Genomic DNA, 57,671 nt, shown 5'->3' with positions numbered 1-57,671 from the left:
TAGTCTTTCATTAAGACCTTTGGTATTCGTGGGGTTAATTTCTTATTCTTTGTATATTTGGCATTGGCCTGTATTTGCGGTAATTCGTTATTTAAATATTGAAGAGTCCAGCCCAATATTATTATTTACCTTTGGGTTGGTGTTTATTATCGCTTACCTTTCCTGGAGATTTATTGAAAAACCGGCAAGGCAATTGGCTCGAATCAGGTTCAGTTACACAGTGGCTTGTTTGTTAGTGATGCCTATTATTGTTACCCACCTGAGTGATTACTTAATTAAAAAGAATATGGGGTATCCTCATCGTTTTAATGAAGCGACTCAAGTTTATGCGGAATTAAATAAATACAACAATGTACTGAGGCCTTTGTGTCTTGAACGAAAGAATACTGAAGTTAATAATCAGTGTGTTCTGGGCGCAAAAAATTTGGATAGTCGAACAGGGTTTATGATTGGTGATTCTTACTCCAATCAGCATTGGGGATTTATGGATACGCTCGCAAAGGAAGCGAACATTTCTGTTTTAGCACATGCCACTGTTGCGTGTCTTGCTTTGCCCGGAATATATCAATTTGATTGGAATATTAAAAATAAGATTTACCAGGAATGTCATGATCAAACCAGTCGTTATTTTAATATGATTAAAACAAACCATTATGATTATGTCATTTTAGGCCAAAATTGGAACGGCTATTTAGGGGATAGAATTATTAATCAATTGGATGATGAGCGATCACAAGAGCTTACTTTAAAGCGTATCGAAAATGCTTTGGATGAAGCCTTACAAATTATTGTTGCTTCAGGAGCCAAACCTGTACTAATCAAATCAATAGCACTATCTAAAGGAAATCCTTACAGTTGTTTTTTTGAGCACATAAAACTACGTAAAAAATATAATCCTGAGCAATGTGATTTTAAATTGGATGTTAGCGAACAAATTTGGAGTGATGATTTATTTGCAAAAATGCAAAGAAAATACTCTCAGCTAATTATTATTGATCCTCGAACGGTCCAATGTACCTCAGGAGTTTGTAAAGTAGATATTCATGGCATTCCTGTGTTTCGCGATTCAGGACATATCACGGATTATGCTTCTTATCAGTTGGCCAAGTTATACTTACAGAAAAATAACAATCCCTTAGTGAGTTGAGATAATTTGATGAATTAATGGATTACGAATAACACAGACAGATTATTCGCAATCCAATAGTCTGAATCTGGATGGCTGTGTTAACGGACATCCGGGATTGTCAATCAGCTTTTAAGAAGTTTCACCGAAAACCTAATTGTCGCTTGCGCCAATCAGGCGTTTACTACAATCAGAGCAGCACGAGAAAGAAATGAATACCTACCCTTGGAATTTGCTAATTATACTTTTCGGACATGGTACATGAAGTGTTTGATGAAGAGACTTCACCACCGCTGGCGTTAGCAAAAAAGCCGCTTGTGCCAACACTTACTTGAGGTTGAACACTGCTTTGTTCTGTCTGATTATGCTGCAAAATCGTTTGCAATTGCTCAACTATGGCTTGATTAGCCATGGCTTTTGCTATCTGTAAGGCTTGTATGATTTTTCCATGCGAAAAATCATTTGCTTCCTCTAATAGTCGTTGTGCGATGTGATTGTGCCCAGCAATGATTGCTATATCAAGTGGAGTAATGCCAGGGATGTGCTCAGGGAGAGGGGCTTGAAATTGGGTTTCCAACCAAACTGTTAGTGCACTTTTGCAATGAAGTTTTTCTGCTAAAGCCAGTAAAAAGTGAACATCGGCCTGCATTCCTGATGCAACAGAAGCTTTATTAGCCAATAAACAATTCACTATTTCATCATAACCATTTTGTGCTGCTATAAATAAAGCAGTAGCGCCATCTGTACGAGCCGCATCCACATCCGTTTTACTGTGAACGAGCAAGCATTTGACCACTTCAGCATGACCGTTTTGTGCTGCAATAAATAAAGCAGTAGCACCATCAGTTGTGCAGACAGCATTCACATTAATTCGATCATAAGCTAACCAACGTTTGATGGCTTCAGCATGTTTATCATAAGTGAGTAAGAGTTTGACCACTTCAGCATGACCGTTTTCTGCAGCCATATATAAAGCAGTGGCGCCATCATTTGCACGGGCAGCATTCACCTTTGCTTCATGACGAGACAGCAAATATTGAACTACTTCAGGATCTCCTGCTCCCGCTGCAAGATGTAAGACAGTGACTTGATAAGGAGAAACAGCATCAAAACTAAACCCCAGATTCTCCAGTTCTTTGATTTGCTTAAGCGATTGACGACAAAGAATCGCCCAATGCAGTAGTGTATAACCTGCTTCATCGGTTTGCTTAGTGTCAATTTTCTCATCCTGGTTTTGATAATAGGGTACGATTAGATGTTTATAAATATAATTCAGGGTACTCTGATTGCCTGTTCTATAGACCCAATCATATAAAGATACTCCATCTTTATCATAAAGGTATAAATCAGCCAATTGAGTTTGGGATGAGGGTAATAGCTTATTCTGCAATTCATCTTTCGCTTTCATAAATACAAGTAGATAATTAATAAGACAATGAGAGTGATTTTAATGTCTGACGACATGCAATAAAAATTGATTGTTTGTATATCACATATATGAATTTTTTATGGGCTTGGTTTCTTCCAAAGTTGGATATGTAAGCTGATTTAACTATATTTATCTGAATTCAAATTCTCTCTTCTGTGCTTATATATAATAAATTTATCAGCACAGGGGATTAACATGGACACCGAAAAGAAATTGGAGGAGATGGAGCAACTTTTACGTGGCATCGAATATAAGATTGATGAATTGTTAAATAGAGATCAACGGAGAAATGTTAGTATTCTATATAATTTGGCTTGTTTTATGATCCACTCACTCTCAATGAGTCGCTGAAATTGTTATTCTCACAAATTGATTATTGTCTTGCCAAGCGATGATTAAATCCTTCACCAAAATTTGTGGTGTATCTCCGAGGGTTAATATCAACACCACCACGGCGAGTATATCTGGTAGTAACTAAAAGTTTATGTGACTTACATTTTCTTAGAACATCAAAAATTCGCTCAACTCAGTGTTTATGAAACTCGTTTTGGTTGATTTGGACTCAAAGATACGAGGCGAATCTGCAGGAACACATAAGTAACAAATTACCTTAGTCTTCTTTGGCCGAGTAATCGCAACCCTCACGAGGACAAAGAATTTGGCGACCAAATTTTTTGCTGTCTTTTATGGTTAAGATTGGCCAAGCGCATTTGGGACAAGGCAAATCAATAGGTTCATTCCAGAGGGCATAATCACATTTAGGGTAATTTCCACAGGAATAGAAGATTTTACCTTTTCTGGATTTTCGCTGCAGAATTTTAGCCTGATGACACTTGGGACATGTTACACCTGTATCGGCGGGCTTTTCCAAGGGCTCTATATGTTTGCATTGAGGATAATTACTGCATCCAATAAATCGTCCATAACGACCTGTTTTAATGTGCAAAGCATTATTACATAATGGGCAATTTCGACCTTCAACCACTTCAGGTTCTGATTTTTCTCCCTCAGGACCGCTTATATCTTGGGTATAATCACAATCAGGATATCCTGTACAGCCAATAAATCGTCCACGTTTACCAAGTCTTATTGACAAAGGTTTTTGGCACTTGGGGCATTTTTCATCTAATAATTCCGTAGTGACATCTTTTCTCTGAACTTGTTCATCAATATTTTGGATTTGGTGAACAAAGGGTTGCCAGAACTCCTCCAGGACAGGAATCCAATCTTTTTCTCCACGTGCAATGGCATCCAGAGTATCTTCCAGACCAGCTGTAAACTGATAATCAACGTATCGAGTAAAATAATTAGTTAAAAATCTATTCACTATTCTGCCAACATCAGTTGGTAAAAATCGTTTTTTCTCAACTATCACGTATTCACGTTGTTGTAATGTATGAATGATAGAGGCGTATGTCGAGGGGCGGCCTATATCATATTCTTCGAGGGCTTTAACCAAAGTTGCCTCGGAATATCTTGGGGGTGGTTCAGTAAAGTGCTGATTAGTTTCAATATCCAGTATTTTTATTTTTTCACCCACACTAAAAGCAGGCAAAATTTTATCTTCATTGTCTTCGTCCTTAGAATCATCCCGTCCTTCTTCATAGACAGAAAGGAATCCGGAAAAAGTTACTGTTGAACCGTTAGCTCTGAATAAATGACCTTTACCACAACTAAAATCTACGCCCACTGTATCCAGGATAGCATCAGCCATCTGGGAGGCTATGGTACGTTTCCAGATTAAGCTATAAAGTTTAAATTGATCACTAGTCAGAGAGTTTTGCACTATTTCGGGTGTTCGTTTAATAGATGTTGGTCTAATTGCTTCATGTGCTTCCTGAGCGTTTTTAGATTTCGTCTTATAAACTCTGGGAGAACTTGGGCAATTGTCGGCCTTATAACGTTGAGTAATATAGTCGCGTATTTCTTCAATCGCTTCATTTGCCAGATTGACTGAATCAGTACGCATATAAGTGATTAAACCAACTGTTCCAGTACCTATATCTATACCTTCGTATAATTGCTGTGCCACCATCATGGTTTTACGTGCAGTAAAACCTAATTTTCTAGCGGCTTCTTGTTGTAAGGTAGAGGTAATAAAGGGAGGTGATGGTTTGCGTTTACGCTGTTTCTTTTCAATTTGGGTAACTGTTAAAAAGCCTTGTGCTTGAGTTATCAGTTGATTTTTTATTTCATAGGCTTGTTCTTGTTGAGTGACTGAAAATTGTTGCAGTTTCTCTTCGTTATAATGCGTCAGTCGTGCCTCAAACTCTGAGTTTGTATGAGTGCATTTTGCGATTATTTTCCAATATTCTTGAGAGATGAAACGTTCAATTTCCTCTTCTCGCTCAACAATCAACCTCAGTGCAGGGCTTTGTACTCGTCCGGCAGATAACCCTCGTCGAATTTTTTTCCATAGTAAAGGGGATAAATTAAAACCGACCAGATAATCAAGCGCACGTCTGGCTTGTTGGGCATTTACCAAATCCATGGATATTGATCTTGGATGATTGATTGCTTCTTGGATTGCTGCTTTGGTAATTTCATTAAAAAAGATTCTATGTACCGATTTGTCTTTTAAGAGGTTTCGTTCTTTCATTAATTCAAAAATGTGCCAGGAGATCGCTTCTCCTTCTCTATCAGGGTCTGTTGCTAGCAATAGAGAGTCTGATTTTTTAAGTGTTTTTGCTATGGTATCAATATGCCTTGAATTTTTTTCAATAGGAACATAAGTCATGGAAAAATGTTGGTCAGGATTTACTGAACCTTTACGGGCAGGCAGATCACGTACATGACCATAGGATGCTAATACGTCGTAATCGCTTCCTAAATATTTTTGTATTGTTTTAGCCTTAGCAGGAGATTCGACGATCACCAAATGTTTACTCATATAAAATAAACCTTATCCTTTATTGGTTGTGTATGCTCACTAACAGTTCATGAATGTGTTGTTATATCAGTACAAACATTATTAGTGAATTGTTAATTCATCTTCTGTTTGGTATAGCACAAGATCAAGAAAAGTTAATTGCTCTTCATTCAAAGTGGATGCAAGGGCATTTCTTATAGTCCATTTGGTTTCTTGCAAGGTTACAATACGAGATTCAGAGAATTGTAATTGATTGATTATTGATTCAAAGAGATCTATATCGATGATATTCCACAATTTCATACGCATTAGAAATTGATAACTGGCTTTGGTCAATTTCATTTGCTCGTCATAAGTAAAAATACGTGTTGATTTTTGATGAGCAGATTTGATAAATAATGATTGTTCATCAGGACTTAAAAGATCTTCTTCAATCAATTGATTTTGGGCATCCTGCTCATTGGATTTATGGCCTTTCTGGAGTTGATTAAGACTTTTTTCAAACAAGTTCAATAACATTTCAAATAAATTATCTTTCATATTCACACCTTATGTAGCCACCAGGAACTGCTATAACAGCTCCTTGCAATTCTAGTTTAGCCAGTTCACTCGTGACTTGTTCCACATTATATCCACTACGCACAATAATTTGATCAATGGTCGTGGTTTCAAAACCAATGAACTTTACTAGGTTTTCCTTGCCACTGGCAAGGGAAAAAATTGGTTTATTAGCAGAGACATGGTGATGCTCTATTCTCAGTTCGTCGAGAACATCAGTCACTGAAGTTACTAATTTTGCACCCTGTTGTAATAAGTGGTGGCAGCCCCTGGCTAATGGGTTATGAATGGATCCTGGTATGGCCAATACATCTCTGTTTTGTTCCAGAGCCATTCTTGCTGTAATTAAAGAACCGCTTTTAATTGCCGCCTCGATAACCAAAATGCATAATGATAAACCGCTTATTATACGATTTCTGAGTGGAAAATGTCCAGCAATCGGTGGACTTTTTAAAGGAAACTCGCTTAATAACAGGCCATTCTCTGTAATTTGATCAGCCAGTTTTAAATGTCGTCGTGGGTAGATGCAATCAATTCCTGTTCCTAAAACTGCAATTGTTTGTCCTCCTGCTTCCAGACAACCTAAATGAGCATGGGCATCAATCCCTAGAGCCAAACCGCTCACTATGGTTATCCCGTGTTCTGACAGCTCTTTGGAAAATTCTCGAGCATTTTCATTTCCTGTAATAGACGAACTACGACTACCTACAATAGCCAAGGTGGGTTGTTTTAAGGCAGATAGTTGACCTTTGGCATACAAAACAAAGGGAGGATCAGCGATTTCTTTGAGCAATACCGGATAATGCGGGGAATCCCAAGTTACAATATGATGATTTTCATTCGAATTTAACCAATTCAAATCAACATTTATAAGATCGAGATCAAAATTTTTTATGTTTTGTGCTAGCACAGGTGGTAAGCCTGCCTGTTCTAATTCAGAACTGGAGAGTCGAAACATCGCGTTTAAATCTGGCCATTTTTTTTGTAATTTTAATACAGTTCGAGGCCCAATTTTATTTATCCTGTTTAAGGCAAGTAGGGGATGTAGATTACTCATGGGTTCGTTACTGTATCCAATAATTGAATGGCACGTGTGGATCTCACAATCAAGGCATAACTGGCCTTGGTGAAAACACGGAATATCATGGCTTCACCGAGGCGTTCCTGTGGCAAGGTAATTGGTCTAAGATGATTTTGGGGATCATTGACAATACGTTCCTTGCCATAGATAGCAAGAACATCTCCAGGTTTCATGCCAGAGGTTTCTCCAAGGTTAATTATTATAACTCCTCCTACAGCGCCTTGTGTATTTCCAACTGGCATGTTGTCTGGCATTTCAATAATGTATCCTTTGACTTGCCTGGAAGGAGTTTCTGGTTCGAAGTATAATTCAAATTCAGGGTGGTTATTAATGAGTACCTTATCATTAATTTTAATGCCCTCGTTGATGCTGGTTAATAAAACTGTCGCGGGCTCACCGCCAGCCATCAGTTCTCCATAACCTACTAAGACGGCTTTATAACCTAATAATTCTTTGGTTATTGGATCTATGTAATTTCTTCCACCTCGGAAAATAGAATACCCTATAGTAGCTCCTTGAGGCATTTCTTTGGATGGATGTAATCCTCTCACATACACTTCATCCCCTTGCCCCCCAAGCATTCTTTCACGCATAAGTGCCACTATATATGGAGCTCGGTTTAGAACATCAACATCCAGAATTAATGACTCATCCAAAAAAGGCTTGATATCACCTAAGGGTATTGGCGGAACTGGATCCTCAGTGGCGGTAACTCTTACTCTGGGAGAAAGCTTGATGGTTCCATTGGATAGAACTCTAAGGTAGGGTACATTTTGATAATATTCCAATGCGAGTATTGCTCCCGGATATAGGCGATCTGGATTAGGAATCTGGGGGTTAGCACGCCATAGAGCTTTCCACTCCCAGGGATTATTCAGATAGCGGCTGGAAATGCTCCATAATGTGTCCCCAGGCTGTACTACATAACGAGTTGGGGAGTCTGTTCTTAAACTTAATGCATGAGTAAGGGAGGATATTATGAAACAGAAAATGAGGAGGTAATATCTCATGTATCAATCCTTTAGTTAAGCCCTGGCATCTTGCAGCATTACCGTATATCGGGGATAATATCACGATTAATATGTGGAGAACTAGATAAACAATGGCGATTCGTAAGATTCTTTACTTACCTGATGAACGGTTAAGAAAAATAGCTAAACCTGTGGAAACTTTCGATGAGAGTTTGCAGACATTAATTAATGATATGTTTGATACCATGTATGATGCTCGTGGAGTTGGGCTTGCAGCACCGCAAATAGGTGTCAGTTTGCGTTTATCAGTAATTGATATTGTCGGGGATAAAAAAGAGCAGTTAGTTATTATTAATCCTGAAATAGTTTCTTCTCATGGTGAAAAAGAATTTGAAGAGGGCTGTTTGTCAGTACCCGGCGCTTACGACACTGTAATCAGGGCTGAAAAAGTAACAGTTAAGGCATTGGACCGGTTCGGTAAGCCTTTTGAAATAACTGGTGAAGGGTTGCTTGCCGAGTGTTTACAACATGAAATTGACCATTTGAATGGTAAATTGTTTGTGGATTTATTGTCCCCGTTGAAAAGAATGGTAGCCCGCCGGAAATTAGATAAGTTCAAGCGCTTGCAAGCTCGTAAATCATGAATGGCTTAACGATTGTTTTTGCAGGAACCCCTGAATTTGGATTACCCTGTCTGGATGCTTTAATTCAATCAAAACATGAGCTTAAAGCTGTTTATACTCAGCCTGACAGACCTGCAGGCCGCGGTCGTAAACTGCAAGAATCGCCTGTAAAAGAATGGGCAATAAGTCATGAGATACCAGTTTATCAACCACTTAATTTTAAAAATCTGGAAACTATAGAAGAGCTTTCAGCATTAAAGCCTGATGTACTGGTGGTGATAGCCTATGGATTGATATTGCCAAAGGCTGTTTTGGAGATTCCCCGTTTGGGTTGTATTAATGTGCATGCTTCTCTTTTGCCTCGTTGGCGCGGAGCTTCCCCAATTCAACATGCTATTTTACATGGTGATGCTCAATCTGGGGTAACTATTATGCAAATGGATGTTGGAATGGACACAGGTCCTATGTTGTGCAAAGCGGTGTGTCCTGTCACTCCGTTGGACACTGCCGGTAACTTGCATGATAAATTAGCAAAAATTTCAGTAAAACCGTTATTAGATACTTTAGATTCTTTCGCTTCCGGGTCAGTACAATTTGAGTTACAAGACAATGAATTAGCTACTTATGCTGGTAAAATTAATAAAGAAGAAGCCCGAATTAATTGGCACGAATCGGTAGCGGAAATCGACAGAAAAATTCGTGCATTCAACCCTTGGCCTATTGCATATACTTTGGCTGGAGAACTGATGCTTAGAGTTTATCAGGCAAAAGTGACCAATATTGAGAGCACTCAAACACCTGGTATGGTATTAAATATTGATAAAAATGGGATGTTGGTTGCCACTGGCAATAACGCATTGCTGGTAGAAAAAATACAATTTCCTGGAGCAAAAGTCATTTCTGTTAGAGATTGGCTAAATTCTGGTAAAACACAGTTGCACCCTGGTTTAATGTTGCAATGAAAATGAATGACAGATTCCAAGCCTTAAAAATATTGATCGCTTTGATAGAAAACAAAAAATCCTTATCTTATTCGATGTCAATCGAAGACCTCTCTCCAATGACCAAAGAAATCTGCTATGGATTTTGCCGGCATTATTTTCGTTTACAAACTATCGCAGAGAATTTATTAAATAAGCGACCTAAGGATAATACCGTATGGATAGTATTATTGATAGGTATTTATCAATTGCAATATATGAATAAGCCGGATTATGCTGTGGTAAAGGAAACGGTCTCATTGCTTGGACAGACAAAAAAGGTTTGGGCAAAAGGGTTGGTTAATGCGGTGCTAAGAAACTTTTGTCGTCAACAAAGTAACATTCTGGAAAAACTGACAGAAAAACCGGCTTTTATATATGGTCAACCGAACTGGTTACTTCAACGCTTGCAGCAGGATTGGCCAAACGATTGGCAACGCATTGCTGAGGCTAATGATAGCCATCCCCCGCTGACATTGAGGGTCAACGTGCTGAAAAATTCAGTTGAAGAATATCTGGATGTGCTAAAGGACTCTGGAATTGATGCTTTTAAGCACGCTGTTGCACCCGATGGCATTACTTTAACAACGCCATGCGACGTGACCGGTCTTCCTGGTTTTACAGAAGGTTGTGTGTCAGTGCAAGATGGCGCGGCTCAATTAGCGGCTCATTTGTTGTCCTTAAAATCCGGGCAGCGAGTATTGGATGCCTGTTGCGCGCCTGGGGGTAAAACATGCCACATTCTGGAGAGAGAGCCTAATCTTGCTTCGTGTGTTGCATTAGATTTGGAACCTAAAAGGTTACATCGAGTTAGAGACAATTTAAATCGATTAGATTTGAAGGCGGCTGTAGTGGAGGGAGATGCGCTGGAACCTGGGCAATGGTGGGATGGTTGTCCGTTTGATCGGATTTTATTAGACGCCCCTTGTTCGGCAACCGGGGTAATCAGGCGTCACTCAGATATCAAGTTATTGCGAACAAATGAAGAAGTTTTGGCGGTTACTCAATTACAACATGCCATGTTGGAATCATTGTGGCCATTGCTTGCACCGGATGGTTTCATGATTTACGCCACATGTTCCGTTTTTAAGGATGAAAATGAATTACAAATCGCTCGATTTGTTGCAGCTCATTCCGATTGCCAAGTGATCGATGGCAAATGGTCTTGGGGGAGATGGACTGGCTATGGCCAACAGATTTTGCCTGGGGAACAGGAAATGGATGGGTTTTTTTATAGTGTATTAAGAAAGGATGAAAAATGATAATTAATTGGCCCATAATTATTGTCTTATTTTGTTTATCCATTCCTGGTGTTTTAATCTCAATGCATCGATTGGTTTATTTCTTATTAGCCAATAATACTGAGGGGTTAAAAAAAAGATTCAGCCGCTTTGTGGTGCTGCAAACATTATTTATGGTGTTTGTCATGAGTTTTTCGGGTTCGGTTTTATCTTTACGTACTGGGTTGGGAGATCCTTTATTGGAGGGGGTGTTGCAAGGTAAGGCGAGCTTTGACTCTTTCCAATCGATTTTATTGCCTACTTTTTTATATGCTGTTTTGGGGTTGGTTGTTTTTTGTGCACTGTATTATGGCTTAGTCGGTGCCATACTTGATGAAAAAAGCTTTAAGACAATGGCAAAATTGCGAACTACTTTAGGTCTTGATGGATGTGTGCTTTATGGCGGCGTTGTTGAAGAAGTGATTGCGCGATGGGGCTTAATGAATGTAGTGGCTTTTTTCGCTTTGCTGTTTAGTAAACAAATTAATGCTGAAATTATTATTATCTCAATAATTTTGAGCGGATTTATTTTTGCTGTGGGTCAAATTCCCGCTTATATTGCTGCAGGATGTTTATCAAGCCGACGTTTTGTTTATTCTTTCGTAATTTTAAGTCTTTGGCAGTCTTTACTCTTTGGTTTTTTATTCTGGCAGTATGGATTGGTTTCTGCGATTTTGGCTCATATGCTCTTTCATCTGGGTTGGGATCGTTATGACAAATTGTAAAGCTATTTAATATGGTAATGTAGAAAGGACTTGGCATCAAAAATCATGCGTAATCCCATTCTGATGAATTCAGAATGGGATTTCTTTATTATGATTTGAACATGGAAGTGTAAAAAAATTGTAAAATGGTTCCGCCTTAATTATGCCTTAATTTTGAACATTTATTCTGATAATAGTCGTTAAAGTAAAAGGTTGGGGTATGGCTGCTCAATTAGACCCAAGTAGTGAATTCGCTGCTTTGGTAAAACAATTACACCGAACACCTAATGATCCGCGAGTAAAGCAAGCGGTTGTCGGGCGTTTACCTGAAATGCGTGCATTGGCTAAAACTAATCCTTTAGCGTTGTTTCGCTTGGCTCAGGTTTATTCACCTTCTTCATCTCAGTATAAACAGATGATTATGGAGTCCGCTGCCAGAGGTTGTACGAATGCTATGTTGTCTGCATGTCAGTTGTTATTGAAATCAGAAACTTCTGAGGACATGATTACAGCAGTGCATTACATGCGCATAATACAGAATTCTAATGATTCTTATATCACTAAACTCAGTAAAGAATTATTGGATAACTACCCCAGGTTTGCTGAAGAGTTTAACTCCCGATCCAAAGAAAGTGCTTATCACTCCAACCTTCGTTTCTTTAGAGTCCAAGATGAAAATAATTCTGTAGGAACAGCTGAAGTAATCAAGGGGCCTTCTGTGTAGAGCCAATTAGCCCTATTTTACCGATAACCTTGGTTAAGATTCTGTTCCATTCCTGCTCTGATTATGAAACAATTCCTGGTCCTGTTATCTATTATTTTGGTTTATGCAATCTCAGTTTTCTTATTTACCTATTGAAAGCCTCCAGGCAGGTCATTATCAACCCAGACAAGATTTTAATCCCACTGTGTTGCAAGAATTGGCGCTATCAATTTCTTCACAAGGATTGATTGAACCTTTAATCGTGAGGCCGATTGCAAAACAACGATATGAGATTATTGCAGGAGAAAGAAGATGGCGTGCAGCCAAATTAGCGGGATTAAATGAGATTCCATGTCTAATAGGCGATTATACTGATAAACAGGCTTGTGCCCTGACTTTAATTGAAAACATTCAACGCCAGGATTTGAATTTAATTGAAGAAGCTACAGGTTATAGACGCTTAATAGATGAGTTTCATTATCATCAGGATGAAATTGCTGTTTTGGTCGGTAAGTCTCGAAGCCATATTGCAAATATTCTCCGTTTGCTTGCTTTAACAGATAAAGTGAAGCATTTGATTCGAGATAAAGTGTTGTCTCTTGGACATGCTCGCGTGCTGGTCGGGTTAAGCCCTGATCAACAAGAGATGTTCGCAAGTCAAGTGATTGAAGAAGAATGGTCAGTAAGACAATTAGAGCAATCAGTTAAATCTTATAAAAATAAATGTGTTGATAAGCCAAAAAATCCCAGAAAGGACAGGGATATTGAGAGGTTACAAACAATCTTGGCAGAACAAGTTGGAGCTCCTGTACAAATTATAAACGATAATGAGGAAGGAGGTTGGTTAAAAGTAAAATTTTTTGATAATGATACCCTTGCAGGGCTTTTGGAGCGTTTAGGCTTGAGATATGATTAGCTCATCGAAATTAAATCTGAAATTACCTAAATGTATCAAACGACTCAATCTATTTTACATATTGAAATTCAATATTAAGGAAAAAGTTTAGATGAAAAGGACGTTAACTGGAGCATGCTTATGGGCAGTATGGTCAATATCAACCCATGGCGCTAGTATGCAACTTGAGGTCGATAAATTAATTAATAGATTAAACCCTCATGTTAACCTTGGGATAGTAGTTAGCGATTTAACTTCAGGCGAGACTTTGTACAAGCGTAATGCGATGCGTTTGTTTATTCCTGCCAGCAATATGAAGCTTTTTTCTGAAGCAGCTGCACTGATGGCACTAGGCCCTGATTATCAATTTAAGAATCAGCTCAGTACAAGTGCCACCCAATTACAGGGTGGAGTTTTGCATGGAAATGTGTATTTGCATCTCAGTGGAGATCCTTCATTCAGTCGAGATGATTTAAAAGCTTTATTGGCATCGCTGAAGGACTGGAATATCAATACTATTCAAGGCAATGTGATCATTGACAGTAGTTTAACCTCCATTCCAGCTTATCCTCCTGGTTGGCTGACTGCTGATTTGTCTTATAGTTATGGTGCACCTATCGCACCTCTGATGGTGGATGCTAACAGATTAACAATCACTGTAAACCCGGGAGCCAAGGTGGGCGATCCGGCTATTGTAGAAGTGGATGATGGTGGTGGCACCATTAATTTAAATAATCAAGCGACTACGAAGGCAAGCGCTAAAGGATGTGGTGTAGGACTTTATCTGGATCCTGAGAATAACTTAACGGTCAGGGGTTGTGTCGGGCTAGGGCAATGGGCAGTACAACAACGTATTGCAATCAAAAATCCATTTATGTATGCCCAAGGAATGATTGCAAGTACACTCGAAAAAGAAAATATCAAATTGAACGGGCAAGTTTTGCTTGGAAGGGCTCCTTCAGGTTCTCTATTAATCGCAACTCGTTATTCAAAGCCAATATCGCAGCTTATGGCGGATACCTTAAAGCCTTCCGATAATTTGTATGCTGATAGTTTATATTTACATGCGGCGGCTAAAATTAAAGGGTCGCCTGTTGATTGGAAACAGGCGCAACCTGTGATTAAAAGCTTTTTACAAAAAGAAACAGGAATAGACTTAAAAGATTCCATCTTTACTGATGGCTCTGGATTGTCACGTTATAATTTGGTAACACCTGAGCAAACCATTTCATTATTAAAATTCTTGTATCAACGTTTTCCATTATCTTATGAATACATAGCAGCTTTACCTATCTCTGGGCGTGATGGAACTTTGCAAAAACGATTTAAAACCCCAAATCAGCAAGGATTTGTCCGAGCCAAAACGGGTACTATGACAGGAATGAATAGTTTGTCAGGTTATTTGTATACTGCTAATGGCCATACTTTAGCTTTTGCCATGTACATTAATCGACTACCTGGTAAACCAGCTGGCCCAGGGCGCCCTTTACTAGATGCATTATGTACTTTTTTCTTACAACAAAGCCCGACGAGCAGTCGATTAGCTCGAGTGTTTTCTCCCCATGCACGAATCAAGTTTCAATTGAATCCTACGCAAATTGAGCTACAAAGAGCACATCAAGCCAAGTGGCGGCATTTGGAAACTGTAGTAAGGCAGGCTCTGAGGGGACAAAATGTGAACGTAGTTTACAGAGGCAATGAATTAATAGTGACCGATAATCAATCCAATGCGAATAGTGTTTGGAAAGCACTCCAATCTGTTGGAAAAAAATATTCTTTCGCAGTGGCCTTGTCTGCCAAAATTTTACCTGTTGTAGCCTCAAGCCGGCCATTACTTCTCTGGATTCAAGCCCCTTGGTCTGAGAACAAGACAGAAAGGACATGGATAATTCGTGAAGCGATTTAGAGTAATAGTCCAAATCTAACCGCTTCTGGATGATCTTGATTTGTGGCAAAAGCCATTAGAATGAGGACTCATTTTTAAAACTCAGGTATAATTCCAGGTAGTTTAAACTACCTGGTTGAAAGTTATTAATTAGCATATACCAGTGTAAAGTATCAATTGATTTAGAGTAGTAGGAGTAGTAATTGAGTTGTATCATTCGAGTAGTCCTGTTGTTGTTATGTTCAGTTTCTTCAGTTTTTTCCACACCACAATTTCTAACGATTTCTGACATTCATTATGGCGCAGAAAATATAGCGAAAGATGGTCAGGATACTGGAGATGAGTTTTTAGCGGTCACTTTAAAACGGTTTGGAGAGTTAACCAAAAAAGCGGATTTTATTTTGCATTTAGGAGATCTTCCTACACATTCATTATTTGTTACTGCTAAAAAAGAAGAGTATGAATCAGTGGTATTTCAAGGGTTGTTGGAAGCAAATCTTAATAAAAAGCCAATGTTCTATATTACAGGGAATAATGATTCATTGCTTGGGAATTATCAGCCATTCTCTTCAAATAATAAATCACCCCTGAATTTTGCTTTGGGTTGGTCTGGTGCTTGTGCTTATTGCGATGGATTAATTATTGATGATACCCATATGCACCAGGATGGGTATTACTCCAGTTACGTCATACCAAATAATAAAGATATTATTTTAATCGCGCTTAATTCTGTTCAATGGACTAAGACCCCTATATATTTACCTAAATATCCTAATCAACATAAAGATGCTTTAGTCCAGTTATTTTGGCTTGAGCAACAATTAAAAAAACATCATGCAAGGCAATTGCTATTGGCTATGCATATTCCCCCTGGTGTAGCCTATAACGGAAGCCAGTTTTGGCATGAAATTTATTTGGATAGGTTTTTGAAGTTATTAGACAAATACCATCATTCTTATGATCAAATTACGCTCCTTTTTTCTCATTCTCATATGGAAGAATTCAGGAAAATAAAATTGTCTGATGCTACCAGTATTTATGCTTTTTCAACGCCCGGAATCAGTCGTGCTCATCATAACAACCCTGGCATGAAAATTTTTAGTTTAGATAACGAAATGAAAATTAGAAATTTTACCACTTATTTTACTCCAGATTTATATGAATGGAGAAATGACCATTATTCTGCGATGGGTACTCCTGAGGCAATTTTTCCAATTTGTCAAAACGAAACACTGTCTCAGTGTTTGGAAACTCTCAGTCCTGAACAAGTTTGTCATGATCTTGAAGAAGGATTATTTTATGGAGTAAAAAGCACTCGTGTTCCCTATCAGGGATGTATTAATACCTATCAAGTCAACTAGAGTGTGGTTTAAGATTAAGGTATCAAGCGAAAAGGAAAAAATGGAATGTCAGTCCTCACACTTTGTTCGGGATCTGATAAATCCCCACGAAGTTTAGAATGAATTTATCCCAAAACCGTTGAAAATGATTGGATTTCTTTCCAAACTCGCTGAGGTGGGGGAAGTGCGAGGTGAAACGGAGTGCAGAGCCGGAGTGTACACGTTCCGTTAGTACATGAGGATTCGAGCCCCCACCGTATCGACGAAGCAATTTCCCATTGCAGTGGGTTTTGGACAGAAGTCTATTGTTCTTACATCAATTCGATGTCATCCTGTCGATTAAGTGAAAATCTAAATTTTCAGTTAGGACTGGCAAGAGATGTATCAGAAATATCCTCTTCGGCAGCTTCTAAATGAGTTTGAACTGCTTTTTTCAAAGCAGCAATATCCTCTTCAGTCTGGGTTGTTTTCTTATTTCTAAAGAAATCAATAATTGGATTCTGATGTGTTTTTAATATCCTTAAATTATTAGGCTCCAGGGTAAATGCCGAGATTAGCCCACGGATATTCTCTAAATTGCCATGTTGGCATTTGACTTCAAAAATAAAATATTTTAATAAGTCACCCTTTTCTCTTCGTTGTGGATCAGTGGATTGACACATTAATTTTGCTCTTGTATGAATGGTATTCAAAATTGATGTGATATCTTCAGGTAATTTCCTATTGGGTTTGGGTGTTCTTTCTATTGAGTCCGTGGTTTTGAACTGAATATCTGAAGTTTCCTTATGCTTTCGTTTAATCAACTCAGGTGGCTCGAATTTAAAAACTTTGCCGTAGTATTCTTCCTTGAAACGTTCTGCTAACCAGGCATGCATGGTGGCCGTTGGGTGAACATCATCCCAGAACATATATCCTGGGGCAGGTGAGATATGTTCTTTCTGGTCAATTGGATTTTTCTGGTTTTGTTTAAAAAGATCCGATTCGACATAAGGTGATTTTAATTTGTCTTTTTCAAAACCATACTTTTCCGGATTGGAGTAAGCTTCCTTAAATTGCTCATTAACGTCAAATACTGAGAGATTGACAGGAATTCCTAACCCTTTGTATTTTTTTATTAATTCAAGAGATTTTTCTTGCAGCTTTTGATTAAAATACTCAGAGCATTCGGATGCATTACGTTGTTCTGCTTTGTTTTTTCTTTGATATCTAGGAGTTAATGAAAGATCAGGTAAATTAAATAAAACAAAATTTCTATACCCGTTACGGATTAGAGATTCAACATTTTTTATTCGGTCATTAACAGCGTTATCTGCCTCAGCATGAGTAGGTTTTCCATTGGCCGTAATTAAGTCATTCGCTCCTGACCATTCGACTACTAATGTTTCTGATTTTTCAAGACTAGAAATATTGTATTTTTTATCATCAGCTAATAATTGAGCTCGTTTGCCGCCCAAGGTTGCAAGAATTAATCTTGTAAAAAAGAGAACTAGATTGAAGGTAAAACTAAAAGAATAGTCATGAGAAGTTAAGCCACCTTCACAATAAAAACGAGCAAATCTTGTTCCTTTAAATAAAATATGATTGTCTTCATTTAGGCTAAAGGATTCTTCATTTTCTCTTTTTATTCTGCTATTAGTCAGTAATTCATCGCCTATGTCCGCATTACTTACCGCGTTATTACCTAATTTCAGTTTTTTTCGAATATGATCAATTTCAAATTGTTCTGCGGTAGTAGCGCCTACATAGTCTCCCCAAAGAAAACCATTTGTAAATCGGCCTCTGGGTGATTTACCTCTTAAACCACTTAAATAACTCATGGGAATAAAACCAAGTAATTCCCGTTTATTGAGAGTTCCTTTATCGGATAAACTATCACCTAAAACAACTAGATGGGTAATTTTGGTGGGTTGATTAGACATATTATTTATTCAAAAGCCAATATGTAAATATTATACACAAATTAGTGGTTAAATGAAATTGTTTGAAATATTTTTAATGGAAATTTTGCATCCCAAAATGAATGAAGCGAAATAATGAAGCCTTGAAAAACTTTGTTTAGGTAAGGTTTTGCAACTCACTCCAGTTTTTGGTTTAGAGAGTCCCCGCTAAGGGACTATTCTATTTCGAACATAAAATGACAGGATATTCTCAACACGGAACTGATACGAGCCAAATTAAGAAAGAATCACAATTTATTAGGCAGTTGCTGAATGTTCTTCAGAATTGTCATTGGTTACAGTTCGGATACGTTGGGCTTCTATAGCTAAAACTTTGAAGTAATCATAGGACATGTAGAAATTACCTTTGTCTCCAAATTGCTCACCCCATGAGTTACGTAAAGTAAATAATCCTTTGTGTTCACGACCTGATTCATCAACTGAAACAGCATTGTCGTCATAACCAGTGATAATCATTTCATGGCCACCAAAAATAGGACGTAAATAAATGTCACGAGCAATTTCAGGGGTTAATACCCAGGTATCGAATTTGGCCTTGTTTGTACCCACTGCACCCATGACTCCCAGATCAAAATCCAGTAACAATACTGCAAAAGTAACTCTGTCCTTTTGATTCAAAGCTGCTTTTACATCACTAATGGTTTTATTGGTGTCCGTTCTGTCCAGTATAGCCTGGTAGACATCAAGAATCGGTGAATAAACAATAGGATTGTCCTCTGAATCTTCGCTCATTTCATGGAATTGCTCAAGGGACATAGCCGTATCAGGAGTAGGTTGTTCCTGGTCAGGATATTCAGTTAAACCACCACATCCCAATGCTTTTTGTTTTTCTTTGCTGATTACACCAAAGTTTTCCATTTGACTCAATACGATTCGTCCTAATGAGCCATCCCAACCACTTGGAGAATGGCCATTTTTTTCAAGGTACATGCCCAGTTGTAATTGACATAATTGGCTGATGTAATCGCCTTTATTCAATGCGGCATCGACAGCTGCGGTGGTTGCAAAGGTGACACATGTTCCGAAACTCCCTTGGTTTAGAACTGGTACATCATTCATGCCTAATTCTACTTTGGATGGTAAATTGGATGATTTAACTATGGTATTTTGGTTTTTGATGGCGATGTTTGTTTTATTAGTGAGTACCTGGATTGCAGAATTAGATAATTGCATTTTAAGCAATTTGATTTGTTGTGTAATTGGTTTTGTATTTAACGTTTTATTTTGAGGCGCTTTTAATGTTTGACTTAATGTTCCTACTACTTTGATATCCTGAGCAAATACATTGAAACTCAATGCCAAGGTTAATAAAAAGAATTTTGAGACACGCATCTATTACTCTCCAGTGCCGTTGTAGTTTAACAAAGATAGCAAGGATATCTTATGATTTAATAATAATCAATTCATGGTCATTATGACCATATATTTTTAAATATGATCACATTGGTTTGTAGTTGACTTTTAAGGTGAATATTTCTGTATTACTCTGGGTAATACAGGATATCGATTTATTGGACTGGAAAATTGAAGTAGGTGTTTGGATACGGTTCATTTTTCAGGGTAAAGTGCCACCATTCATAGTAATAGGGTTTAAAACCAAATCGAGTCATAAGATTTTGTAAGAGTTTGCGATTCATTTTCTGGTCTTTACTTAAATTGGAATAATCGATATTTGCTGACACATCAAGGCAATCAAAACGAGTTCCCATGTCTATTGAATCATCATCCAGATAATTTGGGGTTTTATCGTAGCAGCGAATTAAGTGACTATTAGTAGAGCTTTTTTCGCGGGATGTTCTTAATTTTACCAAAGTTAAGTCCAGAGTACTTCCTCGAGTGTGACCAGATGTCAGATCAATATAGTGACGTTTGAACAAATCTTGTTTCCTTTCGCGAGGGTAGAACTCAGGTTTCATGCGTTGATCTTTAGTGTTCTGGCTCCATTTGTAAAAATAATTCACAGCCTTTTGTGGTCTATAGCAATCATATACTTTAAGTGTGTATCCTTTGGTCTTGATGTATTCTTCCGCTTTTTTTAATCGTTCGGCCGCTTTTCTGGTGATTATGCAAACCCCACGTTGGTATCCAGGTATCGGATTTCCTATGAAATTATTGTTGGTAGCATATCTCATATCTTGAACGATGTCGGGTGCCACATCGTGAAGATAGACAAAGCCTTTGGGGAGAGAAAAACTTGTCGTACTTATTAGATAAAAAAGAATAAAAGAGCTGATTTTTTTCATTCTTGTTCTTATAGAAGTTAATTGGAGTTCTGATTATACCATGTCGATTTAAATCAATAGCTCAGAACTTATGAAAAATTCCAATCTCTTGTTAAAAAAGGTTTTTAATTCGGTTATTTAGTTTTACCCAAACTCCCTCATTAAAAATCTATGTTGCCTCGATCTTGGAGTTTTCCGTAAGTCCTTCAGCTCATTTTCAAAATTTATTGCAGCAAAGTGTCGTAAAGAACACTTAAAGCGCAATTTTACTCTTTATATTTTGAAAGAAGTGTCTTCTACAACAGGGCTAGTTATTTTATCGTCATCAAGCTTTGCAGTGGATTTTACCGGAGTAGCTACTCCTGATACACTATTAGTGTTCACTTTTACTACTTCCTCCTCTTCGTTTTGTGACAAAGAGAAATCTTTAGGTATTCCTGACAAAGATTTTGTTGTTTTGGAGAAGGTTTCCTCGAATTGAGGATCATTGCTTGAAGTGGAGTTAACTCCTTTATCAAATTCCTCTTTGGCCTGACTGATTTTTTCCGTGACTTCAGATTTTCTTCGAGAGTTATCAATGGAATTATATATGGCGACTCCGGCACTTATAAGTAGTCCTATGCCTATGAGGCTCGAAGCAAGGGCCAATATTGCCCCCGCTTTGCCTAATGGACTTGAACCCATGCGTTCCCACCAGGACTTGGGATAACCATCCCACGCTCCTTGCATTTGTTTTGTCAGATCTTTATGAGCTTGCATTTTTCCTGCTTTTGTTTGATGCAAGTTACTCATAACAGAAACGTCCTCTTCCGCATAGTTGCGAGATGTGAAAGGGGTGCGAGCACCATCAATACTTTCAACTTTTGCGGAAGCTCCCTGATCCATCAGACTTACAATAGATGGAGCCGTTTGCAATCCAGATTGGTTGTATTCTGTATCAATGGCTAACTTTAATTCTTTTGCCAGATCGGATACGTTTCCTCCCTTAGCCAGATTGTCCAATACTGTTGAAATTTTTTGCATCCCTTCTGGCAAGGGTTTTTTATTATTCAGACTATCCAGAATAGCTACCCGTCCATTAATTGCCTGGGCACGCTCATTTCCACTTTTGCAACCGCCAATGGAGGCTTCTTCCACAAAAACAGACAAGGCCTGGAAGGTTTTAGAGTATTCATGGGTCATATGGAGATTATTTGCCATTAATTGTTTTAATGCGAGTTTGGCATTATCTACTGTATTCTTTTCTTTACCTTCTTGGGCAGGCTCTGTTTTCCATTCGTTTTTAACTTGCTGTATTATTTCTATTGTTTCTTTGCCTTCGACAGAGTTGGAAAAGAATGATTCACGGTTTGGTGAACGGTTCAAATAATCTTTGTATTTATTAAAAACCTGAGTTATTTTTTCTTGTTGTTCTGGCGTGGCAGTATCATAAAGAGTATGCATTAAAGCCATCTCTGCCATCAAAGTGGTTTCTCTGCGTAATTCATGTTGACTCTCTGTTTCGAATAGTTGGGCGTCGTAACCCAGGGTATTCCCAAAACCATTAACAGACATATTTTGCACAAAACAAAAGACAGGTGTTTCGTCTTCACCTCTTAATTGATTGACATTGTACCGATGTGCCCCTCTTAAAATATGTTGGGCACTTTGAGTTTGATAATTTTTAGTGATGAGGTCGTCCATGTTATCATTGAATGCAGTGTAGCTGTTGTAGATAAACGCTCGAGGTTTTTTATCATCGCCACTCAAACGGCTTTTTAAATCGTATTCTTTGGTAACTGTTGCGAATTTGGTTCTTACATCAGAAATATAGGCTTGATCATCTTCAAGCCCTTCTTTAACAACGGGTGATGGAGTGCGAATCTGAATCCGATTATTATTATTGACCTCTACAGTTCCACCTTCTTTCAATGAATGTGTTATCAGTTGTCTATGGCCAAATTGCTCTCCTTCAGTTCGGTTATGAGCGGTATTTTCTGAGCCTTTGATTAAGGTAACTAAACCAGAGGCAACGTCAGTATGTATGACGTCATTGGGTGTTGAGGTAGTGGCTTCAGCCAAATGTTTTAACGATATTTTTGCTTCTTTCAAAGCTTTTTTATCTAATTTAAATCCGGTATTTGCGACAATGCGTTGCATTAAAAGAGTATGCGCTTCAGGCATTATCTCTTTTCGTGCTTTATCCAGGGATTTGTTTAATTTTGTGATATCCAGAGTACCATCTTTTCTCATTGCGTCTTTCAGAGATTTAGCATAAGCCTCCATGATTCTTTCGTTAAGGACTTTGATCGTTTCCTGATGCGCTTTTTCAATTTGTTTTGGATCCGCTTTGCTAATCTGTTGGTAAACGCGTGAAGCGAGAGCCAAATGAAAATGAAATTCTTGTTGAAGGGCGATGATGCTCCCTTTCGGTTTTCTATCCAGTTGCTCTATTATAGTATTTGGGTCTTTTGCTCCAACTTTAATTAATTTGGCTTCTAATGTTGTCTTAAATTTTTCAATCAATTCTGGTGTATTGTTGATGTCCAGGCTTACTATGGTTTTTGGGGATATTGTTATGCCTATAACCTTGGCTAAATCATCAGGATTTTTCGCAGTAATGGGAGGTTCACTTTTAAGCCCGTTATTTAATTCTTTAACTATTTCATTAATATCTGGGGTCACATCAATCAGAAGACGCCCTTGGGGGTCAAAAGCAGGTTCTTTACTTTGTCGTGCCATCTCTTGCGCTTTTCTAAGCATATAGCTCATATAAATGGCTTGTGCTTTCGCCTGATCCTTTGTAAGTTCTGTTAGCATAAAGACACCCTATATATAAAAACCCCTTTATTTTATTATAGGCATACTTATCTTAAGGTTAGATTAAGGCATCAATGAATTACATTGATTGAGCTTGGCGAAATTTCTCCTGATAAAGAAAATCACAATGTTTATCACAAAAAAATAATAGAAAAATCAATGTCTTTTTAGTAAAAATCTATTGTTGTTGTGGTGACATCCAAGGGCTCAGGATCGTCCACGTCTAAAATAACTGGTTCAACAACGGGGGCTGCGACTGTCACTTGTTGGTACTCTACAACTTCTGCTGTAGTACAACAGCAACCGGCAGCAGTTAAAGTAATTACGATCAGCATTATCCATTTCATAGTGAAACCTCTCGCCATTCACTTAAACAAATTGTAGATTATTTGGTCAATAATTACCAATTTATTCGAGAATATAGATAAAGGTACTATTTGGGAGAGGTCTTTCCATCCAAGTGATAGAGGAACGCCAAAACCTGGGCTACTGCTATATAAAGATCTTTAGGAATTTCTTCATTGAGACGAATATTAGATAGTAAAGTTGTTAATTCAGGATTTTGTTCGAGAGGAATACCATGTTCTTTTGCCGTGCTCATGATTTGCTGAGCAGTTACCCCTTCTCCTTTAGCAGTTACCCTGGGAGCGGATGTGCCGTCATAGCGTAAAGCAACAGCAAGTGGTTTTTTTCTTTTCATATTTTAATATCCAATAAACGTAAGTTTGCGACATCAATGTGGCTATTTTCTAGTCCAACTTGCAGTTTCCACTCTCTTAAATTAAGGCCTGACTCAAAGAGAATTTTGCTTAATTCTTTCTGACGTTCACTAAGCACTTGCAAGGTAGAGGATTGCTGGGCATTAATTTTAACATCGATATTTTTTGCATGAATTGACACAGTGGCTTGCATACCACCCAAATTGGGTAAGTTTGCTGCAAATGACACAGACCATTTAGAAAGTTGCATAGGCTCTGCTTTATGTTGTTTAATCATAATGGGAATGACTTCTATTCCATCGGGAGTTTTTAAAGGAAGATCCAACATGATAAGGTACCCATCTTGATTCTCTTGAGATAAGTAGTTAATTTGATTCGCAGTGATACGAGCTAACACCTGAGTTACTTGCTCATGCAAAATATGTTGTATGGTTTCCGTAGACAACCCGCTAAGATTTAATATTGTGTCTTTAATCAGTGGTTGTGGAATTGCTCCAGGTAAAGGGAGAGGTGCTTGTAGAAAATCCGATTCAAATTCGTTTGGCAGATTCATTTGATGTTTATTGTCAATGGATAAGCTATTTAATAATTTAAAATACAATCCTTTGAAATCTGATCGTAATTCTTGTTGTGACTTGCCTTTTTGCCATGCTAATAAACCAGATTCCAGGAATATTCCACTCCGGTAAATCGCTTGAATTAACTGATTAGGTAATTGGTTCAAAATAGGAATATTGCTTAAAATTGCTTTTATCACTTGATTCGCTGGGCCGGCTAAATTATTTGTTGTTACTAATTGAGTCAGTGTTTGTAAAAGATTGGTTGCTGGAGCCTGTTTGGGTAAATACTGGAGTAAGGCATTTTGCAACACAGAAGTTGAGGATGTTTTTTGTTGAACTGCAAGAATTGTTTCAGGATGATTCGCCATGACTTTTACTTCAAGTAGTTCTCCTGGGAGGAAATGATGAGAGGCTTTGGCATTAAGATTTTGGCCATTGATATTGATAAGGACCTGATCGTTGGAGAGAGCTGTGACAACCACTGTTTTCAGGATTTGTCCTACATAAAGTTCAGTAGCAGGTTTTGCTAATTTAATTTCTTGTCCAGGTGTCATCCTGACACTGGGGGCTCTGCTCATTTCTACAGACATTCATCATCCTTATATTTAGACTGATTTCTTCTTAGCATTGTCCTCCAATGGACAGTTCCGTAAGTTGTTTAATAAGTATATACTCATCGTTTTAGTTATCGGCATAATAATGAATTTCTTTATAATTTATTAGGAAGGGATACCAGGCATTGATATAGGAATAATCATTACCTAAGTGTAATTGAAGACAGCCTTATTCATCTGGTCATTACGCAATTTCAATAGGGTGTGGTGATGTTAGACAGAGCGAGTGTAGTGGATGAGCAATTTCTAAAAAGAGTATTACATGGGGATTTTCCGCAACTCAGAAGCAACATGAGTCCGGATACAGCAGAACTTGACAAGAAAACTGCGATAGAATTTTTTGACTCACAAATTAAGTCCAGACTTCTTGATATCATTGCCAGGCAATTAAAGGAGAAAGGCTTATCTTTTTATACCATTGGCAGTAGCGGGCATGAAGGCAATGCGGTATTCGGTCAAGTTTTTAGAGCCAGTGATATGGCTTTTTTGCATTATCGCAGTGGCGCTTTTTTCTTGCAAAGAGCTAAGCAATTATCCGGCATAGATGGGGTAAAAGACGTATTATTTTCATTAGTAGCAGCAGCATGTGATCCTATCTCGGGTGGACGGCATAAGGTATTTGGTAGTGTGCCTTTAAATATTCCACCGCAAACCTCAACTATTGCCTCGCATTTACCGAAAGCTCTAGGTGCTGCTTTATCAATTACCCGAGCCAAAGAGTTAGGGTTGCAAAATAAATTAGCATCCGACTCCGTGATCCTTTGTTCTTTTGGTGATGCCTCAGCTAATCATGCAACGAGCCAAACCACATTGAACGCTTGTTCCTGGATAACCCAGCAACATTATCCTTTACCTATTGTGTTTATCTGTGAAGACAATGGCATCGGTATATCAGTCCCTACTCCATCCAATTGGATAGAACTGTCCATCTCGTCGCGTCCCGGTATACATTATATTGCCTGTGACGGGTTAAACATTGCCGATGTTTTTGCTAAAGCTCAAGAGGCAGAATATTTGGCAAGAACTAAAAAGCAACCAGTTTTCTTGCATATGCGTTGTGTGCGTCTGTTAGGACATGCCGGTTCGGATATCGAATCGCAATACAGTACCCAGGAAGAAATTGAGCGTCGAGAAGCAAATGATCCTTTATTACATACTGCAGGTATCTTGCACAGAGAAGATTGGATGAGTTTGCAAGCAATGGTTGAGCTTTATCAAGATAATAGAGCTTTAATCGAAGCAAAGGCGCTTGAAGCAATAAGAGAACCCAGAATGAGTTGTGCTGAAGAAATCATGCTTTCTTTAGTACCTCGAATTGAAAAAAAGCAAGAATACCCATTACCAGACGACAATAGACGAGCTCAAGTATTTGCAGGGGTATATCCTCAACTCACCTTAAAGCGTAATTTATGTCAGCAAATCAATTTCGCCCTTACTGATCTGATGATGCAATATCCCAATATGTTGATTTTTGGAGAAGATGTCGGAAAAAAAGGAGGGGTTTACCGAGTTACTGCTGATTTGCAGACACGTTTTGGGCAACGCAGAGTATTTGATACGCTTTTGGATGAAACAACCATTTTAGGTACAGCGATTGGTTTAGCGCATAATGGTTTTATCCCTGTTCCAGAAATTCAATTTCTAGCTTATTTGCATAATGCAGAGGATCAGTTACGTGGCGAGGCATCCACTTTGTCCTTTTTTTCGAGTGGCCAATATCAAAACCCCATGGTGCTTAGAATCGCTTCTCTCGCCTATCAAAAGGGGTTTGGCGGTCATTTTCATAATGATAATTCAATAGCGGTTTTGCGAGATTTGCCAGGAGTTATCGTAGCTTGTCCTTCCAATGGTCCGGATGCAGCAAAAATGTTGCGAACTTGTATGAGACTTGCTTATCAGGAAGGACGGGTTGTCGTGTTTTTGGAGCCAATTGCCTTGTATATGACCAAGGACTTGCATAGCCCGGGAGATAATGGATGGTTATTTGAATACCCATCTCCTGAAGAGATGATTGCTCAAGGCGAAGTGGGAGTTTACGGGGAAGGCGAAACAGTTATTTTAACTTATGCTAATGGGTATTATTTATCTCGTCAGGCTGAAAAGGTTTTACGAGAAACTCATGGTATTTTTGTGAAAATTGTTGACTTACGATGGCTTAGCCCTTTGCCCAAAAAAGCCATTTTGAAAGAAATTTCCAAAGCAAAACGTATTTTAATTGTCGATGAGGGTAGACAAAGCGGCTCAATTAGTGAAGGATTGGTTACATTATTGGTGGAAGAGGCTTCACCTCGTTTAAGAATCAAACGTATTACAGGTAAAGATTGCTTTATTCCATTGGGAACTGCCTGGCAATATTTATTACCAAGCCAGGAAAGTATTATAGAAGCGGTGATCGCATTACAGTCAGATAAAAGGGAGAAGGAAAGTGGACGACTTGTTGTTTCTTGATGAGCAATTACATGATGATGAACGAATGATACGAGACAGTGTCTCGCGTTTTGTCAGCAATGATGTAATACCTTTGATGACTGAATCCTATGAGCATGCCCATTTTCCAAGAGAGTTGATAAAAAAATCCGCTGATTTGGGTTTATTGGGTCTAACTTTACCTGCCCAATATGGAGGCGCTGAAGCTTCTTATGTGGCTTATGGTTTAGTCTGTCAGGAATTAGAACGGGGCGATAGTGGTTTGCGCAGCTTTGTTTCTGTGCAAAGTTCTCTCTGCATGTATCCTATTTTTAAATTTGGGAATGAGGAACAAAAAAAGCGGTATTTACCTGAAATGGCTGCAGGGAATTTAATCGGCTGTTTTGGATTAACAGAGCCGGATTCAGGCTCAGATCCTGCCAGTATGCGTACTAATGCCAGAAAAGTTGAGGGCGGCTGGATTTTGAATGGTGCCAAAATGTGGATTACTAATGCTCCTATTGCCGATATAGCAATAGTATGGGCTAAAACTGAAATGGGAATTCGTGGGTTTATCGTAGATACCAAATCAGAAGGGATGAGTTGTCCTGAAATTAAGTTAAAAATGTCTCTTCGTGCTTCCATAACCGGGGAGTTGGTTTTTGATAATGTTTTTGTTCCTGAGGAAAATTTATTGCCAGGCAGTGAAAAAGGTCTTGGAGCTGCTTTAAGTTGCTTGAGTCAAGCACGTTATGGCATCGCATGGGGTGCCATGGGAGCCGCTATGGCTTGTTTTGATATCGCTCGCGATTATTTGCTAGAACGTAAGCAATTTGCCAAGCCTCTGGCTTCTTTTCAGTTGATTCAAAAAGATTTGGCGGATATGTATACAGAAATTATTAAAGCTCAATGCCTTAACTTACAAATTGGCCGATTGAAAGACCAACATCGAGAGACACCCACTATGATTTCCCTGGCTAAGGGAAATGCATGTCGTGAGGCATTGAAAATTGCGCGAAAATGTAGGAACCTAATGGGCGGAAATGGAATTAGTCTTGAGTATCATGTCATTAGGCATATGCTTAATTTGGAATCGGTCTTCACATACGAGGGTACCGATAATGTGCATACCTTGGTACTAGGAAAACATATAACGGGAATTAATGCTTTTGGTTAAAGATTTTTCTGCTTTTATCGAGTTAGTTCTGAATACCACAAGATAACTATTCTTAAATTGTAACTATTACAATTCGAGTTCTTTTTTCATATTGAAAAAGGAACTCCTTGAGTTTTGTATTTTATTTTAGGAACTAAGCAAGTACTCATTTGATTATGATACCGATTTGAATGGTTATGTATTCACCATTTATTGTTTAATGGATATTCAATTTAAAACGGTTTTATACAAACAATTACAGGAGTTTAATATGATTAACATGAAGTTAAAAGCAACTTTGATAGTATGTTTGTCCGTTCTAAACTTAAGCGCTTTTGCGAATTCAACCTTAAGTAAGGAAACCATTATACAACAGTGTCGTGACTTATCTACAACAGTGGCTTCATTAGTTTCCAGTCAGGAAAAAAAATCTTGCACAGAAAAATTGGCACAGGCTTCAATGCTAATTGACATAGCTGCTGATTGGATCGTCGACGATGTTTATTCTGCAGCAAAGCGAGAATTAGATAATGCCATTTATACTTTGCAATACGCCGAGTTGAATAGTTGTAATCGTTATATCCAGATTTCTCATTCCAAATTTGAAGCACAAAGAATAAAAAGTCTATTATAGAAAATTATTTTTATATTTTTTTCACAAAAAAGTCTTTTTGGAATAAGCGCCATGAGACTTTTTTGCTATTTTTACTTGCACTTTATTTAAACAAAAAACATTTTAAGCCACATTTCAAAACATAGTGGAATAAATAATTATCAACTGCACTAAAAAATTCATAACTTGTTTAATAATTATTTTTTTTGTTATCATTGACCGAACATGCAGGAATTCTTCATTTGCAATTTTAATGTGTGTTTGACATAAGAAAATGGTTTTATTTTCTTGTATCAAACCTAAGTTAATTGAGCCTTGCCCTATATAAATGCTCATCTCCCGTTTTAGCAAGGGAAAAGCTTTACCCGATAACGTTTGTTAAGCGACAAAAAAAGGTTTTCAATCCCTTTTATGTCGAATTCATCTCCGTTTGATAAAGGATTGTAATCAGAATGATTAAGTGTTGAGTATCTGATTACGCGTAATGGCGTTTTTAGTCCAACAAGTTCTTTCTGAAAAGCTCCGACCTCCGAGCAAGATTAAATCTATTTGATTTTAATTGATGCACAAGGAGGACATCGCCATGGTTAACGTCGTATTGCAACGAGTTACACTAGCTTTTCTTCTTATTCTGTCTTTATCAACCAGTTTTGCTGCCCCACCATTGACCTTCGGTACTGCAAAAAAAATTGCCTTTGAGATATTTAACCAACATCAAATTACCCTGTATTGTGGTTGTCGGTATGATAGTAATAAGCAAGTTGATTTAAGCAGTTGTAATATGAGTACAGCCGTTCCTGTTGAACGAGCAAATCGCATCGAATGGGAGCATATGATGCCAGCAGCCAGTTTTGGCCGATATCATAAATGCTGGACTGAAAAATTGTGTGTGAATGAGAAAACAGGTAAAGAGTATAAAGGACGAAAATGTTGCGCCAAAATAGATCCGGAATATAAAAAAAAGGAGGCTGAGCTTTATAATCTTTGGCCCGCTGTTGGGGCTGTGAATCAGGAGCGTTCTAATTTCGGATTTGGAATTTTGGAAAATAAAAGAGGCTTTTATGGTTGCGAATTTGAAGCCGATAAAGAGTTAAAGCTGGCAGAACCTCCAGATCGCGCCAAAGGTATCGTTGCTCGTGCCAATCTGTTTATGGCAGATAAGTACCAGGTTGAGTTAAGCACTGAGGAAAGAGAGTTGCTTGAACAGTGGAACAAGCAGTTTCCCCCTGATTTTTGGGAATTAGCATGGGCTGCTGAAGTGGCTGATATTGTAGGATATGAAAATCCTTATATTAAGATTGAAGAAACTGCTTAGTTTAAAATGAAACTGTATATGACTGGGCTGCTCTTTTTACACCTTTTCCCATTTGGTGGGAAAAGGTGATGTGGTCAGGCAGTAAAGAAGATTTGTAAAAAGTTAGGTAGGTTTGCCAGTACCACCATTTATAAAATATTTATGTTAGTCTGCTGAGTAGCAAATTTTGGTTTTGTACTATTCAGTCATATCCTTCTACCAATCAATTCCCTCTATCTAATAATATTGAAGATTTATTTCAATTAAAAATGAAAAGCTTAAGGATAATTGATATTAAGATTTGCTGTGTTATATGGCAAAAAGTTAGGATTGATCCTATATTTCCTGGAAGTGAAAATTAATTTTTGGATGAGGAAGCAGGATGATTTTAATTGATGAAAAGGATGCTTTTGCTATTGTTAAACAATTTAATTTTCTAAATGCATCCCGTGCACCCATAACAAAGTTTATTGAAATCCTTGACGTTGAGAACTTTGAAATTAGATTACGAGGATCTGATATTGTCTTTAAAGGAATTGCAGGGTTTGCTGATCATCAAATAAGTAAACTGATTTATTTTGATCAAAAATTTGACTGCGAGCTTCAAAAGAGCACTCAGGAAGGCAATGAGATTATACTTAATACAATAGGCGTCTGGTATGCCAGAACCTGGAATCCACCTGCAGCCTACAGTCAGCAATTGATTGCGGATATAAGCCATACCTGGCGTCTGGTAAAGAAAACTGAAAACGCTCCTTTAATTATTGTTTCCCATATTTGTGAAACGTTTGCCTATCGTGAAGGACATTCACCTATAGAAGTGGCAAAAGAATTTCATTTAAAATTATAAAAACTGGAGTGGTTTGTAAGTGGATTACATTTTATTGACGTTTGGTCAATCCAGTGACATTACCGTTTAATAATTGCTCTGATGAGATTCACAGCCAATCACCTCAAATCACTGCTAAACTTAATATAAGAAAACTATATTTTAGGGTATCAACATGATTGAGCTAGAGCCAGAACCAGATACCGTATTAGATCCCAAGGATCTTTTAACTGAAGAAATGAAACTGGAAGGATCAGACAATGATATGGATCACAATCAATTTACTCGTGGCGATGAAGTGGATTTAGTGGGCGATGGTGTTCCTGGATATGAAACAACAGGACAAGACGGTACGGACGATGAAATTGAAGAGCAAAGAGAAGCCCAATATACCCCCACTCTGAATCCTAATCCCAAGAATGTTCCATGAGTTATTAGTTAAGACTCTTTTTTTGCCTTGACCTTGGTGTTCTTCGTAAGTCCTGATTGTAAAGTTTTTGCAAATTTCACCAAGTCATAATAAAAAACTTAGAAATTTTGAATTATCATTTTCCTGGTAGTCATTTCAAGGTTTAAAATAATGGTAGTAGCAAAGAAAAGAGAAGAAACGAAAAAAGATGAACGCGCGCGTGCTGTTGAAAACAATCCTTGTAGCATCTGTCGATCATTAGGATTGCCCATTTGCCGAGGTCATGGTGGTGGCTCAGGTGGAGGCGGATCAGACGGGGAGTCTGACGTCAAAATGGATGAGAGCAAGTTAAACAATGATTATAAATTACTCGCTCCAAATGTTTCGACAGTGGAGCAACTTTTATTGAATAGCGGTCTATGGCATTTGCCTGTGGATGCTGATTTTATTTTTAAATTTAAAGACCCTCTTGCTTTAGTCAATATCACCCTGAACATGGAGCTTGGCTCATTAATGTTTCAAGGCAAACGCGAACTAAGCACTGAAGAGCAAAAAGCCTTGGATGAATTGTTTGATGCCATTGAACAGGAATTTAATCTTTTTAAAAATTCAATAAAGGACCCACAGTTTCCTCTGGAAACAATGACGCTTGCCAGAGAAGGTAATAGTTTGACGATAAAGATACCCAGTCCTAAATATTATGATTCGTTTGTGCAACAGCTGATGGATAAAAATTTGCTACCCAGCAACGCACCTGTTTTGCAACATCAAAACAAATCAGCAAAACATCCAGAAAAATCAGAAGCGGCAAAAGATCCGGCAATGGAAGAATATAAATCGTCCCTTCCCAATCCGTTTGATATTAGCCGAGGACCTAAATTACCTGATTGGGTATAAGATACTCGTCAGGTAATGATTAGCAGTAAAGTTTCTCCGTCATGCTATTCTTAATAAAGGCGTTACTCTAAAATTTTTCCAATGATAAGGATGACATAGTATGACGGCGTCTAAAATTACCTTATCCAGAGTTTATTCTCCGCCTGAGCATAAAGAAGGGACATGGATACTTGTGGATCGATTATGGCCTCGTGGAATAAAAAAAGACAGTATTCCTTTTGATATGTGGTTGAAAGAAATTGCCCCAAGCCCGGCCTTAAGAAAATGGTTTCATCAAGATCGTGATAATTGGCCTGAATTCGCAATGAGGTATGCACAGGAATTAAAAGCGAAACCCGAATTAATAGAGCATGTTTTGACATTAGCAAGAACTTCACCAATAACCTTGTTTTATGCTGCAAAAGATCTTCAACATAATCACGCACTGGTACTTCAGAAAGTTCTAAAATCCTGGCCAAAAACACCAGAAATTGAATAGAGGCCATAGTAGACAAATAAAAATTAGATGGACTACGGCGCTCTATACACTTCAGTCATGATCTGGAACCTAACCCTTGTTATTTTAGCCTTATTTAGATATCATGCCTAACCAATCGGGGCGTAGCGCAGCCTGGTAGCGTACTAGCATGGGGTGCTAGTGGTCGAAGGTTCAAATCCTTCCGTCCCGACCAGTCTCAGTAAGGGTTTTATAAAAATCCCCAAAGGCGCATTTTAACTCCAAGTGCGACAATCATTTTTAAACTGCTGTATAAACAGTTCTTTGGGTGTTTTATAGCCGATACATTTCCTAGGACACCGGTTCATTTTATCAGCTATTAAATCAAGTTCTTTTTGTGTTATTAATTCAATTTTAGCATTTTTAGGTAAATAGCGTCTTAATCGACCATTCATATTCTCATTACTTCCTTTCTGCCATGGTGAACGTGTCTCGCAATAATAGACATCACAGTTCATGTTTTTTTCGATGTATTGATGGTCTGCGAACTCACACCCTTGATCAAAGGTAATGGTTTTAACCATTTTTTTAGGGAGGTTTTCAAATTTAGTTTGTATCTTTTCCATGACACCTCTGGAATGCTTGCTCTCATTTTTTAGCAAGAAAACCATTCTTGTTTTACGTTCAACTAGTGTGGTAACAACTTTGCTTTTATTGCCTTTGAACTCAATGGTATCACCCTCCCAATGGCCAAATCGTGTTCTTGTATTAACTTCTTCTGGTCTTTGAGTAATAAGATAGGGGTTACCATAGCGACAAAGTCGATGCTTTCTTCCAAAATGTTTACGCCTTCCAGGCTTCTTGTAAGTTAAATAATGATAAAGTGATTTATTATTGGATTGATAGATGTGTCGATATATTGTTTCCGGACAAACATAAAAACTCAGTGCTTGATGTTTCATGCGTCCAGAAATTTGCTCTGGACTCCAGCCTTTTTCTAATGATCTAATAACATAGTCTCGTAAAACACCATTACTTTTCAATTTAGTGGTACGTCCATTTCTGGCTCTTTCTAATGCTTTATGTTGCGCAATAATTGGCAGATACAACCCTGAATCATGATTTCTACTAATTTCTCTATATATAGTTGAACGATGCCTGGACAACTTAAGGGCTATCGCTGATACAGGTAATCCCATATCAATAAAAGTATATAAACGACGTCGATCAGTCACTGATAATTGAGTATACTGTCCCATGTGGCAGTCTCCTTTGCTGTTTTCAAGTTTCCCAAAAACATGATATCAGCTTTTGTGACTGTCGCACTTCTAATTAGAATTGGCCAAACCCCGTCAGGAATATTTGGTACCAGTTTTGGTACCTATCAAGATCTTCTTAATTCCCATAGCACTAATCTAGTATTGCAGTAGAGCTTAACTTGATAAAATTTACAAGATTATTTCCTAAATAAGAATCAATACTATCTTGATTATCAAATTCGGTGCCGATTGTTCCATCTTTAATTCTCGAACCAATAGTTTGGCCCACCAAGACTTGCCATGGCTTAGTAGCAATTATTCCAGTGATAATGTTAATGATCTCTTTAATAGGAGAGTTTTTTCTGTTAAATCCACTATCTTTAAATTTCAACATTTCATTATGTTTTTTATGAGATGAATTATTTTCAATCCACTTTTGTAATTCACTTTTAGTTTCTTCCCACGTGGAGTTTAGATATTGCAATACGTTATCTGATAAAAAGAGATTTTCAGAGCAACGACATGAAAGCATGAATCTTTTTACTTTGGATAAACTTATCGGAGTATCAATATCTTCTGCAGGATTATCATCCTTATCGCGAAGTGAATATCCCATTGCTTCCTCAGAATCATATACTGATAAAATTAACTCATTAACTTTATTTTCATAAGTGAGCAAATTGCCTTGGCCATCAACACTACATGGGTATAATTTCAAGTTACCAGATGTTTTAATTGCTTGTTGCCAAATCCAGACGTCATCATCTCCCTCTACTAAAAAAATCGGAGTTTGACAATATATGTTAGAAAGTGGATGTGCACCAAATATAGGTAAAATACTTTTATATTCTTTTGATGCGACGTGGAAGCCTATTTCTGTATTTCCTTTAATAAAAAAATTGAAACCTATATGCTCATAATTTTCTAATGCTCCGATCATTGCTGTGCTGTGAGTTGCTATGATAATTGTGAATTTTTTTAATGAGACTAATTCCTTTAAGAAATGCATTAACCTTACTTGTAAATCTGGGTGAATATGTACATCAGGTTCATCCAAAAGTAAAAAATTATCTTGTCCTTCTTCACATTTTGCTTCATAGGCAAGGCACTCAATTGCAAGTGAAATTAATTCGGATTCACCACTACTAATTGCTTCAGGGGGCACAAGTGTATCAGTCCCTTTAGAATAAATTTTAAAAGCAGATTTATCTGCTCTAATTTCAATATTATCAAGTAATGAATTTATTTTATTGATATATTTTACAAATAGCCGATCATTTAAATCAGTAGTCTTAATGCTTTCATCAGATGATGAGCTTACAATAAACTCTTCAAGCTGAGTGTTAATTTGTGCTTTAAATTCTTTAAAAACCACTACAGATTGTTCTTTAAATTGACTAAATTGATTAGTTTTTCTTGAGCTTAATAGCCAATCTTGGTTTTGCATATTTTGTTCTATTCCCGATTGATAAGTTAAAATACCACCTCGTTCGGGTGTGATATACTCAACTAGACCCCTTTTCTCTGATTGAAGGGTATTAGTTATTTCTTTGAGAGTAGTACTTTTTCCACAACCATTTTTTCCAAATAATATGTTAATGCGTTGATATTCTTTAATATAAAATTTTCCTACTTGAATGCTAGCCATATTGCTCTTGATCCCCTGCTAAGTTTCTTATTTGCTTTTAAGATTTTAAACTCTAATTAAAATTGTAAATTTAATTTTTTTTACTATTTTGTTTAATATAAATAATAAGGGTATGAGGTACCCTTATTATTTATATAAGAATTAAACTGAATCCCCCAAATATTCTTCCAATACATGCTTGAATGCCTCACATCTTGGACAGGGGGTCAAATTAGGAAAGCGATATAACTTCAACTTTTCAAGGTTATTATTTATTGTGCATTTGATAATCAATAATTCTTTGTTATCTTCTTGCTTAGTAACTTTCAAAGTACATACTGGATGTTTTACTTCATTCAAATCTAAGCAAACATGAGCACTTTTATAAGTAGTGAGCTGTTTATATAACTGGATGATAACTTCAAAGACCCTCTGATCCAAAGAATCTATATCGATGTGATTATAATGTTCGTGATAGAACAGCTTAATCTCATCAATAAAATCCAACAACCATTTGCGATAACTTACAGGGTACTCTACATCTGCATAATTCATTAAAAATTCCTTCTAAAAACTTGATTTTTAAAAATTAGTGAATTATGATTGACTCTATCAGTTAAAATCGTATTTTTTTGTCAAAAAATTCACTTAATTTTAGTATGCTCGCAAAATCCGGGTGTGTCAAATGATTGCGTAAATTTATTGTAAATTATTTTGACAAAATGGGCTTTTTTGTGCCATAACTATAAGTTTAAGCCTCTGTTTTTAAATGAAGTAATAGATAACTAAAATTAATTTTACTATCTTTTGAAATTAGGAATTTTCATTAAGATTGACCAATTCTAATCTCCAAAAACTTCGAACATAGACGGTCGGCGAAGTTACTACGCTTGCTTTATGAAACCATCCTTTCCTGCTTTATGCTGATTTTACTCTATTTTCTAAGTTCATTAATTAAGAAATTCACCCAATCTTGTGAATATAAGTAACCATCGAATCCCTCGATATAAGCAGCATATTTACCTTTGAATTTTGAGACCCAAAGGGGACGGTCCGGGACGGACCCCAACTGAAATCATACAGAATGTTTAAAGTATTTTAATAATTAAACTTATACTCTTCTTACTCTACAATTTGAAAAATTTATAAAAAAAGTATATTTTACATTCGAGTCCAAAATCGATTAAAGGAATAGCGATGCCTAGGCAAGCAAGAGTTGTCATTGCAGGACAACCACATCACATCATTCAACGCGGTAATAATAGACAAAATATATTTAATGAGCCAAAAGATTATTATTACTTTCTACAAAAATTATATGAGACTTCAATTGAATATGACTGTGATATACATGCTTATGTATTAATGACAAACCATACACATCTGTTGGTTACCCCTAAAACGCAAGAAAATCTTAGCAAAATGATGCGAAAATTGGGAACCTGTTATGTTAACTATTTTAATCATAATTACGACCGAACTGGTACACTATTAGAGGGGCGTTATAAATCATCTTCTATCACGGATGAAGCTTATTTTCTTATTTGTATGAGATATATCGAATTAAATCCTGTTAGAGCTTATATGGTAAAACATCCCACAGACTACCTATGGTCTAGCTATCATGCTAACGCTACGGGAAAAACAGATAGAATAATTTCACCTCATCCTTTGTATTTATCATTAGCAACAAGTGAAACTGAAAGAAAAGAATCGTATAAAGACTTATTTACAATTGCACTTTCTGAAAAGGATATCAAAAAAATACAGTCCGCTTCTAATAAATCAGTGCCTTTATTATAATTATCTTTATAACTATTTGTTTATTTTTTAATAGGGTCCGTCCCGGACCGTCCCCCAAGCATCCTTCAAGTTAAAAATCAATTTCCAGGTAATGCTCAAGATTGGTCGCTGGGCTTTACAGCTCAGACTACCCTTGCTTCTTGGCAATTTCAAACTACTTCAATTTCAACAGGAGCAATGCCTTTTATACCGAGTTTTTTAGCGGCAGCAAAGGATAAATCAATTAGCCTGTTTGATACAAATGGACCTCGATCATTAATTCGAACCACAATCGACCGCCCATTACTCAGGTTTTTGACCCGTACTCGTGTAGCAAGTGGGAGTGTTGGATGAGCTGCTGTCATCGCATACATGTTGTAGCGCTCTCCGGTTGATGTTTTTTGATTCCGAGCGTGTGACCCATACCAGGAAGCAACTCCTTTTGCTTTGTAGTGTTTGGCAGACTTCATCACATGATATGTTTTCCCCCTGATCACATAGTGATCAGGACCATTTGATTGCTGATGCGTACAAGCAACCAGTAGTATTGGGAGTAAGCCTATAATGAGTCGGTTAATGGTCAACAAAATCGCATAATAGTTCATAAAGTTATCTTCTACTTCCGCTACAGATATTTTAAATATAAGTTTTAAATGTTATCGAGATGACCTTTATAAATAACTTAATTTTAAATATACGTAATTAATAGATCACGAGAGACAAAGATATTTCTTGCAAAGAAAATCGTCAATGGGTAACACATTTTTATCATTTGCCTTCATCATTGATTAGATTGATTATATATTTTTTGGATGACATGTAACAACAAATTTTGCTGTATAACCTCTTATCCTATCACATCAAGGATATCTCTATACCCTAGGGGCTTTTCATGTGGGGGAGGCGGAATTAATATTAAAAATATGGCTAAAAAGAGATTTTCTACTTCGTCTTGATTTTGAAACATATGTTGTGATGCAAGATACTAAGTATTTTAATCATGTATCTTTTGTTAGATTTTTATTCCCAAAAAATCGAACTTTACAATTATTCGGGCAAAAATTAAGTTCATAAGTGCGGGATTAATTTTGATTACGCTTTACAGAGAGAGCTTTATTCGCAAAACGATGGGTTTGGTGCTCTATCTGAATTTGAGCGTAATTTAATAAAAGAGCGAACTCGTGCTGGCCTTGAAGCAGCGAGAGCCAGAGGTCGACAAGGCGGTAGACCGGATAAACTTAGCAAGCGTAGGCTGGGCTGAAAAGCCCGGCAAATGATTTAATGACTGGATTGATGCTTGAATTAATATTCTGTTTTCGAGTTAATAATCAATTTCCAGGTAATGCTCAAGATTGGTCGCTGGGCTTTACAGCTCTTGCTTAATAAAATCTTAATAAATTTAATTTAATATATCCTCCGCCTGAAATGGTTTAAGTGGATGTGATTGAATTTATTCATTTTTAAATTAGATCAGGCAACAGCAGGCATTTCAAAATAATATTAATTCTTTTTGGGGTTATATCAAATGCGTAAATTAATTGTATCGTGGTTATTTGTTTTATCTACCATTTTCTATCATGTAGCTGTTGCTGGTGTTCATGAAGATCATCCTTATGATTTCGTCGTCACAAAAGATATTTATAAATTCTCTGAAGTCTATCAAATTAAATCACCACAAAAAGAAACCTATCCAGGTTCTATTAAGAAAAGCGCATTTCGTATCCGTACAAACTATGATTTGTCCAATAAAGATGGATGGCAGGCAACAGGTATTACACGAGTCCTTTCTTTAGGGTCTTTGTACCATTGGGCTAAGGAAATTGATATTTATGATACTCGTGGCGTACAAATAGGATTTATTGATGGAAATTTGGCAACACTTGAATCCGCAAAATTTACAATTTATGAATATGATGAAGCAGGCAAAGCTACTGCAATTGGTGTTGCTTATGCAAATCGAAATTTTGATCGGTTTGTAATTTTAGAATCAAGCGATAGCCCTCATCCTATTGCAGATTTGAATCGTAACCTGAGTAATAACACCTGGAGTGTGTCTGTTCATTATCCTGAAATAATTGATGATCGTATCATTCGTATTTTTGCTGGTTTCGTCATTGATCATGAAAATAAGTTTTTATCCAATGCCGACGATGATTTTGATGATGATTTAATCAGTAATCAAAATACTGAAAAAACACGACAATAATGTAATTATTGATTTTTATTGAAAAAATAAAGATAAGAGCCCATATTATATATTCATTGTAAGGCCAAGGGGTCGGATCTTGCTTTTTGCTTTCTCTAAAATGAAACTACTTTGATAGGCAAAAGGCAAGAGCTGACTCTTTAGCTTTATTTTTCTTTATTTTTCAAGGCGTGCTTTCAAAATCACTGCACATAATATTTTCAATGATTGAGAGTATTTACTGCAACCATTTATACTTCAACATCAAACGAATGATAAACACTATTTTTAATCTAAATTAGATTGGATAATTATGACGAATAGAGATAACCAAAATGCTGATCAACTTAAAAAATGCTTTGCGTAGGCTGGGCTGTGAAGCCCAGCAAATGTTCTGATGAATGGATTGATACTTGAATTAATATTCTGTTTTCGAGTTAATAATCAATTTCCAGGTAATGCTCAGGATTGGACGCTGGGCTTTACAGCCCAGCAAATGCTCTGATGAATGGATTGATACTTGAATTAATATTCTGTTTTCGAGTTAATAATCAATTTCCAGGTAATGCTCAGGGTTGGACGCTGGGCTTTACAGCCCAGCAAATGCTCTGATGAATGGATTGATACTTGAATTAATATTCTGTTTTCGAGTTAATAATCAATTTCCAGGTAATGCTCAGGGTTGGACGCTGGGCTTTACAGCCCAGCCTACGCTCGCTCAAATTATTATTTGTATTTTTATAAACCATATAGATATACATTACATCATTTTGCTATAATTTTAATACAATAATAGTTGATATAAGCTCTGAAGATATCTTTTTCAACAGAAATTAAATCATGTTTAGAGGGTAATATCATGGAAAATGAAAATGAAACTAAGAAATATACAGAAACATAAAGAAATAAATCATATTTTAGAACAATATGTTGATGTAATTTTGAAACTAGACATTTTAAGTAATGGACTTGAACTAACTGTAGAAAATTTTCCAAAGTTTTATAATCTATTGGATATAGGGCTAACAAGTAAAGAAATTGCTAGTGACTTCGAAAAATATGGTATTTTCAGATTGAGAGAGTTAGAAAATAATAATCATGAGCTTGTCATTGGTTGTGGTAATAAGCCATTACCATTTCATGGTGGAGACATGAGCCGCAAATTTGCTGAATATGAAAAAAACTACGATACTGAACACTCACACGAAGGGGCTGACACTATTAATCCTGATATTACATATAACCCCACGGTAGTGGCCCTATTTGGAAAACAACCAATATCCCCATTATTCAAGGGCAAGAAATATGATGTCATTAAAATAGAAGGTATAGCCATTTTAGAGCCATCTCCTTATATTATGGATCACCATAGAGAAATGGCATTAGACGATTTGATTGAATTATTATCTCAAGACGGAAAGCTTCAAATTTGTTATGGTGAGCCATGGGAAGAACCTAACTATATTATTCCTCTTAGTCAACTGAAAGAATGGAGAAAAGATTTAAGCCTAATAAATGAATATCCATGGGAAATCAAATGGAATCAACAAGAAAAGACTAATCAAGATATAAAAGAAGGAGCAAAAACTCAAACACCTATGAGTCAAAATTATAAAAACCAATTGCAATCTGTTATACATACAAAAGGGCGTGCCATCTATTGGTCAATTGGACTCCCTAAGAATTTAGAAGATTTCAGTGGTAATTATCTTTTAATAAGCACAAAGCTTCAATCAACAGATGAGCTTGAATACACATTATTGTATATAGATGAGCAAGGAATGGATTGGGATGTTGATATTAAAGATCTAAATGAAATAGTTGGCTGGTTTGATAAAAACACATCTGAAATAGAAGAATTTCGCGGACAAAAATTCCAAAAAATTGATTTGAATGAAGATGAACAAAATACATTGGATGAATTTAATCAAAGCCTAATACAAAATTTTAAATATTAACATGAGGGTCTGTTGACCATTCATATTAAAAATTACACTTACACAAATTTAGCAAGCGTAGGCTGGGCTGTGAAGCCCAGCAAATGCTCTGATGAATGGATTGATACTTGAATTAATATTCTGTTTTCGAGTGAATAATCAATTTCCAGGTAATGCTCAGGATTGGACGCTGGGCTTTACAGCCCAGCCTACCCTTGCTTGCTGGAAGCTCAGAAAATAATATTGAGCTCGCGTTAAATATAATCAAAACTCATAGAACCTGAAATATCTATTTCTTCAGGATTGTTTGGATTAGCTCGCCAAAATGTTTGGAAATTTTGATCTGAGTAATAGTTGTCCTGGTAATAATGTTGCCAATATTGTTGACAATAGGTTTTGTGTTCCTGAATCAATTTTTCTGGTAATAGTGTTAATAAAAAATTATATGATTCTTGGCAATCTTCAAGAATACCAGTTCCTTTAAATGATTCTTTACAAGACCAATTCGTATCGATTTTGAAAAAAGATTTAATTGGTGCCTTCTTATTAAAAATATGTTGATTGAAATTAACAGAATCTAATGGATAACATATCTGAGCCCAAGGATCGCATATAACATTGTTTTCAATAAGGATGAAGAAGTGGCCTGGCTCAAAATCCAAGTATTGAATCTCAATACTTGGAAAGTATTTGTCCGATATAAATCCACTCTGAGCAAGTTTTTCTATAAGCATTGTGAATGCGAGCATCGCCTTATATTGGCAATTACCAATGTTATATTTTTGTATAAGCCCAGAACTAATTTTTATTTTTTCTAAGGGGGAAATTTTATTTGAGTTTAATATCTTATCAATCTTTTGTTGGAGGCCTAAAAGTAATACTTCTATATATTCTGCGTCTTCTTGAGGTTCAATTTTTAGATTAGATGAAGTAACCTGCATAACATAATTAATTTCATTAATTATATCTTGAGATATATTCAATAGGCTGACAGTATATGGATCAAGTGTTTCTATGTTTACTTGTTCTTGTATCGCTTTATTTATTGTTGGGAATGGGGTGTTATTTTTTGGCATAATGAATCAAATTAGCTCCGAATGGGTTTTTATTATACCATTACAGTATTGAGCGTCAAGGCTTTGTTTCTTAGAGAATATCCGAAAGCAAGCGTAGATTGGGCTGAAAGCCCAACAATCTCTAGAATAATACTCAAAAACCGGCTATAAAAACCAAAATGGAATTTTAACAAATCAACCTTATGCGACGTTACCGTAGAGTACTAGCCCCTAATGCTACTCATTTTTTACACGATTTGCTTGTCCGTAAAATTGATGTTTTAAGATCTGCTTTTAAAAAGATTCAAGAGAGGCATCTGTTCACACACCGTATAAGCACAAGAAATATACTTAATGTTTTTTAATGCCACATGTCTATACTAACTACAAAGAGTAACCAAATTTACTGATTATTTATTTGAGGTGAATCATGACGCACTTCAAAATCGAAAAATCTGATGTAGACATTTATCAATGCCCAACAGCAGAAATAACTAATGCAACTCAGCTTTCTATAGGCGATCTGCACGCTAATGCAATGTTTCTGATGCATTTTCTGGTAACTAATGGTGTTGTTAAAATTAGTGATGAAAAATATAACCAATTAAAGGATATCTATCTTAAAGCAGAGCTAACAAAATCTGATATTGATGAGTTTAATAAAATTATAGATGAGTTAGAAATTGGTGAAAAACCACTAATTCGGTTTATTGGGGACGAAATCTGTGATCGCGGCCAAAATGATTATTTTATATTTAAAATTCTGAATAAACTTAAAAAATCTGATGTTAAAACCGAAATATTGCTTTCGAATCATGGTATTGAATTCCTGATTCCATATGAAAATAAGGAAGAATTATATGCTCCTAATATTGGTTTTATGGGGCAATCCAGATCCATGGATAATTTGCGAGGTCTTATAGAAAGAGGTGTAATCACTAAAGAAGAAATAGACGCTTTGGTTAGCGATAGTTATTTGCCTGACTTAAAATTAATTTCTTATTCTCTGCATGATAACAATATTACTCTCTATAGTCATGCAGGAACTGGATTAGAAACAATTCTAGCGTTAGCAGAAAAATTTAAGGAAGAAGGCGTTGTTTATAAAGACAATACAGCAGAAGATTTAGCTCAAACTATTGAGGCTATTAATTTAGCTTTTGCTCAGCATGTCAAAGCAGGAACAGTTCATACTTTAGCTGTGAACATTAGAAATCCCCATGACCTTCAAAATGATCCGGTTACCTTTTTAATATGGAATCGTAGTTATGAAGATTTAAAGAGAGACAAAGAACATAAGGGATATCAACTGTATTTTGCTCATGGACATGACTCAGGTGAGCCGTCAAGTGATAATCTCTTTAATCTTGATAATCCTTCCTTCAAAGGAGCTGCTAATAATAAAGGAGATTATAAAGTATTGGGAAGTCAGGTGGTTCAGTCGCTGAATTTAAAGTAACTGTTGGTGGGATTATTGTTAAGCAAGCCAAGCCAGAAGTAACCGTTGATTAGCCAGGGGATAAAAAAGAAAAAGATAGAGTCAAACCCAGTCCTGGAGTCCCGAAGGAGAATGACGATTAGTAAGTCCTTTTCATAGTGAATTGTCTAAACTTGAGGCTAAGGCCAAACAACTGCTAAAAGATAGCCACACTGATGCTTCACATATATCGATGAATACTTGAATAAGGCCATTCACTTGCACCCAACAGGCACACTTCACTCTATTTTAATTAATTTGAAAAATTGTGGCAATTCTGCTGCAATAAGTGGGTCAATTTTTGCAACATAGGGAATATTATCAAATGCAGTTCTTGGATAAACTCTGTCATTGACCCAATGACCTGACCAATTGAAAGTGGTTTTAATGCAATCCCTTGCAAAATTCTTTAAATGATATTTTTCTTCTAAACCAAAACAACCTGATAAAAAAATATCTACATAAGATTGCACAATAGGATAATCACTGGAAGGAGCAGGAAGTTGTTTCGTATTCGTTGTATAAATCCAAAACTGTCCTTCAGGAAGATTAATGGAGCCTAAGGCTTGAATATCCTCTCGTGGAACTTTAATTCGGCAATAAGTGTTTTCACGGTTGTCATAATTCTTAATTTGAGACGGATCATTTAACTTAAAATAGACCGCATTTATCATACTATTTTTTTTAGGCACTACCCCAAGATAAATAGTACTAAATCCTATTGGGGTGCCTCTCTCAATCCATCCCCTTTGAAAGCCCGATACATAAATAGGGAAGTTTTCCCCCGCCATTGGGCTGTCTTCTTTTTTGGATTCTTCTTGCATTAACGATCCATAGCCAATGATAAAGTGTGGCAGTTTTGGATCAATATCAGGCCTGCAATGCTTGGGCAGCGTTGCAAATTGCTGAGTTGAATTTTCATCGGTTGCTAAATTTTTAGCATAACAAAAATAGCTCAATTTAATTAAAAAAATAAAATAGAAAAATCTTACCAGGGTATTTTGACGTTTCATTTTTGTGATCCTGTTAAAAATGCGCCCGTTGCCATATCATTCAGCAACCTTTCCATCAATTACTTTTTCTATCATAAACAACCCTATCACGACTGATTTAATAAAGCGAGGTAGATGTTATGTAGAAAAAAAAGCCACACAAATCGAATAATAAGCTTTAAATTTATTTGGCATTTTAACTTACGACGCTGGAACGTAAATGGTTCTATCAAAGATGTCGTATTTGCTCTCTCATTGCTAATATTATTCCCGTAAAAATAATACAACCTCCAATAATCTGAGCAAATCCAGGAACTTCTCCAAGAATTAAATAAGAGAAAAAAATGGAGGAAAGGGGCATCAAGGAGGACGCTATCACATCATCTGCCACTTTAATACTTTGCAGCCCCAGATAGTTAAAAAACATTCCCATACCTACAATGACAGGACCATATAATAACATCCACTTCCAAAGAAAAGGTGATAAAAGATCGGCAAAATGACCCCAACCAAACATTGCTAAAGCAATAAAAAAGAAAAAGACAGATCCTAATCCCATGCGAAAGGTATTAAAAATCCCGCCGGGTAGTATTGTAACAGCATGAAAACTTATTAAGGTCGAAATTGTACTTGAGACAACTCCTAAAAATATGCAAATTTCCCCAGAATGTGGCGTGGCTGCAAGGAAATCATAAAGAGGTCCGGTTGATGTGATGTGAATCATAGGTTTCTCATGTGTAGCTGTCCATTGCTGAATAAGAACAATAGATAAACTACCTGAGACAGTGATTAATGAAGCTAAAATTAGCCGTATATTAGGTTTTTCAGAAAAAATAAGCCATGCAGCAAATAAGGTCAATGGAGCATGAAGAGTTGTGAGCAGAATCACGTTAATAATATTCGCATACATAATACCGAAAAAAAATAACGTAGGTGTTAAAAAACCTATAAAAAAAGCACTGGTAAATAGCCATGCCCAGTCTTTGCTAGTTAATTTCCTGAAATTAAATGTTCTAAAATTCTTATACTGGGTTAGTAAGAGTGTTAGGGCACCAATTAGACTTCCTACAAAGAGAAGATTACAAAATGAGATAGGGTTACGTCCATGGATAGTAAAGCTATTACCAAGTTGAATAAGTTTGGCAATAACCGGCTCATCCGCACTTAATATAATATAGCTAATTATTATAAAAACTATTCCTTTACTTCTGGCTGTTTTCTTCATTATTCCCTGCATTTTAAATTTCCTTAGAGTCATTGTATAGATAAATGCAATGAAATCCTAAAATCATTGTAGTGTTCTACCCATCACAATTGCTAACAATTACTTTTGCGGACTATACTCTTTTTCTTGATAATAAAAAATTAGATTGACCTCTCTAATATTGAATTATAAAGGATTTGTATAATGAAAAATACCTTATAATATCGTGCCTTGGGCTAATGCTAATATTAAGCAGCAATTGGTCGTCCAAACAATCTGGATCAATACTTTTTATAAAAATGAGATATAGAGGTATATGATATGGATTTTATATTCATAATATTGAAATTAAAGAGAAACGAATGTTTCTTCTTCTATGCCTGCCGCTAGAAGAATTGTTTATCTTGCTATAATAGAAAAGAAGAAAAAAACCATTCATTATGATTATATTCATGACAATCCTAAAGCTGTTTTAAAGCAGGCTGCTGAAATGGGGTACTTTAAATTAGGCTCCACGGTCATTTTACTTTTTACTGGCGATGCAATAATGGATTGGCGGGCGGATTTAACGGTAGGGAGTGTCGTCAAGGTTGGTGAAGAAATAGCGAACAGGATTCGTGTAACCTCCCCATAAAATAGAACTGGTTAAGCAAGCAATGATATGGATTCATTCTCCCTTTTATCCAACACTTGCTGATACTTTATTTGCATTGGCAATACTAATTTACTTATTTTCATGCTAACTATTAATATATATAAAGGACTTGTATTTTTTATAGGGAAATGGAATGCAAAAAAATCAAACTGGTTCAAACACTGAAAAAGTGCACGATAAGCTAAGTTTAAAAATCCATATTGTATTGGGTATTATTTTGCTCTTGTTAGCTTTTCTGGGAGTCCTTTTAACCAGTTGGCAAAATCCCTATATCCATGCTTATTGGCTAGGTTTGGTGTTCGTTTATGCTCTTTCATCTCTTGGATTAAGTTGGTTTTCACACAGTAATCATTCCTTGACGTTATCAGAGGCAGGGCGTGAACTATTGCATTGGTTCGGTTTGATAGTCACGATATACTTAGTGGAACATTTTAAACAAATGGGATTATTTAGCACACCCATTTCAAGTCTTGTCGAATTGTTGTTGTTGGCTTTGACCACTTTTTTAGCGGGTGTTCATTTCAATTCAATGTTTTTACTGATAGGGCTATTTCTTGGTCTTATTGCATTACTTTCAGTAATTATTTTCGAATATTTAAGTTTTATTTTATTACCCATTTTGATTGTTTTCATTGTAGTTCTATGGTGGCAAATGTATCGTAAATACCCTCACAAAAAAACCTGAATACTGGAGTTGGTTTTTATTAGGCACGCTTACCGTACGATCCCCTGAAAATTTACTCATAGCCCGTAGTCTTCAGTTGGTTCGCGGTACGTCAATAAAACAAGGTAGATGAAGTCTTTAGACCCAACCAATCTAAGCTGGTTAGTATGGATAAGTTACACATAAAAATCATGATATTTTCTTTTCATAAAACTCATTTTTCATTTAAAATGTAAAAATCAATGTCAATTTGGTGGATAAATGACTTTAATCTTAAGAACGAAAAAACTTAAATTGATGGATAAAGAGCAATGTTTTGCCTTTATAAAAAACGCTGTTAATGTTTCTATGGATGACGTTATCTATAATAATGCCGGTACGAATAAAACTTTCATTACCGATGGATTGGCTACCTGTGCTGCTGTTGTCATGTATGGCAGTGATAGCGGCTGTTCCACTGCTTTTACTCATATGTCCAGCGAAGCTACCGAAAAGGATGATAAACGAAAAGAAAAAATATTAAATGAGATGTTGGAATATGTCTTAAAAAACAATTCATTATCTGGGGTTAAATTAATTATTTCGCCATCCCGAATTCTAGAAAAACATTTGATTGCTTTTATTCTGGAATGGGCAAAACAAAAAAAAATTGCCTGTACCATGGTGAAAGACGGGGGCGATTCGGCAGTATTTAATGTTGATGAGGAAGGTCATGTATTAATGCTTTCAACTTCACTGCAATTAAAACAGGAGGTGACTGATAAATCATGGCATGGCTACGGCGTTATCATTGGTCAGAGTGAAGACAATATAGTGATTGAGTCGCAGAAAAAACACCATGTATTCTTTAAAGAGGAAACCTCTTCTGAAATTATGAAACTCTCCGATTCCCATAAAACAGTTAATTCTGCAGTAGAAGTTTCTGCTTAGCAAGCAATGATATGGGAGTTTTGAAAATTTGTGGAATTTAACATAACGCTATTTATTGTATTTCAATTTTAATTCGTGAAGATTGATGACTTACCCATTGCAAATAGCTGATGATCGATTCGATTTCTTCCTGGGAAAAGTTTTTTCCTATTGGCGGCATGCCGCCTCGACCATTTCTTATCAAATTGGTAATGTTATCCGGAGCTAAATAATTCGTTACCATCCCTAGATCGGGAGCTCGTCCTTGCGCTCCTTGATAATAGAGCGAATGACAAGGTGAACAGTTGGCAATAAATAAGGCTTGGCCTTTTTTCACGGACGTAGATTGATTCACTGGATTTAGAATCTCATATAAAACCAAGTGATTTTTATTAACCACATGCATTGAGATCACCTGATAGGGCCAACCAGTAGGGTAGGTTTTAGTGTTATCCCAGACGATATAAAACGGGCCGGGATTCACCTTTTTTTCATATTTAGAAATATACGACCAGAGATTATCTTCAGTTCGATATTGTTCTGCAATGGTGTTTGAAGCCTCACGATAAGCCAGATAAGCTTGACCCTCTGTGGTAAAATTTTTGAGTGGTATTTGTGATAAGTAATGATCAAGGGTATCCACTATTAATACTTGATCCTTATTGACTTTTGTAAAATCAACAGCAAGTAGCTTGGATAGGATCTGATTGAGATTAAACGCATCATATACTTTTTTTGCGCTCCCATATGCAGGATTATGTGCAACTACCACTTTGTAGGTTTTAAACTGTTTTTTTAGAAGTGATAATGGATAAATCTTGTCTCCAATTTTAATTTTCGGATCCTGGGTTGCCGCGTAAGCATTGACACCATACAGGAGTAATATAATAAAGAAGACTCTAAATATCCCAAGCAACAGCTTTCTTACGTTATAGATCATATTTTTATTTGCAAGCTGACATTCTTGATTACAATAGCATGAGTTATATTCAAATCCAATTTCATGGGAAGCAGCATTTGACTTTTTGCTCAGTTAAAAAAGTTATTAATAATACCTGGTTTAGATATAACATTCACTGTAATAGCTTGGGAGATGGTGATTTTGAAGGACATTAAATGCGGAATAAATACGAATGGAATAGGATTGGAAAATCCTAATTTCATTGAAAAGGGGGGATTTTTTTCAGAGCCAGCAAAAAAAATTGAAGACCGTTCACAAGTGTCTGAAGATGATTGTATTAAGTTTGTATTATTCGATGTATTTGGAACAGTTGTTAACCTTCGCAAAACAATGATTAATGAATTTGCTGTGTTGTTTGATCAAAAAGGAATAAAAAATGTCAATTGTGAAGAATTTGTAGACGTTTGGGCAAATGCGTATTCTGAAAACATGAAGAATATTAGTGAAGGTAAAAATTCTTTTGCAACAGTGGATGAGTTAAATAAAATTGCTTTAAACAAAACGTTAAAAAAATATCAAATTTATAATAAACTTACAGAAGTAGATCGAGACTACATGTGGATGGTCTGGCATCGATTAGAACCCTGGCCGGACTCAGTTTCTGGTATCAATGAGATAAAAAAACAATTCAAAGTAGGTACTCTCTCAAATGGAAATATCCAATTGTTAAAAGATTTATCAGAAAATGCAAACCTTGAGTGGGATATCATTTTATCGGGAGAATTATTTCGTTGTTATAAACCAGATCCATTGGTCTACCAATATGCAGCGAGAGAATTAAAATTGAAACCATCTGAAATATTGCTTGTAGCCTCACATAAATATGATCTTGAGGCAGCAAGACAATGTGGGTACAAAACAGCTTATATTTTTCGCCCTTTAGAATTTAAAACGGTTAAAAAAGGGCAAATACCGCATGATAATGAATTTGATTTAATGGCGGACGGAATAGATGATTTGGCAGAAAAATTAATACAGAAGATTCCTGAGCAAAGAGACAGATTTTCATTCTCTGGTTATTAAATTGTATTTAAAATTATACAAAACAGAGTCGGTATTATAGAATCAAACAATCTTGAATAGGTAACATACTGTATGGCTGGAATTGTGGTTAAGCATGCGCTCTGCTTAGCCCAATCTACCTTTCTTTTCTATTTCACTTTGGTTCAATCACGGTAAGATTACCATCGAATGTAATAACACCAAGCAGTATCGCATTAATCAAGCGATTTATATTCACTTTATAATAATTACTACGAAACGCTGGATTTCCACCATAAGGATCAGCAACAATGACGTGCCTCCTCTTGGAGTCATAACCGCAAAGTATTACGAAATGCCCACAAGGAGTACCACGGATATCATCGTATACTGATTTGCCTGCAGCATCAAAAGTCTCTCTTGTGTGCCAATATAAATTGGTGGAACTTAAACCGGATATAACAGGAATATTTTTTAAAAAAAATTTTTGTAATAATCTTGCACTAAGGGGGTGAGCACAAATTTTTCCACCTAATTTTAAATACTCCACAATTGCCAAGGTGGCATTGGTAATATAAGGATCATTTTTGGCTTGCCTCTGAGCCTCTAATTTATCGATTAGTAATTTATTATCAGCTTCTCCATTAGTAAACCAGCTTGGATCAAATATTACTAAACTGTTGATATAGATGGTTGCCTGGAAACCGTGTTGCAAAGCATGCTTTCCAATAGAAATACAAAATGTTCCTCCGGAGGGAGACCTGTCAATTGTTTGAATTATTTCATTTAGTGGGATGTTTAATCCATAATATTGATACACTGCATGTAAACAAGTTGGGCCACAAGATTCATCATCAGGTTGAGTTGCTATTTTTATTTCCATATTGTATTTCCTATATTCAAGATGTGATATTTATATGCAGATAATTTTAAATTAGAACTTTATTGACGTTTTGTCAAAACACCTGAGAGAGTCGGATTTTTAACACGAAAGACCTGCACATAGGTAGCGAGCAGGTCGAGTCATTTTTCCCTGATAACTGACGGTAACGCAGGTCAAAATAACTCAACTTATCAGGAAATGGTAATGACATAATCCACTGTGTTTTGTACCAAATCTATAGGAAATGTATGAAGATAAAAAATATTTTTGTTATTACGTTTGTTATTTTTCATTTCGGGTGTATTCCTTTGACAGACAATCATAATAAAACGCCATCTACCACCGCACTCGAAGAGTATCAGGATGACAATTTTCCCAATTTATATGAAAAAGATCGCTCATTTCAAGCATTAGAAACAGGTGTTAGTGCCATTTTGGATGGTATATTGATTTCCTCGAGCGATGATGCGCATCTCAGTAAAAAGAAGTCGAAACTTCTGGAAGAGTATGTCCATCAAAATAGACTATTCTGTCAAAAAGGGTTTGACCAAAAATGGATGAATCAATTGAAGAAGAATTTGGCTTTGTTAGAAAAAACTGAAAATAATCGGATCGCAACGGCTGTAAATAAAAAAATGCAGACTCTGTTTTACGAACGTCAATGTAATACAAGATAACAGGGGGTTCATACTTTTTTTACAATGAAACCCGATACAAAAAATATAGGGCACAAAATTATTGTTCAAATGATTAACATATTGATCGCCATCGATTATTTTTATATAATAAACAATTTGATTAAATTGCAATTATATTGTCTATTTTTTGAGGTTCTCTAATGGAGTTCGAAGATTGGTTATTGGAACAAATAAATACAGGAAAAAAATGCATCCTGATAGGGGAAAACCATTATTCATTTGCAAGTGAGGACTGTCTGGATTGCATTTTAAAACTGCAAAAGCAAGGGAAAATAAATAAAAAAATAGTATTTTTCGATGAAAATTTAACTGCATTAGAGCATTCAGGGCCTTATACTCTTGACTCTTTAAACCAATTAAAGATCGTTGAGCCTTCTTTGGTTTCATTAATTGAAGATAATGTCGAAGTATATGGATTAGAAGATAATTACAGCAATCCCTTTAAAAATCTTAAATCAATAAAAAAAATTACTGAATGCTCAAGTGAGTTAGGTTTGCAACAAGGACACAGGGAGTATAGAGATATTGATCAGTGTCTTTATTGGACTTACCATCTTTATGGGCAATCATTGATTAGAGTACAACGGGGTAATGAAAGCTTTTGTAATCAAATTTTGCATAAAATCGATGAAGATACTTTAGTAATTGCCAGAGTAGGAGGCAAACATATTCCTACGGTTAGAAAGGGTGGGATAATCATTGAGGAAGGAATGTTAGAAAGATTAGGCAGAGAGATTGCTTCAGCCTGTTTTATTACACACCGTCCTAAAAATCAGAATTTTTCTGAACCAAAAAATTATCAACCAGAGTCTGATTCTTTTGGAGATTATGATGCTATAGAATGTTGCATGATCTCAAAAAGGATAGTGCAGCAACAGGATTTTACTCTATGGTCTGAACAACAGAAAAAAAGAAATAATAATGATGATAACAGAGATACTAAAAAACAACGTTGCACACTCTTGTAAGTTTAACGCCTGTATCTAAAAACTATTTTTTATCATAACAGTCTGTAATCAGGGCAAAATCATACCATTTTGAGTTAATTCAATGCCCTGTAATCGTTCACAGACCATGTTTAAAAATAAAGTTTATATTGGGGCATAACCGTTACTCTACGTGTCAATTGAAAAACAGGAAATGTTCTGCGAATATACATTTTAATCGCTTAACCTAATCGATAAGGATGTCTGATGAGTTTTCTGACAGAATTCAAAGAATTTGCCATGCGGGGCAACGTGGTTGATTTAGCCGTTGCTGTTGTGATGGGGGTTGCTTTTAATAAAATTGTCACCGCTTTAGTAGATGGAATTATTATGCCTTGTGTTGGTTTATTAGTAGGGGGCATCAATATTGCTGGATTAAGTTTTACCGTGGGGAAAGCTCAAATCAAGTGGGGGAGTTTTTTACAGAGTGCTATTGATTTTATTCTCGTTGCGTTCGCCATTTTCCTGCTTATCAAATTGATTAATCTATTTGAGAGAAAAAAAGAAGCTGAATCAGAACCACCAACCCAAGAAATCCAATTGCTCACTGAAATTCGCAATCTGCTCGCAAAAAAATAACCAAAAGTAAGCACCAATTAATTTATTTAGATTATTTTCAAAGAGACAAATTTTGAGGGATCAGAGCGAAATTCAGTTATACCTGCTTCGGTGTTTTATATTACAAATTGTTTATAGCGTCATGTGGCGGTTTTGATAGAGTTCGCATCATTCAATCGATTATTTAATTTAATCTGGTTATATATGGATTTCTCGTAATTTAAAATATACTAATGGGCTTGGCTTATTTTTAGTTAATGGTCACCAATGAAACTTATAATCAATAAAAAAAATAGAGCGGAGTCAATAACACTGGATATTGAAGCAACAGGGTCAGTTAACGAGTTGCTTATAATTCTTTACACTTATAGAAGTAAAAGTTATGAACATCTGACTTTTCGTGATTATCAAAAATTTATTTCTGTATACCAATGTTTATTATATGGCGATCAATTTAAAAAGAAATTACTTGCAGGAACCAATTTAGCTGATTATCAGCTTGAAGATCCCTGTTATTTGACCTGGGAAGAGTTCACTGAGAATCAGTGTCTTTCAACTCATCTTGAAGGCGGTAGAATTTTTCTTTGGCAAGCGAATATGGAGCAAGCAGATAAACCTGAGATTGAAAAGGAACCGTGTCAGTCGAGAGCAGCAGTGCCTTTTTTATAGAGACCTTCGGGGTAATTGTTTTTGTATTAATTCATAATTCCCGGTTTTGATATTAGATGCAATTATTTTTTCGATGAATAAAATTAAGAAGAAAATCATGATAATCGGCAGGCCGGGAAGTGGTAAATCGACTTTTGCTGTGACTCTTGGCAAAAAATGGAATATTCCTGTTTATCACTTGGATAAATACTTCTTTGAGTCTGGCTGGAAAGAACGAGATTATGAGTCTTTTTTAAAGGATCAACATGATTTAGTTTCTCAAAACCAATGGATTATTGATGGAAATGCCATCAAGTCTTTTGAGGTGCGTTATTCAAAAGCAGACTTATGTTTGTATTTTAATTTTTCAAGGCCTCTTTGCTATTGGCGAGTATTGAAACGATTATTCAAAAAAGACGCTGATATCGATGATCGCGCTAATAATTGCCAAGAGAGGGTGAGATGGTCATTATTAAAATACATGTGGCATTTTGAGGATCGAGTCTCTGCCGGATTAGAGGAACTAAAAAAAAATTACCCTGATGTAAGATACATAGAACTCCATAACGATAAAGAAGTCATGAATTTGTTTGATGTTCTTTAAATAAATTAATAGGTAATGCCATCTGTGGATGATTTAATGAATTGTTTTCGCTGCTGAGAATACTGGAATATACAAAAAAAAAATTAAATACCTATAAATTTCTTTGGGCAAGCAAAAGACCAAATAATCCTTGAATCGGTCTTCCTAATTCATCTTTCTTGTGTAGATGCCCTACTGATTCTTTATATTCCAGTATGGACCAGCCGCTGTCCTGGTAAAAATGATATAACTCCTCTTGTTTCGGTAAAAAAGTGAATGAGGCTGGGAGCGAATACAGTTCTGATTGAACGGGAAAAACCAGAAAATGATAGCCACCTTTCCGGGTTGCATCCTGAAGCTCGGTCAATAATGCAGGGATACGTGCAGCCTTTAAAAATTGGAGGGTAACTGTAGAACAGATGAAATCATAATGATCTTTTGCAAAAGTTTGAGGTTGGTTTAAATCCTGTAGCAAGGTATTGACTTGAGTCAGATTTTCTTTTTGGGCAATAGCTTGAATGTTTTCTAATGCCAATTGATTGATATCAACTCCAGTAACTGGATGCCCAAGTTGCGCCAAATACAAAATATTCCTTCCTGAGCCACAACCAACATCCAGTGTGGTTAATGCTCCCAAATGACACAAATAGGTATGATACACCTGCAATAAATCACTATGTACCTCAGCTAAACTGTATTTTTTATTAAAATAACGATGAGGTTTGCAATAAAACTCAAGCTGAGCATTGAAATAGGTGCCAATTGGATTGATTTTATGCCACGAAGCCGGAGGAATAGATAATTGCTGATTGTCTTTATCAAGCCGTATACGCGAAAGCTCATGGCCTAAACCATCTTGGAAAATAAAATCAATTTCACCTTCGTTAAGAGTGAGTTTACCCCATGTTCCTTCTTTCGTGCTGTGTTTTTCAAGAAAGAAATTGAGTTTTCCATAGCTGTCGATGGGTAATTGTTTGTAACAGATTAAATGATTGTATTCTTTCAGCATAATTCCTCTTTATCCTGATGTTTTGATAAGTAAAATAATAGTTTTTTATCTTACTGTCGAACAGTTTGACCTTATAGAGATTAAATTATCTTTGTCATCAGCTCTTCATAACTCAGAGGTTTGTTATTCCCAGACTAAAAATTTAGTTATTTATCAGGAATGACAAATCGTTATAGAGTCATCATTTATGGGGATGGCTCAGCGATGTAACCATTGCGCCAGTGCCTGGATGCCTGATTTCAAATCGTCTTCACTTCCTCCAAAAGACAATCGAACATAACCTTCCTTCCCAAAAGCGGTTCCTGGTACCAGGGCAACGTTTGCTTCTTCCAAAGCTTGTTTACAAAATTTCTCGGAATTTTGATTTTTGAAGCCGAGATTATCCAGGGAAAGAAAAACATAAAGTGACGAAGCGGGTGGTGTTATCTTTAATCCTAAATATTCATATAAAGCATGGATGACGTAATCTCTTCTTTTTTGCATACATTGTTGGACCCAGGCATTCACCTGATTTATTTCTTTTATTGCCTCAATGGCTGCCCATTGACTTATGGTAGTGACTCCACTGGTACTTTGACTGACTAATGCACTTAATGGTTGGATCATTGTTTCAGGAGCGAAAACAAAACCAACTCGCCAACCAGTCATGGAAAAGTTTTTTGAACAGCTTTGAATAATAATGACGCGATCTTGAAATTCGGAGAAAGAACCACAGGATATGTAAGTATGCTCATCATAGGTTAGTGCGCTATATACTTCATCCGCGATAACTAAAAGATCATGATCCTTGGCAACTTGTAACAGGTTAGCCAGTTCAGATTGCGTATATAAAGCACCTGTCGGATTCGCGGCGTTATTAAGAATCAGTATTTTACTTTTGGCTGTACACGCTTTTCTGAGGGAACGAGGTGTCAACTTCCATCCTTCTGTTTCTCTGGTTTCAACCATCACGGGTATACCACCAAACAGACTGGTTATGGCAGGATAGGAGACCCAATACGGGGAAGGAATAATGACTTCATCGTTTGGTTGTAATAATAATTGCATGAGTAAATAGATTCCAAATTTCCCGCCGTTAACGACCAGACAGTTTGCATTTTTATATGAACAACCATAGGATTTATTCATCCATTCACTCGCTACACACCTTAGTTCAGGAACTCCCGATACAGGAGGATAAAGGGTATGTCCTTGTTCCAGTGCTTGAGTAACTGCAGTGATGATTGATGAATGTGGCGGAAGCTTGGGTTCCCCGGCGCTTA

At 36.5% G+C, this 57,671-nt stretch carries 53 protein-coding genes, 1 tRNA gene and 1 pseudogene (2 of these 55 running past the window's edge); 32 read left to right on the top strand and 23 right to left on the bottom strand.

Annotation, left to right across the window (positions count from 1 at the left end):
• Positions 1-1,147, top strand: the 3' portion of a protein-coding gene (locus ACZ5EK_RS13725; protein ID WP_464430233.1) for an acyltransferase family protein. 821 nt of this gene lie to the left of the window's left edge; only the last 1,147 of its 1,968 coding nucleotides appear in the window; its start codon lies beyond the left edge, outside the window; it ends in the stop codon at positions 1,145-1,147.
• Positions 1,148-1,361: 214 nt separating this feature from the next.
• Here the strand turns inward: ACZ5EK_RS13725 and ACZ5EK_RS13720 are convergent, their stop codons facing one another.
• From ACZ5EK_RS13720 to ACZ5EK_RS13700, 5 genes are all read right to left on the bottom strand, one after another.
• Positions 1,362-2,534 carry an ankyrin repeat domain-containing protein gene (locus ACZ5EK_RS13720; RefSeq protein WP_464430232.1) on the bottom strand — a complete coding sequence of 391 codons (1,173 nt, stop codon included), beginning with the start codon at positions 2,532-2,534 and terminating at the stop codon, positions 1,362-1,364.
• Between the two features lie 631 nt (positions 2,535-3,165).
• Positions 3,166-5,445, bottom strand: a complete 2,280-nt coding sequence (gene topA / locus ACZ5EK_RS13715) for a type I DNA topoisomerase (RefSeq protein ID WP_464430231.1) — start codon at positions 5,443-5,445, stop codon at positions 3,166-3,168.
• A gap of 81 nt (positions 5,446-5,526) precedes the next feature.
• Positions 5,527-5,964: a DUF494 family protein gene (locus tag ACZ5EK_RS13710; protein WP_464425258.1), complete on the bottom strand. Its 438-nt coding sequence runs from the start codon at positions 5,962-5,964 to the stop codon at positions 5,527-5,529.
• Positions 5,954-7,039 (bottom strand): DNA-processing protein DprA, encoded by a 1,086-nt coding sequence (gene dprA / locus ACZ5EK_RS13705; protein ID WP_464430230.1) that lies wholly within the window; start codon positions 7,037-7,039, stop codon positions 5,954-5,956. The genes ACZ5EK_RS13710 and dprA overlap by 11 nt, the downstream gene beginning before the upstream one ends.
• Positions 7,036-8,073, bottom strand: coding sequence for a LysM peptidoglycan-binding domain-containing protein (locus tag ACZ5EK_RS13700; protein WP_464430229.1), 1,038 nt, complete (start codon positions 8,071-8,073; stop codon positions 7,036-7,038). Before ACZ5EK_RS13700 ends, dprA begins: the two co-directional genes overlap by 4 nt.
• Before the next feature lie 92 nt (positions 8,074-8,165).
• Between ACZ5EK_RS13700 and def the strand changes: the two genes are divergently transcribed.
• From def to ACZ5EK_RS13660, 8 genes are all read left to right on the top strand, one after another.
• Complete coding sequence (def, locus tag ACZ5EK_RS13695) at positions 8,166-8,678, top strand: peptide deformylase (RefSeq protein WP_464430228.1); 513 nt, start codon at positions 8,166-8,168, stop codon at positions 8,676-8,678.
• Positions 8,675-9,619 carry a methionyl-tRNA formyltransferase gene (gene fmt / locus ACZ5EK_RS13690; RefSeq protein ID WP_464430227.1) on the top strand — a complete coding sequence of 315 codons (945 nt, stop codon included), beginning with the start codon at positions 8,675-8,677 and terminating at the stop codon, positions 9,617-9,619. The genes def and fmt overlap by 4 nt, the downstream gene beginning before the upstream one ends.
• A complete protein-coding gene (gene rsmB, locus ACZ5EK_RS13685; protein ID WP_464430226.1) occupies positions 9,616-10,899 on the top strand; it encodes a 16S rRNA (cytosine(967)-C(5))-methyltransferase RsmB in 1,284 nt (427 codons plus the stop codon). The genes fmt and rsmB overlap by 4 nt, the downstream gene beginning before the upstream one ends.
• A complete protein-coding gene (locus ACZ5EK_RS13680) occupies positions 10,896-11,642 on the top strand; it encodes a CPBP family glutamic-type intramembrane protease (protein ID WP_464430225.1) in 747 nt (248 codons plus the stop codon). The genes rsmB and ACZ5EK_RS13680 overlap by 4 nt, the downstream gene beginning before the upstream one ends.
• Before the next feature lie 199 nt (positions 11,643-11,841).
• Positions 11,842-12,345 carry a Dot/Icm T4SS effector Ceg33 gene (locus ACZ5EK_RS13675; RefSeq protein ID WP_464430223.1) on the top strand — a complete coding sequence of 168 codons (504 nt, stop codon included), beginning with the start codon at positions 11,842-11,844 and terminating at the stop codon, positions 12,343-12,345.
• 103 nt (positions 12,346-12,448) lie between these two features.
• Positions 12,449-13,240 carry a ParB/RepB/Spo0J family partition protein gene (locus tag ACZ5EK_RS13670; protein ID WP_464425246.1) on the top strand — a complete coding sequence of 264 codons (792 nt, stop codon included), beginning with the start codon at positions 12,449-12,451 and terminating at the stop codon, positions 13,238-13,240.
• A 91-nt stretch (positions 13,241-13,331) separates the two neighbouring features.
• A complete protein-coding gene (gene dacB, locus ACZ5EK_RS13665) occupies positions 13,332-15,125 on the top strand; it encodes a D-alanyl-D-alanine carboxypeptidase/D-alanyl-D-alanine endopeptidase (protein WP_464430222.1) in 1,794 nt (597 codons plus the stop codon).
• A gap of 182 nt (positions 15,126-15,307) precedes the next feature.
• On the top strand, positions 15,308-16,465 hold the full coding sequence (locus tag ACZ5EK_RS13660; protein ID WP_464430221.1) for a metallophosphoesterase: 1,158 nt from the start codon (positions 15,308-15,310) through the stop codon (positions 16,463-16,465).
• A gap of 338 nt (positions 16,466-16,803) precedes the next feature.
• On the opposite strand, the gene ACZ5EK_RS13655 is transcribed toward ACZ5EK_RS13660, so the two are convergent.
• From ACZ5EK_RS13655 to fliK, 7 genes are all read right to left on the bottom strand, one after another.
• Complete coding sequence (locus ACZ5EK_RS13655) at positions 16,804-18,363, bottom strand: SGNH/GDSL hydrolase family protein (RefSeq protein WP_464430220.1); 1,560 nt, start codon at positions 18,361-18,363, stop codon at positions 16,804-16,806.
• A gap of 276 nt (positions 18,364-18,639) precedes the next feature.
• Entirely contained in the window at positions 18,640-19,734 is a 1,095-nt protein-coding gene (locus ACZ5EK_RS13650) for a C1 family peptidase (protein ID WP_464430219.1), read from the bottom strand.
• 176 nt (positions 19,735-19,910) lie between these two features.
• Positions 19,911-20,645 (bottom strand): M15 family metallopeptidase, encoded by a 735-nt coding sequence (locus tag ACZ5EK_RS13645; RefSeq protein ID WP_464430218.1) that lies wholly within the window; start codon positions 20,643-20,645, stop codon positions 19,911-19,913.
• A 252-nt stretch (positions 20,646-20,897) separates the two neighbouring features.
• A complete protein-coding gene (locus tag ACZ5EK_RS13640; RefSeq protein ID WP_464430217.1) occupies positions 20,898-23,423 on the bottom strand; it encodes a hypothetical protein in 2,526 nt (841 codons plus the stop codon).
• Positions 23,424-23,590: 167 nt separating this feature from the next.
• Entirely contained in the window at positions 23,591-23,770 is a 180-nt protein-coding gene (locus ACZ5EK_RS13635; RefSeq protein WP_464430216.1) for a hypothetical protein, read from the bottom strand.
• Positions 23,771-23,856: 86 nt separating this feature from the next.
• Positions 23,857-24,123 (bottom strand): EscU/YscU/HrcU family type III secretion system export apparatus switch protein, encoded by a 267-nt coding sequence (locus ACZ5EK_RS13630; RefSeq protein ID WP_464430215.1) that lies wholly within the window; start codon positions 24,121-24,123, stop codon positions 23,857-23,859.
• The gene (gene fliK / locus ACZ5EK_RS13625) at positions 24,120-25,292 is read right to left on the bottom strand and encodes a flagellar hook-length control protein FliK (protein ID WP_464430214.1); all 1,173 of its coding nucleotides are present in this window, start codon (positions 25,290-25,292) and stop codon (positions 24,120-24,122) included. The genes ACZ5EK_RS13630 and fliK overlap by 4 nt, the downstream gene beginning before the upstream one ends.
• A 234-nt stretch (positions 25,293-25,526) precedes the next feature.
• On the opposite strand from fliK, the gene ACZ5EK_RS13620 reads away from it, so the two are divergent.
• The 9 genes from ACZ5EK_RS13620 (at position 25,527) to ACZ5EK_RS13580 (ending at position 33,591) form a co-directional block, all read left to right on the top strand.
• A complete protein-coding gene (locus ACZ5EK_RS13620) occupies positions 25,527-27,764 on the top strand; it encodes a dehydrogenase E1 component subunit alpha/beta (protein ID WP_464430213.1) in 2,238 nt (745 codons plus the stop codon).
• A complete protein-coding gene (locus tag ACZ5EK_RS13615) occupies positions 27,742-28,899 on the top strand; it encodes an acyl-CoA dehydrogenase family protein (RefSeq protein ID WP_464430212.1) in 1,158 nt (385 codons plus the stop codon). The genes ACZ5EK_RS13620 and ACZ5EK_RS13615 overlap by 23 nt, the downstream gene beginning before the upstream one ends.
• A 250-nt stretch (positions 28,900-29,149) precedes the next feature.
• Positions 29,150-29,512, top strand: a complete 363-nt coding sequence (locus ACZ5EK_RS13610; RefSeq protein WP_464430211.1) for a hypothetical protein — start codon at positions 29,150-29,152, stop codon at positions 29,510-29,512.
• A 562-nt stretch (positions 29,513-30,074) separates the two neighbouring features.
• The gene (locus ACZ5EK_RS13605) at positions 30,075-30,806 is read left to right on the top strand and encodes an endonuclease (RefSeq protein WP_464430210.1); all 732 of its coding nucleotides are present in this window, start codon (positions 30,075-30,077) and stop codon (positions 30,804-30,806) included.
• A gap of 361 nt (positions 30,807-31,167) precedes the next feature.
• Positions 31,168-31,635, top strand: a complete 468-nt coding sequence (locus tag ACZ5EK_RS13600) for a hypothetical protein (protein WP_464430208.1) — start codon at positions 31,168-31,170, stop codon at positions 31,633-31,635.
• A gap of 154 nt (positions 31,636-31,789) precedes the next feature.
• Positions 31,790-32,044, top strand: a complete 255-nt coding sequence (locus ACZ5EK_RS13595) for a hypothetical protein (RefSeq protein ID WP_464425223.1) — start codon at positions 31,790-31,792, stop codon at positions 32,042-32,044.
• Between the two features lie 150 nt (positions 32,045-32,194).
• Entirely contained in the window at positions 32,195-32,920 is a 726-nt protein-coding gene (locus tag ACZ5EK_RS13590) for a hypothetical protein (RefSeq protein ID WP_464430207.1), read from the top strand.
• 100 nt (positions 32,921-33,020) lie between these two features.
• Positions 33,021-33,398, top strand: a complete 378-nt coding sequence (locus tag ACZ5EK_RS13585; protein ID WP_464430206.1) for a DUF488 domain-containing protein — start codon at positions 33,021-33,023, stop codon at positions 33,396-33,398.
• Positions 33,399-33,514: 116 nt separating this feature from the next.
• Positions 33,515-33,591 (top strand) — tRNA-Pro (locus ACZ5EK_RS13580).
• Positions 33,592-33,631: 40 nt separating this feature from the next.
• On the opposite strand, the gene ACZ5EK_RS13575 is transcribed toward ACZ5EK_RS13580, so the two are convergent.
• The 3 genes from ACZ5EK_RS13575 to ACZ5EK_RS13565 form a co-directional block, all read right to left on the bottom strand.
• Positions 33,632-34,615 (bottom strand): IS30 family transposase, encoded by a 984-nt coding sequence (locus ACZ5EK_RS13575; protein ID WP_464429910.1) that lies wholly within the window; start codon positions 34,613-34,615, stop codon positions 33,632-33,634.
• A gap of 151 nt (positions 34,616-34,766) precedes the next feature.
• Positions 34,767-36,263 (bottom strand): ATP-dependent nuclease, encoded by a 1,497-nt coding sequence (locus ACZ5EK_RS13570; RefSeq protein ID WP_464430205.1) that lies wholly within the window; start codon positions 36,261-36,263, stop codon positions 34,767-34,769.
• Positions 36,264-36,404: 141 nt separating this feature from the next.
• Complete coding sequence (locus tag ACZ5EK_RS13565; RefSeq protein WP_464430204.1) at positions 36,405-36,797, bottom strand: hypothetical protein; 393 nt, start codon at positions 36,795-36,797, stop codon at positions 36,405-36,407.
• A 642-nt stretch (positions 36,798-37,439) separates the two neighbouring features.
• Between ACZ5EK_RS13565 and ACZ5EK_RS13560 the strand changes: the two genes are divergently transcribed.
• Positions 37,440-38,045, top strand: a complete 606-nt coding sequence (locus tag ACZ5EK_RS13560; RefSeq protein WP_464430203.1) for a transposase — start codon at positions 37,440-37,442, stop codon at positions 38,043-38,045.
• Positions 38,046-38,194: 149 nt separating this feature from the next.
• Here ACZ5EK_RS13560 and ACZ5EK_RS13555 read toward each other — a convergent pair whose 3' ends face one another.
• A complete protein-coding gene (locus tag ACZ5EK_RS13555) occupies positions 38,195-38,629 on the bottom strand; it encodes a septal ring lytic transglycosylase RlpA family protein (protein ID WP_464430202.1) in 435 nt (144 codons plus the stop codon).
• 527 nt (positions 38,630-39,156) lie between these two features.
• Between ACZ5EK_RS13555 and ACZ5EK_RS13550 the strand changes: the two are divergent.
• The 3 genes and pseudogenes from ACZ5EK_RS13550 to ACZ5EK_RS13540 all read left to right on the top strand — a co-directional run.
• Positions 39,157-39,267: pseudogene (locus ACZ5EK_RS13550) on the top strand (recombinase family protein); the annotation flags it as partial.
• Between the two features lie 282 nt (positions 39,268-39,549).
• Positions 39,550-40,230, top strand: coding sequence for a hypothetical protein (locus ACZ5EK_RS13545; protein ID WP_464430201.1), 681 nt, complete (start codon positions 39,550-39,552; stop codon positions 40,228-40,230).
• An 851-nt stretch (positions 40,231-41,081) separates the two neighbouring features.
• Positions 41,082-42,167 carry a hypothetical protein gene (locus tag ACZ5EK_RS13540; RefSeq protein ID WP_464430200.1) on the top strand — a complete coding sequence of 362 codons (1,086 nt, stop codon included), beginning with the start codon at positions 41,082-41,084 and terminating at the stop codon, positions 42,165-42,167.
• Between the two features lie 233 nt (positions 42,168-42,400).
• On the opposite strand, the gene ACZ5EK_RS13535 is transcribed toward ACZ5EK_RS13540, so the two are convergent.
• The gene (locus tag ACZ5EK_RS13535; protein ID WP_464430199.1) at positions 42,401-43,222 is read right to left on the bottom strand and encodes a hypothetical protein; all 822 of its coding nucleotides are present in this window, start codon (positions 43,220-43,222) and stop codon (positions 42,401-42,403) included.
• Positions 43,223-43,631: 409 nt separating this feature from the next.
• Between ACZ5EK_RS13535 and wip the strand changes: the two genes are divergently transcribed.
• Positions 43,632-44,660, top strand: coding sequence for a Dot/Icm T4SS effector Wip (wip, locus tag ACZ5EK_RS13530; RefSeq protein ID WP_464430198.1), 1,029 nt, complete (start codon positions 43,632-43,634; stop codon positions 44,658-44,660).
• Between the two features lie 257 nt (positions 44,661-44,917).
• On the opposite strand, the gene ACZ5EK_RS13525 is transcribed toward wip, so the two are convergent.
• Positions 44,918-45,691, bottom strand: coding sequence for a gamma-glutamylcyclotransferase family protein (locus tag ACZ5EK_RS13525; RefSeq protein WP_464430197.1), 774 nt, complete (start codon positions 45,689-45,691; stop codon positions 44,918-44,920).
• Between the two features lie 208 nt (positions 45,692-45,899).
• On the bottom strand, positions 45,900-46,895 hold the full coding sequence (locus ACZ5EK_RS13520; protein ID WP_464430196.1) for a DMT family transporter: 996 nt from the start codon (positions 46,893-46,895) through the stop codon (positions 45,900-45,902).
• Positions 46,896-47,250: 355 nt separating this feature from the next.
• Between ACZ5EK_RS13520 and ACZ5EK_RS13515 the strand changes: the two genes are divergently transcribed.
• From ACZ5EK_RS13515 to ACZ5EK_RS13505, 3 genes are all read left to right on the top strand, one after another.
• Positions 47,251-47,508 (top strand): phosphatidylserine decarboxylase, encoded by a 258-nt coding sequence (locus ACZ5EK_RS13515; protein WP_464430195.1) that lies wholly within the window; start codon positions 47,251-47,253, stop codon positions 47,506-47,508.
• 154 nt (positions 47,509-47,662) lie between these two features.
• Positions 47,663-48,214 carry a hypothetical protein gene (locus tag ACZ5EK_RS13510; RefSeq protein WP_464430194.1) on the top strand — a complete coding sequence of 184 codons (552 nt, stop codon included), beginning with the start codon at positions 47,663-47,665 and terminating at the stop codon, positions 48,212-48,214.
• A 240-nt stretch (positions 48,215-48,454) separates the two neighbouring features.
• Positions 48,455-49,123 (top strand): hypothetical protein, encoded by a 669-nt coding sequence (locus ACZ5EK_RS13505; RefSeq protein ID WP_464430193.1) that lies wholly within the window; start codon positions 48,455-48,457, stop codon positions 49,121-49,123.
• 52 nt (positions 49,124-49,175) lie between these two features.
• On the opposite strand, the gene ACZ5EK_RS13500 is transcribed toward ACZ5EK_RS13505, so the two are convergent.
• Entirely contained in the window at positions 49,176-50,042 is an 867-nt protein-coding gene (locus ACZ5EK_RS13500; protein WP_464430192.1) for a c-type cytochrome, read from the bottom strand.
• Between the two features lie 162 nt (positions 50,043-50,204).
• Here ACZ5EK_RS13500 and ACZ5EK_RS13495 point away from each other — a divergent pair, with 162 nt between their 5' ends.
• Positions 50,205-51,086, top strand: coding sequence for a haloacid dehalogenase type II (locus tag ACZ5EK_RS13495; RefSeq protein WP_464430191.1), 882 nt, complete (start codon positions 50,205-50,207; stop codon positions 51,084-51,086).
• 133 nt (positions 51,087-51,219) lie between these two features.
• Here ACZ5EK_RS13495 and ACZ5EK_RS13490 read toward each other — a convergent pair whose 3' ends face one another.
• The gene (locus tag ACZ5EK_RS13490) at positions 51,220-51,927 is read right to left on the bottom strand and encodes a C39 family peptidase (RefSeq protein ID WP_464430190.1); all 708 of its coding nucleotides are present in this window, start codon (positions 51,925-51,927) and stop codon (positions 51,220-51,222) included.
• Positions 51,928-52,175: 248 nt separating this feature from the next.
• Between ACZ5EK_RS13490 and ACZ5EK_RS13485 the strand changes: the two genes are divergently transcribed.
• From ACZ5EK_RS13485 to ACZ5EK_RS13465, 5 genes are all read left to right on the top strand, one after another.
• Positions 52,176-52,604, top strand: coding sequence for a hypothetical protein (locus ACZ5EK_RS13485; protein ID WP_464430189.1), 429 nt, complete (start codon positions 52,176-52,178; stop codon positions 52,602-52,604).
• Between the two features lie 161 nt (positions 52,605-52,765).
• Positions 52,766-53,593, top strand: coding sequence for a lpg2541 family Dot/Icm T4SS effector (locus tag ACZ5EK_RS13480; protein ID WP_464430188.1), 828 nt, complete (start codon positions 52,766-52,768; stop codon positions 53,591-53,593).
• 225 nt (positions 53,594-53,818) lie between these two features.
• The gene (mscL, locus tag ACZ5EK_RS13475; RefSeq protein ID WP_464430187.1) at positions 53,819-54,190 is read left to right on the top strand and encodes a large-conductance mechanosensitive channel protein MscL; all 372 of its coding nucleotides are present in this window, start codon (positions 53,819-53,821) and stop codon (positions 54,188-54,190) included.
• A gap of 246 nt (positions 54,191-54,436) precedes the next feature.
• Positions 54,437-54,838 (top strand): hypothetical protein, encoded by a 402-nt coding sequence (locus ACZ5EK_RS13470; protein WP_464430186.1) that lies wholly within the window; start codon positions 54,437-54,439, stop codon positions 54,836-54,838.
• Between the two features lie 97 nt (positions 54,839-54,935).
• Entirely contained in the window at positions 54,936-55,421 is a 486-nt protein-coding gene (locus ACZ5EK_RS13465; protein WP_464430185.1) for a P-loop NTPase family protein, read from the top strand.
• Positions 55,422-55,512: 91 nt separating this feature from the next.
• Here ACZ5EK_RS13465 and tehB read toward each other — a convergent pair whose 3' ends face one another.
• On the bottom strand, positions 55,513-56,409 hold the full coding sequence (gene tehB, locus ACZ5EK_RS13460; protein ID WP_464430184.1) for an SAM-dependent methyltransferase TehB: 897 nt from the start codon (positions 56,407-56,409) through the stop codon (positions 55,513-55,515).
• A gap of 198 nt (positions 56,410-56,607) precedes the next feature.
• Positions 56,608-57,671, bottom strand: partial view of a pyridoxal phosphate-dependent aminotransferase gene (locus ACZ5EK_RS13455; protein WP_464430183.1) — the 3' portion only. The gene runs 103 nt beyond the window's last position; only the last 1,064 of its 1,167 coding nucleotides appear in the window; its start codon lies beyond the right edge, outside the window; it ends in the stop codon at positions 56,608-56,610.

This window comes from Legionella sp. JM-2024 (genome assembly GCF_055389095.1).
The sequence above is the reverse complement of the archived record's forward strand: the minus strand, read 5'-3'. Positions and strand labels throughout refer to the sequence as shown.

Coding starts and splice junctions, on each gene's coding strand:
- ACZ5EK_RS13720 (WP_464430232.1), bottom strand. CDS start 2,534: ATGAAAGCGAAAGATGAATTGCAGAATAAGCTATTACCCTCATCCCAA.
- topA (WP_464430231.1), bottom strand. CDS start 5,445: ATGAGTAAACATTTGGTGATCGTCGAATCTCCTGCTAAGGCTAAAACA.
- ACZ5EK_RS13710 (WP_464425258.1), bottom strand. CDS start 5,964: ATGAAAGATAATTTATTTGAAATGTTATTGAACTTGTTTGAAAAAAGT.
- dprA (WP_464430230.1), bottom strand. CDS start 7,039: ATGAGTAATCTACATCCCCTACTTGCCTTAAACAGGATAAATAAAATT.
- ACZ5EK_RS13700 (WP_464430229.1), bottom strand. CDS start 8,073: ATGAGATATTACCTCCTCATTTTCTGTTTCATAATATCCTCCCTTACT.
- def (WP_464430228.1), top strand. CDS start 8,166: ATGGCGATTCGTAAGATTCTTTACTTACCTGATGAACGGTTAAGAAAA.
- fmt (WP_464430227.1), top strand. CDS start 8,675: ATGAATGGCTTAACGATTGTTTTTGCAGGAACCCCTGAATTTGGATTA.
- rsmB (WP_464430226.1), top strand. CDS start 9,616: ATGAAAATGAATGACAGATTCCAAGCCTTAAAAATATTGATCGCTTTG.
- ACZ5EK_RS13680 (WP_464430225.1), top strand. CDS start 10,896: ATGATAATTAATTGGCCCATAATTATTGTCTTATTTTGTTTATCCATT.
- ACZ5EK_RS13675 (WP_464430223.1), top strand. CDS start 11,842: ATGGCTGCTCAATTAGACCCAAGTAGTGAATTCGCTGCTTTGGTAAAA.
- ACZ5EK_RS13670 (WP_464425246.1), top strand. CDS start 12,449: ATGCAATCTCAGTTTTCTTATTTACCTATTGAAAGCCTCCAGGCAGGT.
- dacB (WP_464430222.1), top strand. CDS start 13,332: ATGAAAAGGACGTTAACTGGAGCATGCTTATGGGCAGTATGGTCAATA.
- ACZ5EK_RS13655 (WP_464430220.1), bottom strand. CDS start 18,363: ATGTCTAATCAACCCACCAAAATTACCCATCTAGTTGTTTTAGGTGAT.
- ACZ5EK_RS13650 (WP_464430219.1), bottom strand. CDS start 19,734: ATGCGTGTCTCAAAATTCTTTTTATTAACCTTGGCATTGAGTTTCAAT.
- ACZ5EK_RS13645 (WP_464430218.1), bottom strand. CDS start 20,645: ATGAAAAAAATCAGCTCTTTTATTCTTTTTTATCTAATAAGTACGACA.
- ACZ5EK_RS13640 (WP_464430217.1), bottom strand. CDS start 23,423: ATGCTAACAGAACTTACAAAGGATCAGGCGAAAGCACAAGCCATTTAT.
- ACZ5EK_RS13635 (WP_464430216.1), bottom strand. CDS start 23,770: ATGAAATGGATAATGCTGATCGTAATTACTTTAACTGCTGCCGGTTGC.
- ACZ5EK_RS13630 (WP_464430215.1), bottom strand. CDS start 24,123: ATGAAAAGAAAAAAACCACTTGCTGTTGCTTTACGCTATGACGGCACA.
- fliK (WP_464430214.1), bottom strand. CDS start 25,292: ATGTCTGTAGAAATGAGCAGAGCCCCCAGTGTCAGGATGACACCTGGA.
- ACZ5EK_RS13620 (WP_464430213.1), top strand. CDS start 25,527: ATGTTAGACAGAGCGAGTGTAGTGGATGAGCAATTTCTAAAAAGAGTA.
- ACZ5EK_RS13610 (WP_464430211.1), top strand. CDS start 29,150: ATGATTAACATGAAGTTAAAAGCAACTTTGATAGTATGTTTGTCCGTT.
- ACZ5EK_RS13605 (WP_464430210.1), top strand. CDS start 30,075: ATGGTTAACGTCGTATTGCAACGAGTTACACTAGCTTTTCTTCTTATT.
- ACZ5EK_RS13600 (WP_464430208.1), top strand. CDS start 31,168: ATGATTTTAATTGATGAAAAGGATGCTTTTGCTATTGTTAAACAATTT.
- ACZ5EK_RS13595 (WP_464425223.1), top strand. CDS start 31,790: ATGATTGAGCTAGAGCCAGAACCAGATACCGTATTAGATCCCAAGGAT.
- ACZ5EK_RS13590 (WP_464430207.1), top strand. CDS start 32,195: ATGGTAGTAGCAAAGAAAAGAGAAGAAACGAAAAAAGATGAACGCGCG.
- ACZ5EK_RS13585 (WP_464430206.1), top strand. CDS start 33,021: ATGACGGCGTCTAAAATTACCTTATCCAGAGTTTATTCTCCGCCTGAG.
- ACZ5EK_RS13575 (WP_464429910.1), bottom strand. CDS start 34,615: ATGGGACAGTATACTCAATTATCAGTGACTGATCGACGTCGTTTATAT.
- ACZ5EK_RS13570 (WP_464430205.1), bottom strand. CDS start 36,263: ATGGCTAGCATTCAAGTAGGAAAATTTTATATTAAAGAATATCAACGC.
- ACZ5EK_RS13565 (WP_464430204.1), bottom strand. CDS start 36,797: ATGAATTATGCAGATGTAGAGTACCCTGTAAGTTATCGCAAATGGTTG.
- ACZ5EK_RS13560 (WP_464430203.1), top strand. CDS start 37,440: ATGCCTAGGCAAGCAAGAGTTGTCATTGCAGGACAACCACATCACATC.
- ACZ5EK_RS13555 (WP_464430202.1), bottom strand. CDS start 38,629: ATGAACTATTATGCGATTTTGTTGACCATTAACCGACTCATTATAGGC.
- ACZ5EK_RS13545 (WP_464430201.1), top strand. CDS start 39,550: ATGCGTAAATTAATTGTATCGTGGTTATTTGTTTTATCTACCATTTTC.
- ACZ5EK_RS13540 (WP_464430200.1), top strand. CDS start 41,082: ATGAAACTAAGAAATATACAGAAACATAAAGAAATAAATCATATTTTA.
- ACZ5EK_RS13535 (WP_464430199.1), bottom strand. CDS start 43,222: ATGCCAAAAAATAACACCCCATTCCCAACAATAAATAAAGCGATACAA.
- wip (WP_464430198.1), top strand. CDS start 43,632: ATGACGCACTTCAAAATCGAAAAATCTGATGTAGACATTTATCAATGC.
- ACZ5EK_RS13525 (WP_464430197.1), bottom strand. CDS start 45,691: ATGAAACGTCAAAATACCCTGGTAAGATTTTTCTATTTTATTTTTTTA.
- ACZ5EK_RS13520 (WP_464430196.1), bottom strand. CDS start 46,895: ATGAAGAAAACAGCCAGAAGTAAAGGAATAGTTTTTATAATAATTAGC.
- ACZ5EK_RS13515 (WP_464430195.1), top strand. CDS start 47,251: ATGCCTGCCGCTAGAAGAATTGTTTATCTTGCTATAATAGAAAAGAAG.
- ACZ5EK_RS13510 (WP_464430194.1), top strand. CDS start 47,663: ATGCAAAAAAATCAAACTGGTTCAAACACTGAAAAAGTGCACGATAAG.
- ACZ5EK_RS13505 (WP_464430193.1), top strand. CDS start 48,455: ATGACTTTAATCTTAAGAACGAAAAAACTTAAATTGATGGATAAAGAG.
- ACZ5EK_RS13500 (WP_464430192.1), bottom strand. CDS start 50,042: ATGATCTATAACGTAAGAAAGCTGTTGCTTGGGATATTTAGAGTCTTC.
- ACZ5EK_RS13490 (WP_464430190.1), bottom strand. CDS start 51,927: ATGGAAATAAAAATAGCAACTCAACCTGATGATGAATCTTGTGGCCCA.
- ACZ5EK_RS13485 (WP_464430189.1), top strand. CDS start 52,176: ATGAAGATAAAAAATATTTTTGTTATTACGTTTGTTATTTTTCATTTC.
- ACZ5EK_RS13480 (WP_464430188.1), top strand. CDS start 52,766: ATGGAGTTCGAAGATTGGTTATTGGAACAAATAAATACAGGAAAAAAA.
- mscL (WP_464430187.1), top strand. CDS start 53,819: ATGAGTTTTCTGACAGAATTCAAAGAATTTGCCATGCGGGGCAACGTG.
- ACZ5EK_RS13470 (WP_464430186.1), top strand. CDS start 54,437: ATGAAACTTATAATCAATAAAAAAAATAGAGCGGAGTCAATAACACTG.
- ACZ5EK_RS13465 (WP_464430185.1), top strand. CDS start 54,936: ATGATAATCGGCAGGCCGGGAAGTGGTAAATCGACTTTTGCTGTGACT.
- tehB (WP_464430184.1), bottom strand. CDS start 56,409: ATGCTGAAAGAATACAATCATTTAATCTGTTACAAACAATTACCCATC.